Below are 56,704 nucleotides of genomic sequence, written 5' to 3'. Positions count from 1 at the left end.
CGGGAGCGGAATCTGCGGGTGGGGAGGTTCACCAGCCCGCATCTGACGTCGATGCGGGAGCGCATCACCGTGGATGGGAAGCCGCTCAGTGAGGAGCGGTTCGTTCAGGTATATGAGGATGTGCAGCCGTATCTTGAGCTGGTCGACAAGCAGCAGGGCAGGTTGTCGTTCTTCGAGACGTTGACGGCGATGGCGTACGCGGCGTTCGCGGACGCGCCGGTGGACGTGGCGGTGATCGAGGTCGGCATGGGCGGGACGTGGGACTCGACCAACGTGGCCGATGGGACGGTGGCGGTGGTCACGCCGATCTCGCTGGACCACATGTCCTACCTGGGGCCGGACGTCGAGACCATCGCCAGGGAGAAGGCCGGCATCATCAAGCCGGGCGCGACGGCGGTGCTGGCGCAGCAGCCCCTGGCTGCGGCCGAGGTCCTGATGAGGCGGGCCGCCGAGATCGGCGCGACGGTCGCGCGTGAGGGACTCGAGTTCGGCGTGGTGCAGCGCGAGGTCGCCATGGGCGGCCAGATGCTCCGCCTGCAGGGGCTCAAGGGTGTGTACGACGAGGTCTTCCTGCCGCTGTACGGCAACCACCAGGCGGGCAACGCGGTGTGCGCCCTGGCGGCGGTCGAGACCCTCACGGCGGGCGACGACCCTCTGGACGCCGATCTGGTGCGCAACGCGTTCGCGCAGGTGTCCTCGCCGGGACGCCTGGAGGTGGTGCGGCGCGGGCCGACGGTCCTGGTGGACGCCGCGCACAACCCGGGGGCGGCGCAGTCGGTCGTCGAGACGCTGGAGGAGTCGTTCGGGTTCGACCGGCTCATCGGCGTCGTCGCGGTCATGGCGGACAAGGACGTCGCGGGCGTGCTGGAGCTGCTCGAGCCGGTCATGGCGGAGATCGTCGTGACCAGGAACTCCTCACCCCGTTCGATGGAGGTGGACGACCTGGTCTCCCTCGCCGAGGACATATTCGGCGCCGAGAGGGTGCACGCCGCCGCCCGCCTCGACGACGCGATCGACCTGGCGATCGGCCTGACCGAGGACGCCGGCGAGTTCAGCGGCTCAGGAGTGCTGATCACGGGCTCGGTGGTCACCGCGGGCGACGCCCGTACGCTGCTGCGCGCGGAGGCCGAGTGACCCGCCCTCCGCGAGCAGAGCGCGGGGCCGCCGGACGAGTAGCGGTGGAGGAGAACGGATGAGCATCACCGTCACACCGGGGATGCGGAGGTTGTGCGCGAGCGTGCTCGGCATGGAGGCGATCGTGCTCGCGCTGGTGACACCGGTCGCCATAATGGTGAACAATGTCGAACCCATGCTGGCCGTCAGCGTGGGCATCGGGCTCGCGGTGGCGTGCGTGGTGGTCGCGGGGCTGCTCAAGCGGCCGTTCGCGTACATCGCGGGCAGCGTCGTGCAGGTGCTCGCGATCGCCACGGGGTTCTTGGTGTCGATCATGTTCTTCCTCGGCGTGATCTTCGCGGCCCTATGGATTACCGCGATATTCGTCGCACGGCGTGTCGAGGGCGTGACTTAGCGCTAAAGTCGGCCAGTATGGCCGTTCCCCCCGCTCCATCCGTACCGGCGGCTAGGCTCGCCGGGCTCGCCAGGGTCAATCGCCTGCCGTTCGCAGCCGACGTGGTCGTCGGTCTGCTGACCGTCATCGGGCTCCCCCTGGCGATCGTCGCCATTCCCAACACCATCTCCGTGGTGTCCGCGCTGCTGCCCCCGGACATCGCCGGGGTCGGCATCCTGCGGGCGCACGGGCTGGCCCTTCCCGTGATGTTGTGCGCCGTGCCGCTGGCGGGGGCCGTGCTGCGCCGGGTCCGGCCCGGGCCCCTCCTGCTGGCCGGTCTCGCCCTGCTCGCCGTGGCGGACGTCGCGGGCGGTTACGCCGGCTCGACCGTCGAGGTCGGGGTGCTGCGGGTCCTGCACGGCGTGGGGGCCGGGGTGCTCGTGCCCGCGACGTTCGCGGCGGTGTGGGAACGGCCGGGGCCCGCCAGGCGGGTGCTGCTGCCGTTGTGGACGGCCGCGCTGTGCGCGAGCCTGCTCACGGCGCAGGCGCTGGCGTTGTGGCCGCTGGACGACGTGACCTCCTGGCGGGTGACGCTCCAGCCCTACCCACTGCTGACCGGTGTGGCCCTGGCCCTCGCGGCCGTCCATCTCGCGGTCGCGCGCCTCGGGGACGCCGAAGCCGGGGCGCTCGCGCGGGGGGCGGTCACCGAGCGCGGCCATCTGGCGCTGGCCGCCGGGCCGTCCGCCGGGATCGCGGTGCTCGCGGTCGGCACGACCTTCAACTGGCCGTCCGAGCTGATCCTGGTCGCGGCGGCGGTGGCGGTCGTCACGCTGGTCGCGCTGGCGTGCGTGCGGCGGGCCGGGGGGTTCGCCGCCCGGATGGCGGGGTTGGTCATGGTCGCCGTCGGCCTGGTCGTGCTGCCCACCACGGCCCAGATGACCTACGTCGAGCTGGGCGGCCTCGGCGGCCCCGGCCTGTCCGGCCTGTGGGCGCCCTTCGCCCTGGCCACACTGCTCTCCTTCGTCGCCGCCTCGGTCGTCGTCCGCCTGATCGCCCCTCAACGTCCTGACTCTGTGAGCGGGGCCGAGGCGGCGTACGGGAATTCGGGTGTGCAGGCCACCGTCGACCCCGGGCAGGCGGGCACGCCCCTCCTGAGGACGGCCGACGGCGAGCAGAGCGTCACGACATCCCTTGAGCCCGCGGCGTCCCCTGCCGGTTCGGGGGATCTGGACGGCTCGGCGGACCACGCGGGTGCGGGCGGCCTTGTCGGCCGGGAGAAGCATGCCGGCCGGGAGAAGCTCGCCGGCCGGGAGGATCATGCTGGCCGGGAGAAGCATGCCGGCCCGGAGAACCGTGCCGGCCGGGAGAAGCTCGTCGGCCTGGAGGATCGTGCCGGCCGGGAGAAGCTCGCCAGCCTGGAGGATCATGCCGGCCGGGAGAAGCTCGCCAGCCTAGAAGATCGTGCTGGCCGGGAGAAGCTCGCCAGCCTAGAAGATCGTGCTGGCCGGGAGAAGCTCGTCGGCCGGGAAAGGCTTGTCGGCCTGGAGGAGCGGGCCGGGGAGGGGCCGGCGTCGAGGTTCGTGGCCGGGGGGCTGGTGGCGGTGGTGGCGGCGTTGTGCGCGGTACGGCTGCTGGTGCCGTCGGCGACCGGGTTGCCGCTGGTCGTCCCGCTGGTCCTGCTCGCCGTGGGGGCGGCCGTGGCGGTGAGTGCCGCCGTGGTGCTCGCCGGGCCGCACGCCGGGTTGCTGGGCTTGTCGTTGTGCTTCCCCGCGGTGCTCGGCGGCTTCCTGCTGGGCACCGGCATCCAGGTCGGATGGCTGCGGTCGATCAGCGCGTCGGGGAAGGTCACCTCGCAGGCCATGGTGGACGGCTTCGTGGGCGCCCTGCACGTCTGGTCCCTGGTCGCGGGCTTCGTGGTCGTCGCCATCCTGGTGCTCGGCGCGGTCCTGCGCCGCCGGGACCCCGCCTTCCGTCCGCCCCGCTCTCCGCGTCTCGCACCGGTCACCCCGCTCGCGACCGCCGAGGCCCGCGCCGTCAGAGGCGGCGACACCGTCAGCTTCCCGGCCATCACCGGCACCCGCTCCCCCACCCGCATCACCCGCCCCTCCGCCCGCGTCACCGGCCGCGACCACACAGCGGCCGACGACTGACCCAAAGCCCCCTACAGCACCGCCCTGGCCGGTCGTACGACGGCTGGCCCACGAGCGGCTGGAACCACGGCCGACCCACCAATGGCTGGAACGACGGTCGGCCCACGAGTGGCTGGGCCGGTGGGTGGAGTCGTGACTCGGGAGTGGTCGATCCGCGATCGGGAGCGGCCGATGTGGCGGCGGGATCGACGGCCGATCCCGCCGACCGTCCGGCGGCCGTCAGGGATGTGCGTGCTCGTCGTGACGCCCGTCCCGCCTGCCTGCGGGCCGGGCCTCGGAGGGCGGCTCTGGGCAGGGGCGGTGGGGAGGTCGGTGTGGGTGGGAGGCGGGTGCGGGGGGATGGGGTAGGGGGTGGTGGCCGGTAGGCTGCGGGCACGCTTCCCCTTTCGCTGTGGGCCCTGCCGGGCCGGCGAAGAGACTTCTAAGGAGATACCCGTGTCCGAGCGCACGCTTGTCCTGATCAAGCCCGACGGTGTCCGCCGTGGGCTCATCGGTGACGTGATCGCCCGTGTCGAGCGCAAGGGCCTCAAGGTCGTCGCGATGGACCTGCGCACGCTCGACGCCGAGACCGCCAAGGCGCACTACGCCGAGCACGCCGAGAAGCCGTTCTTCGGGGAGCTCGTCTCGTTCATCACGTCCGGGCCGCTGGTGGCGATGGTGCTGGAGGGCCCGCGCGCCATCGAGGCGTTCCGCGCGCTGGCGGGGGCGACCGACCCGGTGAAGTCGGCCCCCGGCACCATCCGCGGCGACCACGCCCTGGAGATCGGCGAGAACATCGTCCACGGCTCCGACTCGCCCGAGTCGGCCGCCCGCGAGGTCAAGATCTTCTTCCCGGACCGTTTCTGATCGTTGGCAGGCCGTCCGGCACGGCCCGCGCCGCTCCCAGGCGCCCGTGCCCCGGACACCGCCCCGGCCCCGGTGCGTTCGAGCACCGGGGCCGTTTGCTGCCCGAGCGCCGCATTCACATCTGGCGATACCATCTGAACAGTCGCGATTCCCCAACCGGGACGGGAAGTGATCCCCCGGTGGAGCAGGGGCGGCGCCCCAGGGCTTGGGGCCGCGGTGGGGCAAGATTTTCCACAGGCTGGTGGCTCGTTGCCCTCGCGAGTGGGTACGTCACGTTACGATTCGAATGCGAATCGTAATCTCTCGCGACTCACCTGAAGGAAGGTTTCCTTCCCCATGGGCAGCAAGCTGGCATTCCTCGGCCGTGACATGGCCGTCGACCTGGGTACGGCCAACACGTTGGTCTACGTGCGCGGGCGCGGCATCGTGCTCAACGAGCCGTCGGTGGTGGCGATCAACACCACCACCGGCAAGATCGTTGCGGTGGGCATCGAGGCCAAGAGGATGATTGGCCGGACGCCCGGGAACATCGTGGCGATCCGTCCTCTGAAGGACGGCGTGATCGCCGACTTCGACGTCACCGAGCGTATGCTGCGCTACTTCATCCAGCGGGTACACAAACGCCGCCACTTCGCCAAACCGCGCATCATCGTCGCCGTGCCGAGCGGCATCACCGGCGTCGAGCAGCGAGCGGTGAAAGAGGCCGGCTACCAGGCGGGGGCGCGCCGGGTGTACATCATCGAGGAGCCGATGGCGGCGGCGATCGGCGCCCGGCTGCCGGTGCACGAGCCCACGGGCAACATGGTGGTCGACATCGGCGGCGGGACCACCGAGGTGGCCATCATCTCGATGGGCGGCATCGTCACCAGCCAGTCCATCCGCGTGGGGGGCGACGAGCTCGACCACGCGATCATGGCCTTCGCCAAGAAGGAATACTCCCTGATGCTCGGGGAGCGCACCGCGGAAGAGATCAAGATCGCGATCGGCTCCGCCTGCCCGACCGGCGACGACTGCCACGCCGAGATCCGCGGGCGCGACCTTGTCACCGGTCTGCCGAAGACCGTGGTCGTCTCGGCGGACGAGATCCGTCGGGCCACCGAGGAGCCGCTCAAGCTCATCATCGACGCGGTCAAGACGACGCTGGACAAATGCCCGCCCGAGCTCTCCGGCGACCTGATGGACCGCGGCGTCGCGCTGACCGGCGGCGGGGCGCTGCTGCGCGGCATGGACGACCGGCTGCGCGAGGAGACGGGCATGCCGATCCACCTGGTGGAGAACGCCCTCGACTCGGTGGCGCTCGGCTCGGGCAAGTGCGTCGAGGAGTTCGAGGTGCTGCAGCAGGTGCTGGTGCCGGAACCGAGACATTGATCGGCGCACCGAGGGAGCAGAGACCACGATGAGGGATACCCGCCGCGTGCGGACGACCCTTGCCTTGTTGCTGGCCGTGTCACTCGTCCTGATCACGATCGACCACCGGCAGCGGGGCGACTCGCTGTTCGAGCCCTTCCGCTCGCTCGGCGCGTCGGCGTTCGGCTGGGCCGAGCAGGCCGGGACGGCGGTCGCGCGCCCGGTGGGCGAATTCTTCACCACCTTCACCTCGGCGCCGGAGGCCAAGCGGCGCATCGCGCGGCTGCGGGCCGAGAACGCCCGGCTGCGCGGCGAGCTGACCTCCCGCGTGCTGGACCGGCGGCGGTCGGCCGAGCTGGCCGGCATGCTCGGGCTGTCCGGGCTCGGGCGCTACCGCGTGGTGGCGGCGCAGGTGATCGCCCGGCGCGGGGCGCCCGGGTTCGAGGACGCCGTCGAGATCGACGCCGGGGCCGGGGACGGCGTGCGGCCCGAGATGACCGTGCTGAACGGCGACGGGCTGGTGGGGCGGGTGGTGCACGCCGGGCCGTCCACCTCGACCGTGGTGCTGCTGACCGACCCGGCGTCGTCGGTCGGGGCGCGGGTGGAGCAGAGCAACAAGGTCGGGCTGGTGACCGGCCTCGGGCTCGCGGCCGAGGGGCGGCTGGTGCGGTTCCGGCTGCTGGACTCGGTGTCGTCGCTGACGGCTGGCAGCCGCATCGTGAGCTTCGGCTCCGAGCGCGGCACGCCGTACGCGCCGGGGTTGCCGATCGGGACGATCGAGCGGGTGGAGCCGACCCCTGGTGAGCTGACCCGGGTGGCCTACGCCAAGCCGTTCGCCGACTTCACCGCCCTGGACGTGGTCGGCGTCGTCGTCCAGGCCCCCGCCCGCGACCCTCGCGACGCCATGCTGCCCCCGGTCCCGCCGCCCGTGAAGAAACCGGCCCGCGCCGAGGCGCCCCCGCGGGCTCCCGCCGCCGGCGTGCCCCCGGCGTCCCCTCCCGCGCGGGACCACGCCGGCGAGCCGTCCACCGCGCCGCGGGACACCCCGCCGGGCCGGGGACGTCCCCGGCCGGTGTCCCCGGACCCGGCCCGTCCTCCCGATCCGGACGAGAGTCCCGGCACCGCGGAGAGACGCGACGGCGGCCAGGGGCGTGACGACGACCGGCAATGAGCGAGCCGAAGGGGAGCTTGGTCCAGTGCGGTGCCCGCGAGCGCTTGGGAGGGGGTGGAGCGGATGAGGGGGGTGCTGGGGGTCCTGCTGGTGCTGGGGGTGATGGTGCTGCAGGTGAGTGTGGTGAACCGGATGGTGTTCCCGGGGGGCGGTGGGCCCGATCTCGTCCTGTTGTGCGTGGTGCTGGTCGCGCTCGGGCGGGGTGCGGTGGGGGGTGCGGTGGTGGGCTTTCTCATCGGGGTGGTGGCTGACGTGCTGCCGCCGTCGGCGCATGTGATGGGGCAGTACGCCCTGGTGTTCTGCCTGGTGGGGTTCGCGGTGGGGCGGGCGGGGGAGCGGGCGCCGGGGACCGCGGCGGTGACGGTGATCGTGGCCCTGATGGTGGCGCCGCTGCTGGCGGCGGGGATCGGCGGGCTGCTCGGGGATCCGCGGGTCGACTGGCCGGCGCCGATGCGGGTGTGGCCGTCGATGGTGATGTACAACCTCGCCATCGCGGCGGCGGGCTTCTGGGTGGTGTCGCGGCGGTCGGGGGACCGGCCGCGGCGGCGGGCCGTGCCCACGGGGGCCTATCCGGTGCGGAGGCGGATGTGAAGCGGGTCCGCGCCAGGCTGGTGGTGCTGCAGTTCCTGGTCGTGACGCTGCTGGTGGTGCTGACCCTGCGGCTGTGGCAGGTGCAGGTGGTGCGCGGCCCCAAGTTCGTCGCGGCGGCCACCGAGACCCGCACCCGGGACGTGATCGTGCCCGCCGTGCGCGGGCCCATCCTCGACTCCCGCGGGCGCCCGCTGGTGCGCAACCGCTCCGCGCTGGTGGTGTCGGTGGACCGCGCCGAGATGGAGCGCATGCGCGACGGCGGCGCCGCCGTGCTGAAGCGTCTCGGCGCGGTGCTCGGCCGCCCGGTCAAGGAGCTGCGCGAGCGCATCCGGCCCTGCGGCCCGCGCGTGACCCGTCCGTGCTGGCCCGGCTCGCTGTACTCCCCGATCCCCATCGACGACAAGGTGACCACCCGGCAGGCGCTGCAGATCCTGGAGCGCCAGGAGGACTTCCCCGGCGTGCTCGCCGAGGTGCAGGCCGTCCGGGAGTATCCCCTCGGCACGGGCGCCTCCCAGACCCTGGGCTATCTCCAGCCGGTCACCGAGGAAGAGCTGAAGAAGCGCTCCACCCTGAAGGCCAACTTCTCCGGCGTCGACCTCGTGGGCAGGGACGGCCTGGAGTACGTCTACGACGAGGAGCTGCGCGGCTCGCCGGGCCTGCGCCGGGTCCAGGTGGACCGCATGGGCAAGGTGCTCGGCATCGAACGCCAGACCTCGCCCGTCCCCGGCGACATCCTGATCACCCACATGGACGCCGGCGTGCAGCGGGTCGTCGACCAGGCGCTGGCCCGCGCGATGAAGAACGCTCCCAAGGCCGACGGCGCCGCGGCGGTCGTGCTCGACGTGAAGACCGGCGGGGTGATCGCCATCGGGAGCATGCCGACGTACGACCCGTCGGTCTGGGCGGGCGGCATCTCCGAGAAGGAGTACCAGCGGCTGCTGTCGCAGAAGGCGGGCCTGCCGCTGATCTCCCGCGCCACGCACGGGCAGTACGCCCCCGGCTCCACCTTCAAGATCACCTCGGTGTCGGCGATGGTCAGGGACGGCTACCCGCTGAAGGGCACCTACGACTGCCCCGGCGTCTTCGACGTCGCGGGCACCGCGTTCCACAACTTCCGCGGCATCGGCCTCGGGCCCATGAACCTCCACACCGCGCTGGTGAAGTCCTGCGACACGATCTTCTACCGGGCGGCGTACGAGATGTGGCGGCGCGACGGCGGCGACAAGCCGGTTCCCCGCCCCAAGGAGCCGATGACCAACACCGCCAAGGCGTTCGGCTTCGGTGGCAGGACCGGCATCGACCTGCCCGGCGAGGTGCCGGGTCGCATCCCCGGCCGTACCTGGAAGAAGGAGCAGTGGAAGGCCACCCGCGACCTCAGCTGCCACCGGGCCAAGACCGGGTACCCCGAGGTCGAGAAGAAGGAGCCGGGCCGCGCCGCGTACCTCAAGCGGCTGGCGAACGAGAACTGCCTGGAGGGCTTCGAGTGGCACGCCGCCGAGGCCGCCAACCTCTCCATCGGCCAGGGCGACGTGCTGGTCACACCCCTGCAGCTGGCCGTCGCCTACGCGGCGCTGGTGGGGGACGGAAAGCTGCGCAGCCCGCGGATCGCCAAGGCCGTCCTCCATCCCGACGGCACGCACGCCGAGGAGGTGAGGGCGCCGGTGGTGGGCAAGCTGCCCATCGACCGGGCGACCCGCGACTACATCCGCGCCGCGCTGAGCGAGGTGACCTCCGACGGCACCGCGGCGGGCGCGTTCGGCGGCTTCCCGATGAACCTCGTCAAGATCGGCGGCAAGACCGGTACGGCCGAGGTCTACGGCAAGGAGGACACCTCCTGGTTCGCGTCGTTCGCCCCGGCGGGAGACCCGCGGTTCGTGGTCGTCGTCACGGTCTCGCAGGGCGGCCAGGGCGCGATGGCCGCCGCCCCGGCGGCCCGCGAGATCTGGGAGGGCATCTACGGCGTCAAGGGCAAGGCGGCGCTGCCCGGCGGCAGGCCCCCCGACCGGCTTCCCGTGATCAGGAAGGACGGGACGGTGGCGCAATGAGCCAGGCTCTCGCCCCGCGCGGCGACTCGTTGATCAGCCGGGCCATGGGCGCCCGCTCGGCGGTGTGGCGGGTGGACGGCGTGCTGCTGGTCGCCGTGCTCGCGTTGTCGGTGATCGGCACCCTGCTGGTGTGGTCGTCCACCCGCACCTGGGCGGCGGGCGCCCCGACCGGCATGGTCAAGAAGCACATCCTTAACCTCCTGATCGGCTGGGCGCTGTGCGGCCTGGCGGCGCTGGCCGACCAGCGCACGCTGCGGGTCTACGCGCCCGCGGTGTACGGCGTGTCGTTGCTCGGCCTGCTCGCGGTGATCACCCCGCTGGGCTCGACGATCAACGGTTCCCACTCGTGGATCCTCCTCGGCGGCGGCTTCGCCGTACAGCCGTCCGAGCTGGCGAAACCGGCGCTGATCCTCATGCTCGGCGCGCTGCTCGCCGAGCCCGCCTCGGGCAGCGACCGCCCGCGCCCGCTGGACCTCCTGCTCGGCATCGCCGCCGCCGCCATCCCGATGGGCCTGGTCATGCTGCAGCCGGACTTCGGCACCACCATGGTCCTCGCCGTGATCACCGGCGCGCTGGTGATATTCGCCGGGCTGCGCAAGCGCTGGATCGTCCTGCTGACCCTGCTGACGCTGGCCGCGGGCTTCGCCGTGTGGCTGTTCGGCCTGCTCAAGCCGTACCAGATCGCCCGGTTCACCGCCTTCGTCGACCCCGCCAACGACCCGCGCGGCGCGGGGTACAACAGCACCCAGGCGCTGATCGCCATCGGCTCGGGGGAGTTGTTCGGCAAGGGCCTGTTCCACGGCGGCCAGACCACCGGGCGGTTCGTGCCGGAGCAGCACACCGACTTCATCTTCACCGTGGTGGGCGAGGAGTTCGGCTTCCTCGGCGCGATCACCGTGGTCGCGCTGCTCGGCGTGGTGCTGCTGCGCGGCCTGCGCATCGCCCGCGGCTGCGAGGACCGCTTCGGCGCGCTGATGGCGGGCGGCGTGGTGTGCTGGTTCGCCTTCCAGACCTATGTGAACGTCGGCATGACCATCGGCATCATGCCGATCACCGGCGTCCCCCTGCCGTTCGTGTCCTACGGCGGCACCGCGACGTTCGCCAACATGATCGCCATAGGCCTGCTCCAGGCCGTCCACATCAGAGAACGGCGCTTCTAGCCGGGGAGAACGCGCTCCGCCGCGGGGCTGCCGGTGCGAGCCGCGCTGAGCAGGAACTACCCTTGGACGCATGACTGCCGAGTCGCTGTTTCCCCGCCTGGAACCGCTGCTGCCTCTGGTGCAGAAGCCGATCCAGTACGTGGGGGGTGAGCTCAACTCGACCGTCAGGGAGTGGGACGGGACAGACGTCCGCTGGGCGTTGATGTACCCCGACGCCTACGAGGTCGGCCTGCCCAACCAAGGCGTGCAGATCCTCTACGAGATCCTGAACGAGCTGCCGCGCACCCTGGCCGAGCGCACCTACGCGGTGTGGCCCGACCTCGAGGCGCTGATGCGCGAGCACGGCGTGCCGCAGTTCACCGTGGACGCGCACCGGCCGGTGCGGGCGTTCGACGTGCTCGGCGTCTCGTTCTCCACCGAGCTCGGCTACACCAACCTGCTGACCGCCCTGGACCTCGCGGGCATCCCGCTGGACGCGGTCGCGCGCGGCGAGGACGACCCGATCGTGCTGGCCGGCGGCCACGCCGCGTTCAACCCCGAGCCCATCGCCGACTTCCTGGACGCCGCGGTGCTCGGCGACGGCGAGCAGATCGCCATCGCCATCTCCGAGGTGATCCGCGAGTGGAAGGGCGAGGGCAGCCCCGGCGGGCGTGACGAGCTGCTGATGCGCCTCGCCGCCACCGGCGGCGTGTACGTGCCCAAGTTCTACGACGTCGAGTACCACCCCGACGGCCGCATCGCCCGGGTGGCGCCCAACCGGCCGGGCGTGCCGTGGCGGGTGGCCAAGCACACCGTCATGGACCTCGACGAGTGGCCCTACCCCAAGAAGCCGCTGGTGCCGCTGGCCGAGACGGTCCACGAGCGCTTCAGCGTCGAGATCTTCCGCGGCTGCACCCGCGGCTGCCGGTTCTGCCAGGCGGGCATGATCACCCGCCCGGTGCGCGAGCGGTCGATCACCACGATCGGCGACATGGTCGAGGCGGGGGTGCGCGAGTCCGGCTTCAACGAGGTCGGCCTGCTGTCGCTGTCCAGCGCCGACCACTCCGAGATCGCCGAGGTCACCAAGGGCCTGGCCGACCGGTACGAGGGCACCAACACCAGCCTGTCGCTGCCGTCGACCCGGGTGGACGCGTTCAACATCGACCTCGCCAACGAGCTGTCGCGCAACGGCCGCCGTTCCGGGCTGACGTTCGCGCCCGAGGGCGGTTCGGAGCGTATGCGCAAGGTGATCAACAAGATGGTCAGCGAGGAAGACCTCATCCGCACCGTCACCGCGGCCTACGGCCAGGGGTGGCGCCAGGTGAAGCTCTACTTCATGTGCGGGCTGCCCACCGAGACCGACGAGGACGTCCTCGGCATCGCCGACCTCGCCAAGAAGGTCATCAAGGCGGGCCGCGAGGCCACCGGCTCGCGCGACGTGCGCTGCACGGTGTCCATCGGCGGGTTCGTGCCGAAGCCGCACACCCCGTTCCAGTGGGCCGCCCAGTGCGACCACGAGACGGTCGACGCCCGGCTGGCCAAGCTCAGGCACGCCCTGCGCTCGGACAAGGAGTTCGGCAAGGCCATCGGCTACCGCTACCACGACGGCAAGCCGTCCATCGTGGAGGGCCTGCTGTCCCGGGGCGACCGCCGGGTCGGCGCGGTGATCAGGGCCGTGTGGGCGGACGGCGGCCGGTTCGACGGGTGGAGCGAGCACTTCTCCTACGACCGCTGGATGTCCTGCGCCGAGCAGGCGCTGGCCGATCACCCGGTGGACGTCGACTGGTACACCGTCCGCGAGCGCGACGAGGTCGAGGTGCTCCCCTGGGATCACCTGGACGCCGGGCTGGACCGCGAGTGGCTCTGGCAGGACTGGCGGGATGCGACCTCGGAGACCGAGGTCGAGGACTGCCGCTGGACTCCTTGCTACGACTGCGGCGTCTGCCCCACGATGGGGACCGAGATCCAGATCGGCCCGACCGGCCGGAAGCTGCTGCCCCTGACCGTGGTCTGACGCCACGTCGGGAAGCGTGCACCGCCTGTCATCGTTGAATGCCGTAGAGCCGTCCTCTCGGGTGACCCGGATCCGCCGCTTCGGCGCACCGCCGGGTCGCCGAAGCACCCCTATGCTGAGTAGGACGTCGAGGGACGGCGGCCGGCACGACGAGAAAGGATGAATTAGCTGAAGAACCCTGTACCTGATGGGCCCCCGCCCGCGCCGGTGGTGCAGCGCCTCCGGGTGCGTTACGCCAAGCGCGGCAGGCTGCGGTTCACCAGTCACCGAGACATCTCGCGCGCCATCGAGCGCGCGGTGCGCCGAGCCGGCATCCCCGTCGGCTTCAGCGCGGGGTTCACACCCCATCCGAAGATCTCATACGCGGGCGCCGCCCCCACCGGTGTGGCCAGCGAAGCGGAATATCTGGAGATCGGCCTCGTGTCGGCCTGCGTACCCGACCGCGTCCGCGCCGATCTGGACTCCTCCCTGCCCCCCGGCCTCGACGTGCTCGACGTCGTCGAGGCGCACGCCGGCAGCCTGGCCGAGCGGCTGGAGTTCTCGGTCTGGGAGGTGCGCATCCCCGGTGTCCCGGCGGCGGACGCCGCGGCGGCGGTGGAGACCTTCCTCGGCCGTGAACGGGTCGAGGTGGAGCGCCTGACCAAGAAGGGCATGCGCCGCTTCGACGCGCGAGAGGCCGTCGTCACGTTGACGGCCGCCGGCGGAGACGATGGAACAGCAGTCACGGCGGGCGGGGAGCCCGGGCCGCCGTGTGCGATACTTCGTATGGTCGTACGGCAGATGACGCCCGCCGTCCGGCCCGACGACGTGCTCACGGGTCTGCGTCTTGTGGCAGGGTTCGCGCCGCCGTCACCCCCAGAGGTGACCAGGCTGGCGCAGGGCCCGCTCGACGCGCGCACCGGTGGGACCGCCGACCCGCTCGACCTGGACCGCGACGTTCGCGGCGGCGAGACGGGGCCGGCTGTGCGGCACGTCGATGACCACCTATAGGACTTGGCGCCGGACCCCGCGAGGCGGCCTGGCGTACAGCAAAGAGACGAGAGCTCTCGCGCGGCGCGGTGACGCGCCCGGGAGCTGACGGGAGAACGCCCGCATGCTCGACAACGAGCCCATCGTCGGGGCCGCAGGCCTTGACGGGGATACAACCACACAGCAGGAGACCAAGACTCCGGTCCGGCGCCGCCGGGCCGCGAGCCGCCCGGCCGGCCCTCCGCCGGAGGAGGCCGAGCGCGCCGCAGGCCTGCTGACCGGCCCAGGCCCGGTCACCGAGACCACCGTCCCCGCGGGGGACACGGCAGGCGGGGAACCCGCCCGTCCCGCCGCGCAGGGGAGCGCCACCGGCGGGGAGACCGCCGTGGACGCCGCCGCGCCGGCCGCCGAGGGGGCGGCCGAGGCCCCCGCGCCCGCCAAGCGGGTCACGAGGCGCCGTGCCACGCCCAAGGACGGCGACGCCCCCGCCCCGGTCCGCCGCTCGCGTGCCAAGAAGGCCGCCGCGGACGCCGAGCCGGACACCGCGCCGCAGCCCGTCCCGGCCGCGGAGGCCGAGCCGGTCCAGCAGGCCCCCGAGGTCGCGCGGACCGAGCCGGTCGTCCAGGCCGAGGCGGTCCCCGCGGAGGAGGCCGCGCCGGCGGCACCGGCGAAGCGGCGGCGCAGCAGGAAGGCGGCCGAGGTCCCCGGGACCCCGGCGGCCACCGCGGAACGCTCCAGCACCACGAGCACCCCCGACGCCACGAGCACCACGGGTTCCGGCGTCGCCGGCGACATCCTCGACGAGGTTCCCGGCGACGAGATCGCCGAGGTGCTGCCTGCCGAGGAGCCGCTGGACGACGAGCCCGCCGGCGAGGACGTCATCGAGGAGCCCCGCGCCGGGCGGGAGTCGCGCCGGGGCGGCCGGCCGCTGTTCGCCGACCCGTTCGGCCTGTCCGCGCCGACCGACCAGACCGCGTCCCCGGCCGTCTCCTTCCAGGCGCCCGCCGCGGTGTTCCAGCCGGTCTTCCAGGCCCCCGAGCCGCGTGCCGCCGTGCCGCCGGTCGCCCCGCCGCAGCCCCGCCGCGCCGAGGAGCCCGTCGAGGAGCCCGCCGAGGACGAGGAGCTCACCGACGAGGCGGCCGAGGACGCCGAGGCGGCGGCCGAGGACGACGACCAGGACGACGCGAGCGGCCGTCGCCGCCGCCGTCGCCGGGGCGGCCGGGGCCGGGGCAAGACCCGGGACGAGGCCGACGGCGACGAGAACGGCGACGAGCCGCAGGCCGCCGAGGACGCCAAGGCCGACGACGACGCGCAGGGCGACGCCGACCTCGACGACGAGGACGGCGGCTCCTCGCGCCGTCGCCGCAGGCGGCGCCGCCGCGGCGGCGAGGACGCCGAGACCCACACCGACGACCCGCCCAACACGGTGGTGCGCATCCGCGCCCCGCGCGCCGGGCGCTCCACCTCGGTGGACGAGGTGCAGGGCTTCCGCGGCTCTACCCGCCTGGAGGCCAAGAAGCAGCGCCGCCGCGAGGGCCGCGAGCAGGGCCGCCGCCGCCCGCCGGTGATCACCGAGTCCGAGTTCCTGGCCCGCCGCGAGTCGGTGGAGCGGGTCATGGTGGTCCGCCGCCAGGCCGGCCGCACCCAGATCGCGGTGATGGAGGACGGCGTGCTCGTCGAGCACTACGTCGACCGCGAGTCCAGCCAGTCCTACGTCGGCAACGTCTACCTCGGCAAGGTGCAGAACGTCCTGCCGTCGATGGAGGCCGCCTTCATCGACGTCGGCAAGGGCCGCAACGCCGTGCTGTACGCCGGTGAGGTCAACTTCGACACCGCCGGGATGGAGGGCCAGCCCAAGCGCATCGAGGCGGCGCTCAGGTCCGGCCAGTCGGTGCTGGTGCAGGTCACCAAGGACCCCATGGGTCACAAGGGCGCCCGGCTGACCAGCCAGATCAGCCTGCCCGGCCGCTACCTCGTGTACGTGCCGGACGGCTCGATGACCGGCATCAGCCGCAAGCTGCCCGACAAGGAGCGCAGCAGGCTCAAGGCCATCCTGAAGAAGGTGATGCCGGAGAACGCCGGCGTCATCGTGCGCACCGCCGCGGAGGGCGCCTCGGAGGACGAGCTCAGCCGCGACGTGTCCCGCCTGTCGGCGCAGTGGGAGAACATCCAGCGCAAGGCCAAGTCGGCCAGCCCGCCCGAGCTGCTGTACTCCGAGCCGGACCTGACCATCCGGGTGGTGCGCGACGTCTTCAACGAGGACTTCGCCTCGCTGGTGGTCTCCGGCGACGAGGCGTGGGGCACGGTCGACGAGTACGTCCGCTACGTCGCCCCGCACCTGGCCGACCGGCTCACCAAGTGGGAGGACGGCGACGTCTTCGCGGCGTACCGCATCGACGAGCAGATCGCCAAGGCGATGGAGCGCAAGGTGTGGCTGCCGAGCGGCGGCTCCCTGGTGATCGACCGCACCGAGGCGATGACCGTGGTGGATGTCAACACCGGCAAGTTCACCGGCCAGGGCGGCAACCTCGAGGAGACGGTCACCAAGAACAACCTGGAGGCGGCCGAAGAGATCGTCCGCCAGCTCCGGTTGCGCGACATCGGCGGCATCATCGTCGTCGACTTCATCGACATGGTGCTGGAGAGCAACCGCGACCTGGTGCTGCGCCGCATGCTGGAGTGCCTGGCCCGCGACCGGACCAAGCACCAGGTCGCCGAGGTGACCTCGCTCGGCCTGGTGCAGATGACGCGCAAGCGCGTCGGCCAGGGGCTGCTGGAGGCGTTCTCCACGCCGTGCGACTGCTGCAACGGGCGCGGGCTGATCGTCTCTTCCGAGCCGGTCGAGTCCAAGCCGGAGCCGAGGGGCACCCAGGGCAAGATGGCGGTCGAGAAGGCCGTCGCCGAGAAGCTCGAGAAGGCCGCCGAGCGCATCAAGGACGGCGTCGCGGCGGTCGCCGCGAACGGCGAGGCGGTGCGGGATAGCGTGACTGACGCACTGGCAGGCGCCCCTGAGGAGGCCGCTGCGCCCGTGCGGGCCAGGAGGCGGTCCCGGAAGGCCACCCGGCCCGCCGGGCCGGCCGAGTAACGCCTGGGCGCGCCTCGGCGTTCGGTTCGACCAGGAGTCCCGGGATCCGGTATCCTAGTCAACCGGTGCGTCTGAGGCGCGCCTGGCTTCGCGCGCCTAGCCCGGTTCGCCGGTCGATCAATCGACGAAGATCCGGATGCGAGTGGCGCGGCGTCTTAGGAGCAATCAGCCAGAAGAAGGGTTCCGCGGTGTACGCGATCGTTCGTTGCGGCGGCAGGCAGCAGAAGGTCTCCGTCGGTGACGTCCTCGAGGTGGACAAGGTCGCCGGTGAGGTCGGCTCCACGGTGCAGCTGGCGCCGGTGCTCGTCGTCAACGACGGCGATGTGACCACCGATGCCGCCACGCTTGGCCGGTTCGAGGTGACCGCCGAGATCCTCGGCGAGACCAAGGGTCCCAAGATCCGCATTCTCAAGTACAAGAACAAGACCGGTTACAAGAAGCGCCAGGGTCACCGCCAGCGGTACACCCAGGTGAAGGTGACCGGCATCAACCCCGGGAAGTAGTGGTAGGGAACCATGGCACACAAGAAGGGCGCCTCCTCCACCCGGAACGGCCGTGACTCCAACGCCCAGCGGCTCGGTGTCAAGCGTTTCGGTGGTCAGCTCGTGAACGCCGGCGAGATCATCGTCCGTCAGCGCGGCACCCACTTCCACCCCGGTGACAACGTGGGGCGCGGTGGCGACGACACGCTGTTCGCGCTCGTCGCGGGGCACGTCCAGTTCGGCAACAAGCGCGGCCGGCGGGCCGTGAGCATCGTCCCGGCCGCGGAGTAGATCCGCCGGCGGGACACAGGACGAGCGAAAGGGCCGATGGCCGCGGGGACGCGGCGGGCCCGGTAGATCGTGGATGAGGCGGATCGACCTGTCGATCCGCCTCATCGTCGTGATGGGGCCTTTCCGGCCCCGGCGAAGGAGAGTGGCGCGTGGCGGAGTTCGTGGACCAGGTGGTCCTGTACGTGAAGGCCGGTGACGGCGGGCACGGCTGCGCGTCCATTCATCGCGAGAAGTTCAAGCCGCTCGGCGGCCCGGACGGCGGCAACGGCGGGCGTGGCGGCGACGTGATCCTTGAGGTCGACCCCAGCACCTCCACCCTGCTGGACTACCACCACCGGCCGCACCGCAAGGCCGTCAGCGGCAAGCAGGGCATGGGCGCCAACCGTGACGGCGCCAACGGCCCGGACGTCGTGCTCAAGGTGCCGAACGGCACGGTGGTGAAGGACGCCAAGACCGGCGAGGTCCTGGTCGACCTGGTCGGCGCGGGCACCCGGTACGTCGCGGCGCAGGGCGGCCACGGCGGCCTCGGCAACGCGGCCCTGGCCTCCCAGAAGCGCAAGGCCCCCGGCTTCGCCCTGCTCGGCGAGCCAGGTGACGAGGCCGACGTCGTGCTGGAGCTCAAGACCGTCGCCGACGTGGCGCTGGTCGGCTTCCCCAACGCCGGCAAATCCTCGCTGATCGCCGCGCTCAGCGCCGCCCGCCCCAAGATCGCCGACTACCCGTTCACCACGCTGGTGCCGAACCTCGGGGTGGTCACCGCGGGTGAGACGATCTTCACCGTCGCCGACGTGCCGGGGCTGATCCCGGGCGCGTCCGAGGGCCGGGGGCTCGGCCACGAGTTCCTGCGCCACGTGGAGCGCTGCTCGACCATCGTGCACGTGCTGGACTGCGCGACCATCGAGCCCGGCCGCGACCCGGTGACCGACGTCGCGGTGATCGAGGCCGAGCTGGCGGCGTACGGCGAGCTGGAGAACCGTCCGCGCCTGGTCGTGCTGAACAAGGCCGACGTTCCCGAGGCGCGCGAGCTGGCCGAGCTGGTCCGGCCGATGCTGGAGGAGCAGGGCCTGCGGGTCTTCGTGATCTCGGCGGCCACCCACGAGGGGCTGCGCGAGCTGTCGTTCGCGATGGCCGAGATGGTCAGCGCCGACCGCGCCGAGCGGCCGGTCGAGGAGCCGACCCGGCTGGTCATCCGGCCCAAGCAGCTCGGCGACGCCGGGTTCACGGTGCGGAAGGTCAACGAGAACTCCTACCAGGTGACCGGCGAGAAGCCCGAGCGCTGGATCCGGCAGACCGACTTCACCAACGACGAGGCGGTTGGCTACCTCGCCGACCGCCTGGACCGGCTGGGCATCGAGAAGGCGCTGGCCGAGGCCGGCGCCACCGACGGCGCCGAGGTGATCATCGGGCCGATGGAGGGCGGGTACGTCTTCGACTGGCGCGCCTCCCTCGAATCCGGGGTGGCCCAGGGCCCCCGCGGCTCCGACGACCGCCTTGGCTGACGCCGGGGCGCCCTTACGCGAAAGGTGACGAACGTGGAGAACGCCGGCCGGGGACGGGTGGCCGCCGCCGCGCGCCTGGTGGTCAAGATCGGCTCGTCGTCGCTGACCACGCCGAGCGGCACCATCGACAGCGACCGGGTGGACGCACTGGTGGACGTGCTCGCGGCCCGTGCGGGCACCGGCACGCAGCTGGTGCTCGTCTCCTCCGGTGCCATCGCGGCCGGCCTCGGCCCGCTCGGCCTGAGCGCCCGCCCGCGCGACCTCGCCACCCAGCAGGCCGCGGCCTCGGTGGGGCAGGGCGTGCTGGTGGCCCGTTACACCTCGTCCTTCGCCCGGTTCGGCCTGCGGGTGGGCCAGGTGCTGCTCACCGCGGACGACATGATGCGCCGCTCGCACCACCGCAACGCCCAGCGCACCCTGATCCGGCTGCTGGAGCTCGGCATCATGCCGGTGGTCAACGAGAACGACACGGTGGCCACCGACGAGATCCGTTTCGGCGACAACGACCGCCTGGCCGCGCTGGTGGCCCACCTGATCCACGCCGACGCGCTGGTGCTGCTGTCGGACGTGGACGCCCTGTACGACGGCGACCCGCGCCGTCCCGGCGGGGCCCGGCGCATCGAGCGGGTGCACGGCCCGGCGGACCTCGCGGGCGTCGAGCTCGGCCGTTCGGGCCGGGTCGGCACCGGCGGCATGATCACCAAGGTGGAGGCCGCCCGGATCGCCACCGGCGCGGGGGTGCCCGTGGTGCTCACCGCGGCGGCCCACGCCGCCCAGGCGCTCGCCGGGCAGGACGTCGGCACCTACTTCCACGCGGACGCCCGCCACCCCGGCACGCGCCTGCTGTGGCTGGCGCACGCCACCACGGGGCGGGGCCGCCTGCACCTGGACGAGGGCGCGGTGGAGGCCGTCGTGGGGCGCCGCATGTCGCTGCTGCCCGCCGGGGTCACCCTGGTCGAGGGCGACTTCACCGCCGGCGACCCCGTGGACCTCTACAGCCCGCTCGGCACGCCGGTGGCCAGGGGGCTGGTGAACTTCGACGCCGCCGAGATCCCCGAGCTGCTCGGCCGCTCCACCCGGGAGCTGGCCGCCGCGCTCGGCCCCGAGTACGAACGCGAACTGATCCACCGCGACGACATGGTCATACTGGAGCCCACCACCGAGAGCAGGAGCATGCGGCATGTCTGACTCCGAGGACTTTCTGAAGATCGCCAACGCCGGGCGGTCCGCCGCGGCGGGGCTGGCACCGCTGCCGCGCGCCGCCAAGGACACCGCGCTGTACGCCGTCGCCGACGCCCTGGTGGAGCGCGCCGCCGAGATCGTCGAGGCCAACGCCAGGGACGTCGAGGCGGCCCGGCAGGGCGGCACCCCCGAGACCATGATCGACCGCCTGCGCCTGGACGTCCCCCGGATCGAGTCGATCGCCCGCGCGGTCCGCGAGGTCGCCGAGCTGCCCGACCCGGTGGGCGAGGTGGTGCGGGGCAGCACGCTGCCGAACGGCCTGGAGCTGCGGCAGCTGCGCGTCCCGCTCGGTGTGGTCGGCATCATCTACGAGGGGCGGCCCAACGTCACGGTGGACGCCGCGGCGCTGTGCCTGAAGAGCGGGAACGCCGTGCTGCTGCGCGGCTCGTCCTCGGCGTACGAGTCCAACACGGTGCTGGTGCGGGTGATGCAGGAGGCGCTGGCGGGCACCGAGGTGCCGGCGGAGGCCGTGCAGCTGGTGCCGGGCACCACGCGCGACTCGGTCAAGCACCTGATGCGGGCCCGGGGCCTGGTCGACGTGCTGATCCCGCGCGGCGGCGCCTCCCTGATCAACTCGGTGGTCGAGGAGTCGACGGTGCCGGTGATCGAGACCGGCGTCGGCAACTGCCACGTCTACGTCGACGCGCACGCCGACCTGGAGCTGGCCCTGGAGATCCTGGTGAACGCCAAGGTCCAGCGCCCCTCGGTGTGCAACTCCGCCGAGACGTTCCTGGTGCACGCGGCGGTGGCCGACGAGTTCGTCCCGATGGCGCTGGCCCGGCTCGCCCGCGAGGGCGTCACGGTGCACGGCGACGAGCGGGTCGCGGCGTACAGCGGGGAGGGCTCTGGCGGCGCGCCCGGCGCGGGCGTCTCGGTGGTGGCCGCCACCAAGGAGGACTTCCGCCAGGAATACCTCTCGCTGGACATCGCCGCGGCCGTGGTCGGCTCGCTGGAGGAGGCGGTGGAGCACATCCGCCGCTACGGCTCGGGGCACACCGACGCCATCGTCACCCGCTCGCAGAAGGCGGCCCGGCGGTTCGTGTCGCTGGTCGACTCGGCGGCGGTCGCGGTGAACGCCTCCACGCGCTTCACCGACGGCGGGGAGTTCGGCTTCGGCGCCGAGATCGGCATCTCCACCCAGAAGCTGCACGCCCGGGGGCCGATGGGCCTGCCCGAGCTGACCTCCACCAAGTGGGTCTACACCGGGGAGGGCCACATGCGCACCTCCACCGGCACGGTGATCGCCACCGGTTCGGGCGACATGGGCTGACCGGTCCCGCCGCCCGGCGCCGCGCTCAGGCGGCACCGGGCGAAATGGGCGGCGATCCGACGTGCGGGGACAAGCCGTGCGAAACCCTACGGCGCGTCGCCGAGGTTCCCGGACCGATCGGCGCTATGGTGGCGACTTCTATGGGTGGACGGCGAGTGGGCGGGCTCGGGAAGGCCGGCCCGTACACCATGGTGGAGCGCCTCGGCCGCGGTGGCATGGGCGAGGTGTACCTCGCCGTCAGCCGGCGCGGGGTGAAGGTCGCCGTCAAGCTGCTGCGCGAGGCGATCGGGGACGACCCCGAGGCGCGATTACGGCTGGAGCGCGAGGTGAAGGCGCTGCGGCGGGTCGAGAGCCCGTACGTCGCCCGGGTGCTGGACGCCGAGCTGTCCGGAGACCGCCCTTATCTCGTGATGGAGTACGTCGAGGGCGAGACGTTGCTGGACGCCGTCCGGCGCGGCGGGCCGCTGGCCAGCGGCGTGCTGATCGAGCTGGCCCAGGGGCTGGCCACCGCGATCGCGATCATCCACGCGGCCGGGGTGGTGCACCGGGACGTGAAGCCGGCCAACGTCGTGCTCGGCCCGGACGGCCCCGTGCTGATCGACTTCGGCATCGCCCAGGTCGCCGACGCCACCCGGCTCACCATGACCGGCACGTTCCTCGGCACGCCCGGCTACTCGGCGCCCGAGGTGTTCGCCGAGGAGGAGGTCGCCGAGCCGTCCGACGTGCATTCCTGGGCGGCCACGGTGGCGTTCGCGGCCACCGGGCGGCCCACGTTCGGCCGGGGCACCGTCGAGGCGCAGATGTACGCCGTGCTGAACGGCCGCGCGGACCTCGCCGGGGTGCCGGGGGCGCTGCTGCCGCTGGTGCGCGCGGCGCTGCACCGCGAGCCGGACAAGCGCCCCACCGCCGCCCTGCTGTCCGACCGCCTGTCCCGCCTGGCCCGCGCCACCGCGAACCCCCTGTCGGCCCCGGTGGCCCCGCGCCGCCGGATGCGTGCCGACTCCGCCGACACCCCGGCCAAGCCGGAGACACCGGCCCGCCGGTCCTCCCGCGCCGAGGACGCCCAGGCCAAGGCGGAGCCCTCCGCACGCCGGGGACGCGCCGAGGAGGCCAGGGCCGAGCCCGCCGCGCGCCGCGGCCGCGCGGACGACGCCCAGGTCAAGGCGGAGCCCGCCTCCCGCCGGGGGCGCGGTGACGACACCCAGGCCCGCGACGAGGCCCCGGCGGCGCAGGGGCGGGCCGCGGCGCGGGACGTACGGCCGCGGCGGGCAAGGGAAGGGACGGCGGAGAAGAAGTCCGTCCTCGCCGCCGAGGGGGCGCACGCCGGGATGGCGGCGCCGCCGGGGAGCGCGGTGCTGATCGCGCTGGCCATGCTGGCGGTGCCGTGCGTCGTGGTGTCGGTCATCTGGCCGCCCGCGACGTTCGCGATCACCGCGGCGTTCTGCGTGCTGGCCCGCGCCTGGTGGAGCGGCCACTGGCTTGTACGAAAACGCAGGTCCGCACGGGTGCGCGGCACGCTGCGCCTGGTGTCGTTCCCGCTGGCGCTGACCGGGTCGGCGCTCAGCGCCGTGGTCTGGCCCGGCCTGCCCGCGGCCGCCATCGCCGCCTCGGCCTTCTGGGTGACGGCGGGCGGCCAGGTGGACGAGGGCTGGTGGGGGCAGGCCGGGCCGATGACCGTGGCGGGCGTCGTGTTCGGCGTCGTCTGCGGCGGCGTCGTCGGCCGGGAGGTGGAGCGGGTCGGCGGCCACGTGCCCGACCTGCGCCGCGAGGGCCTGCGGGCGCTGTCGGTGCTCGGCGGCTTCGTCGCCCTGTGCGCCGCCGCCGTACGGGTGCTGGCCTGGGTCATCCCGCACGCCCTGTGAGCCGGCGCAGGGGCGTCCCGCACGTGCGGTGAGCGGGGTGCCGCGAGGACGGCGACCGTCCCGCCGGAGCGGTCACGACGGGACGATGGGAGGCGGGGCCGTCAGCCGTCCCGGCGGGCGAAGCGGTTGAAGATCCGCTCTCCGGCGTTCACGGCGCCCTCGGCGACGTCGCGCAGCACACCGATGAAGGGGTCCTGCGACTGGGCCCACGACTCGCGGTACGAGCGGGCCGCGGCCTTGATCTCCTCGGACAGCTTGGCGTCGCCGTCGTCCTCGCGGCGGGGGTAGTTCCCGGCCAGGATCCCCTCGTACTCGCCGGTCCGGCGCCAGCGGTCGAGCTCGGCGACCCTGATCACCGCGAACGGGTGGGTGCTGCCCAGCAGGTTGAGGACCTTCAGCAGGCCGTCGCGCACGTCGCCCGCCGTGTCGTACTCGCGGGCCTGGTCGAGGAACGCCTCGATGTTCATCTCGTGCAGCCGCGAGCCGCCGGCCAGCTTCATCAGGGCCCGCATGCCCGCGTCGGGGTCCTGCCCGCACAGCAGGCCGCCGCGGTCGGCCGACAGCTCGGCCTTGCGGTGCCACTCCTCCAGCGCGGTGACGATCACCCGCAGGCCGATGTACCCGAGCGGGATCCAGGCCACCCGGGTGGCGAGCCGGGTCAGGATGGCGAGCATCGTGCCGTACACGGCGTGCCCGGACAGGATGTGGGCCGTCTCGTGGCCGACGACGAAACGCAGCTCCTCGTCGTCCATGAGGTCGAGCAGGCCGGTGTTGATCACGATGAACGGGTCGTCGAACCCGACCGCCATGGCGTTCGGCTGGGGATCCTGCTGGACGTAGATCTCCGGGATGCGGTGGAGGTCGAGCAGGTAGGCGCTGTCGCGGCCCATGTCGTAGAGGGCGCGGAACTGGGTCTCGCTGGCCCGTACCGACGAGCCGAGGAACATCAGCCGCAGCCGCCGCTCGCTGAACAGGCCCGACATGCGCTTGAGCACCGAGTCGAAGCCCGAAAGGGAGCGCATCGCGACCAGGGCGGACCGGTCGGCAGGATGCTCGTACGCCCGGGAGCTGATGCCGGGTAGCTGGACACGGTTGCGGTCCGGGGTGGTGGTGGTCATGGTCGGCATGCTACGTCGGGGCCGATGCCCGCGCGCGGCGTTGTGCCCGACGCGCGCGCGGTCCGCCGCCGGGGGGCGGCCGTCCGCCGCCGGCGGCGCTCAGGCTAGGGTCCGTCGCATGAGGAATGGGGCCCGGACCAGGAAGCTCGGCGTGATGGGCGGGACCTTCGACCCGATCCACCACGGCCACCTGGTGGCGGCGAGCGAGGTGGCGCACCACTTCGGCCTCGACGAGGTGGTGTTCGTGCCGACCGGCCGGCCCTGGCAGAAGGCGGACAAGATCGTCTCGGCGGCGGAGGACCGCTACCTGATGACGGTGATCGCCACCGCGTCCAACCCGCGGTTCGCGGTGAGCCGCATCGACATCGACCGCCCCGGCCCCACGTTCACCATCGACACGCTGCGTGACATCGCCGCCATGTACGAGCCGGATCTGGAACTGTTCTTCATCACCGGAGCCGACGCGCTCGCGCAGATTTTGAGCTGGCGTGACGTGGACGAGCTTTTCACCATGGCGCATTTCGTAGGCTGTACCCGTCCGGGTCATGTCCTGCAGGATCCGGGCCTCCCGAAGGGGAAGGTCAGCCTTGTCGAGATTCCGGCGCTCGCGATCTCGTCGTCGGAGTGCCGTCAGCGGGTGGCCGCGGGGGAACCTATCTGGTATCTCGTTCCCGACGGGATCGTGCAGTACATCAACAAGCGAGGGCTTTACCGGGCATCCTGATAATGGGAAGTGCTGGACCTCGTATCCCTCACCGGAGGAACGACCCATATCTATGACAGCATCGGACAAATCCCTCCAGCTCGTGAGAGTCGCCGCCGAGGCCGCGGCCGACAAGCTGGCGGAGGACATCATCGCCTACGACGTCAGCGACCAGCTCGTCATCACCGACGCCTTCCTGCTCTGCTCGGCCTCCAACGACCGCCAGGTCCGTGCGATCGTGGACGAGATCGAGGAGCGCCTGCGCATCGAGGCGCACGCCAAGCCGGTGCGCCGCGAGGGCGAGCGCGAGGGGCGCTGGGTGCTCCTCGACTACCTGGACATCGTGGTGCACGTGCAGCACGAGGAGGACCGCACCTTCTACGCCCTGGAGCGGCTGTGGAAGGACTGCCCGGCCATCTCGCTCCCGGACAGCGTCGCGCACGTCCAGGCGCAGCGGCGCCGCGGGGCCGCAAGTGAGTGACGCGCGGCGCGGCGAGCGCCGCATCGTCTTCTGGCGGCACGGGCAGACCCTGTGGAACGTCGAGCAGCGGTTCCAGGGGCACACCGACATCCCGCTGGACGAGACCGGCATCGCGCAGGCCACGCGGGCGGCGTCGCTCCTGGCGTCGCTGCGGCCCTCCATGATCGTGTCCTCCCACCTGCGGCGGGCCCACGGCACGGCGGGCAGGCTCGCCGCGCTCACCGGGCTCGAGGTCCTGGTCGACAAGGACCTCCGCGAGCGCGGCGGCGGCGAGTGGGAGGGCCTGACCCGGGCCGAGATCCGCGCGGGCTGGCCCAAGGAGTTCGCCGAGTGGGAGGCACCCGGCGGCGAGGCCGTCACCGGCGTCGCCGACCGGGTGGCGGCGGCGGCGCTGCGCTGGGCCGACCGCCTCACCGGCGACGGCCCCATGGTGATCGCATCGCACGGCGCCGCCATCCGTCTCGGCGTGGCCCGCCTGCTCGGCCTCCCCGAGGAGCTGTGGCCGGCCCTCGGCGGCCTCGGCAACTGCTCGTGGTCGGTCCTCGCCGAGGGCCGCAAGGGCTGGCGCCTGGTGGAGCACAACGCCGGCACCCTTCCCGAGCCCGTGAACAGCGACGACCGCCCGGACGCGGCCCCGGCGGCCACCTGACCCATCTGATCGCGGTCCACCGCCGTTCATCGATTAGGTGAACGGCGGTTGATGGCTATATGCTCTGCGAGCGCCGCGCGGGGCACACTCCGAGCGGTGACAGGTGACTAGGGGCTATAGCGCAGTTGGTAGCGCGCCTCCATGGCATGGAGGAGGTCTGGGGTTCGAATCCCCATAGCTCCACGCGATACGCATGGCTCGTGGTCGTCGTCCCTCCGGGGCCGACTGTCACGGGCCATTTCGCGTTCGCGGACCTGCCGAAGGGCTATGCCGTTTCCGCGCCGACGGTCGCGCGGGTGAACCTAGCGGCCAGCGTGCGCAGGTGCTCGATCAGTTCCGGGGGTCCGGACACGTCGAAGTCGAGGTCGAGCAGGCCGAGGTGAACCGCCAGTGTGTGCACGGTGTCCGCGCCCGTGTCCAGCACGCACGTGTTGTCGTCGACCGCCTCGACGACCCCGACGGCCGGGTTGATCCGTTCGGTCACGAGGTCCGCAGGTGCGTGCACGATGATCCGGGCGCGGTGGCGCCAGACGGCGGAGGAGACGCCCCGCGCCACGTATGCGGCCGCGCCGCCCTCGGGCGGGTCGCGGGGCGGGAAACGTGGGCCGGTCGGGGTGCGCGGGGTGATGCGGTCGATCCGGAAGGTGCGCCAGTCGTGGCGGTGGACGTCCCAGGCGACGAGATACCAGCGGCGGCCCCACGACACGATCCGATACGGCTCTACGGCGCGTGACGTGCTCGACCCGTCGTGGGCGCGGTAGTCGAACCTCAGCCGCTCCCGGTTCCGGCAGGCGGTCGCGAGGGTGGACAGTACGGTGGCGTCGACGGTCGGGGCGGGATGGTCGGCGGGTACCGGTTCGGTGGAGGCTCGCAGCGCGTCGACGCGATGTCGCAGGCGGGAGGGGAGCACCTGTTCCAGTTTGGTGAGCGCGCGTGCGGAGGTCTCCCCGATGCCGGCGATCGAGTCGCCGACGGCGGTGCGCAGCCCGATCGCGACGGCGACGGCCTCCTCGTCGTCGAGGAGCAGGGGAGGCATGGCCGTGCCCGCGCCGAGGCGGTAACCGCCGTCTGTTCCTCGGCTCGCGTGTACGGGATAGCCCAGGTCACGTAGGCGTTCGACGTCGCGGCGCACGGTGCGGTCGCTGACGCCCAGGCGGTCGGCGAGGTCGCGGCCCGGCCAATCGCGCCGGGCTTGCAGGAGCGACAGCAGGCGCAGCAGCCGCGCCGAGGTTTCCAGCATGTACGCCACATTGCCAGCACTTCCGGACAGAGGTTGACCGGAAGTCCCCGTAGCGTTGCGGTCATGAGCGAAGAGATCACCTCCTTCCGGATCGACATCCCTCAGGCCGACCTCGACGATCTCCGCGAGCGGCTGGACAACACCCGGTGGCCGGACCAGATCCCGGACACGGGCTGGGACTATGGGGTGCCGGTGGCGTACGTGAAGCAGCTGGCCGAGCACTGGCGGCACGCGTACGACTGGCGCGAATGGGAGGCGAGGCTGAACGCCCATCCGCAGTTCACGACCGAGATCGACGGGCAGAACATCCACTTCCTGCACGTCCGCTCGCCGCGTGAGGACGCGCTGCCGCTGCTGCTCACCCACGGCTGGCCGGGTTCCGTCGTGGAGTTCCTGAACGTGATCGGGCCGCTCACCGACCCGCCGTCCGGCCAGCAGGCCTTTCACCTGGTGATCCCGTCACTGCCGGGGTTCGGGTTCTCCGGTCCGACCGGGGAGCGGGGCTGGAACCGGTTCCGTACGGCGAAGGCCTGGGCCGAGCTGATGCGGCGGCTGGGCTACGACCGCTATGGCACCGGCGGCAACGACGCCGGGTCGCTCGTCGCGCCGGAGCAGGGCCGGATCGACCCCGAGCACGTGGTCGGCGTGCACGTCACGCAGATCTACTCGTTCCCGTCTGGCGATCCCGCGGAGTTCGAGAGGATCACCCCGGAGGACCAGGAGGCGCTCAAGGTTCTCACGTGGTTCCACGAGAACAAGATGTCGTTCAACATCCTGCACTCGCAGCAGCCGCAGACCCTCGCGTACGCCATCACCGACTCGCCCGTCGGTCTGCTCGGCTGGCACGCCCAGCTCATGGGGGAGGATCTCGACCCGGACTTCGTCCTCACCAACGTCATGCTCTACTGGCTGACCGGCACCGCCACGTCGGCCACCCGCTTCTACTACGAGGACGCCAAGGCCGAAGCGCCGGCCGGGCCGAGCACGGCGCCGATCGGGCTGGCGATGTTCAAGGGCGACTTCGTGTCGATGCGCACCTTCGCCGAGCGCGACCACAAGGACATCCGGTCGTGGCACTCCTACGAGAAGCCCGCCGGCCATTACGCGGCACACCTGGCGCCGGAACTGCTCGTAGAGGATCTCCGCGACTTCTTCCGGGGGCTGTGAGCGGGCACGCGGAGGTTCGGACGCGTGGCCTCAGGGCCGTCCGGTAGGTCTGGTTGGCGCCCGTTTTCGCCATCGAAGTGACTCAATTCGAAATTCCGAAACACGGTCGTCACCTGGGGGGCGGCGGTGCCGGGCGGGGGCGGCCGCCGGAGGGGCCCGCATGGGTCCGGTGAGAGCGGGCAAGTCCTCGCGGTCCCTTCGACCAGAGCAAGCCAGGAGGCTTTACCGATGGCGACAAACCCTGAAGTAAACGGACAGGGTGGGCCGCACCGGCGTGTTCCACGCCCATTGATCTTCGCTAGCGCGACCGTGCTCTTAGTGACCGGAGGTGTGGGGGTGGCCTCGGCGTCGGCCTCTCCCGAGACTCCGACGCCCACGCCGACGATCAGTGAGACGCCGACCGAGACGCCCACCGAGACCCCGACGGATCTCCCCACCGAATCCCCCACCGCGACCCCCACCGACCTCCCGACGCCGGCCCCCACGGCGACGCCGCCGGCGGTGAAGGTGCCGCCCCCCGGCGCCTGGGCGTTCTCCGGCTCGCCGCACGGCGAGTTCGTGGTCGGCACCAAGGACCCCTGTGTCTTCGTGACCGTGCTCGGCCAGACCGGAGAGGCGACCGCCGTGGCCGAGGACTCGATCACCGTGCGGAGCCAGGACGGCTTCGAGAAGGTGTACGTCGTCGACGACACCACCCGCACGGTGGCGGGCAGCAGGGGCAACAGCGAGGTCAGGCAGGGCGACTGGGTGGCGGTGACCTCCGCCGCCGGGACCGAGCCCGCCACGGCCGCCTACGTCTACGACCTGTCGCGGCCCAGCAGGAACCTGTGGCGCGGCAAGGGCTGGTGGTACTCCCCGCAGTGGCAGTGGCGCTGGGGCAAGCCCGCCAAGTGGCGCACGCCCCCGGTGTGCCCCACCCCGCCGATCCCGACGCCCTCCGTGACGCCCACGGTGACCGTGTCGCCGGAGCCGACGCTTCCCACCGAGACGCCGACCGCCCCTCCCGAGCCGACGGCCACGATCACCGTGACCCCGGAACCCACGCCGACGCCGACCCCGACGCCGACCCCGTGACGGGCGGCTGAACCACGGCCGGCGGCGGCCGTGACGTGGGCCGCCCGCCGGCCGAGGTGTGCCGGGACATGAGAAACCCCGGCGACGCTGGGCGTCGCCGGGGTTTCCAGAGCGGTGGTGGCGGAAAAACGTACGGCGACGCGGTCCCCGCCCGAGGCGTCCCCTTCCCCGGGCGGTTCACGCGTCGCCACACGTCTTCTGGCCGAACTATCCGCCGTCGAGAGACACTCTGCCCCGGCTATGTTTCACGGGGGGGTTCGGCCGATGACATCTGTGTCAACTTTACCGGTTCCGTCACCGGGAGCCCGGCCGTACCGGCGCGCCGCCGGCGGCGCCGGACGGCGGGGGCCGCGGCCGTCTCCTCCTCGGCGAGCCTGCTCAGGTACAGGTCACGGGTGCGCTTGGTGTGCGCGCCCATGATCTGGGCCGCCAGCTCCGGCTTTCCGGCCTCGATCGCGTCGACCAGGGTGGCGTGCTCCATCCAGGAGCCGTGGCCCCGCTGCTGCGCCACGGGCGCGTAGTACCAGCGGACCCGGCGGCCGATCTGCACGCACAGCTCGCACAGCACGGCGTTGCCCGACTGGATGGTCACGGCGTGGTGGAACTGGCCGTTGAGCTTGACCGTGGCGGGCACGTCCCCGGCGTCCGCGGCGGCGGTCCCGAGCGCGCACAGCGCCCGCAGCCCCGCCACGCCCTCGTCGGTGCGGTGGATGGCGGCCAGCCGCGCCGCCTCGGTCTCCAGCACCGAGCGCACCACCAGCAGCTGGTCGGCCTCGCACAGCGTGGGGACGTGCACGAACGCGCCGTGGCCCGGGTACAGGTCGACCCAGCCCTCGCCGCCGAGCAGCTGGAGGGCCTCGCGGATGGGCTGGCGGGAGACGCCGAGCAACTCGGCGAGTTCGCTTTCCGCCAGGTGACTGCCGGGGCTGAGCCGACGGTCGATGATGAGGTCGAGCAGCGCCTCGAAGACGCTCTCGCGCAGCGGGGCTGGACGGGCGATCTTCGGGATCGCGGGCCCGCCCCGTGGATCGGACCGTGGCATCTCGGCTCCGGGCGGGTACAGGGCCGCTGGTCGCGCGCCCTATCGCTGTTCTTCGTCCACTGCCTACAGCATACGACCGACCGGCCGGTCAGGGAATGCGGGGTCGTACATAGCTAGGTAAAAACTGATATTTCCGTAAAATGCGATAAAAGTGGATAAAATGCATCTGTGCAGGTGGTAGGACCCATGACGCCGCAGGGCCGTTCCCATCGTGCCTGTGGTGGCGAGCCGGGGGACGGCGTCCGCATTCGGTCACACTAATCACCAGGAAATACCTGTAATCAACCGCCAGCCGGGAAATCAGCGGCGATAGTCGGAGGAGTCCGGCTTCTCCGAGATCGAAAGGCTGCGATGAGACCCTTACGGCGCCCTCTCGCCCTGATCGCCATGACCCTGGCCATGGTCGTGTCCCTCCTGCCCGCCACCCCCGCCGCGGCGGATCCGCCGGAGGTGGCGATATCCGTCTCACCGTCGGTGGCGTACCCGGGCGACACGGTGACGGTCACGGTGACGGTGACCAACATCCACGGCTTCACCGTGCTCAACGCGCACGCGCGGCTCTTCGGCAGCGATCCCCGGATCCCCTCGTACACCACGCTCACCGGATGCTCGGGCGCGACCGGCCCGTGCGTCGTGATCTCCGACGGCCAGGGCCCCCTCGGCTACGCGGCGCCGGTCGGGGCGCTGTCCGGTTTCGCCTCGGCGACCGTCGTCTTCACCCTGGCGCTCGACGCGGACGCCCCGCCCGGCGAGCAGATCCTGCGCGGTGATCTGACCGGCTCCAACTACGGGTCCGAGATCGTCTCCGGACCGGCGCTGACCATCATCACCGAGGCGGACGCCGCCGTCGGGCTGACCGCCACGCCGAAACTCGGCCTGCTGGTCCCCAAGATCGAGTTCACCGTCCGGGTCACCGGCAACGGGCCGGGCACGGTGAACTCGGCCACCGTCACCACTGCGCTGCCCCCCGGTTTCGGCGCCACCTCCTCCGGCTGCTCCACCGGCCCGGGCACCGTCGCGTGCCCGTTCTCCGGGATCGCCCAGGGCGACTCGGCGACCAAGAAGTTCTCGGTGCCGGTGGGCCTGCTGAACATCGGCGTGCCGTACACCTTCACCGCCACCCGGACGGCCTCCAGCCCGAGCGATCCGGTGAGCGGCAACGACACCGCCGTCGTGCGGTGCACCGTGGTGTCGATCGTCCTGGTGAACTGCTCCTGACCTCGGCCCGCGCGGCCCCCGCCCGCGGGCGGGGCGCCGCGCGGACCGCCCACCGGACCGGTGGCGCGGGCCGATAACCTACGGCGGTGCTTCCGAAGTCCCGTCTCCCGCTCCGGCCCCCTGGGGGCCCGCGGTGATCGCCGCGCTGGCCGCCGTGCTCATCGGCGGATCGCTGCTGCTCGCCGCGCTGTGCGTGATCACGGCCGTGCGGAACCGGCCGATGGGCATGGTGCTGCTGACCGGCCTCGGCCTCCTGGAGATCGCCCTGCTCGTCCAGGCCGCCGTCGGGATCGCCCGCGTGGTGGGCGGCGAAGGGCCGCCGGAGACGGCGACGTTCGTCGGCTACCTGGTGGCCATGATCGTCATCCCGCCGGCCGCCGTGTTCTGGGCCCTCGCCGAGCGCACCCGCTGGGGACCCGCGGTCGCGGCCGTGGCGTGCTTCGCCATCCCGGTGATGACCGGCAGGCTGCTGCAGATCTGGCAGGGCACGGCGTGACCGGCGCCCCGGTGAGCACCGGGCCCGGCCGCCTGCTGGTCGCCGTGTACGGCCTGTTCGCCCTGGCCGCGGGCGCCCGTGCCGCCGTGCAGCTGTCCACCCGGTTCGCCGAGGCGCCCCTCGCGTACGTCCTGTCCGCCGTGGCCGCCGCGGTGTACGTGGTGCTCACCGTGGCGCTGGCGCGCGGCGCCCGCCGTACCGCCCTCGCCGCGTGCGCGATCGAGCTGGCCGGTGTGCTGGTCGTCGGCACGCTGAGCGTGTTCGACCCCGCCGCGTTCCCGCACGCCACCGTCTGGTCCGGGTACGGCAGCGGCTACGGGTTCATTCCGCTGGTGCTTCCGCTGGTCGGCCTCTATTGGATTTTGCGCACCAGAGAACCCGAGTAGGGACGGGAATCCGGGGCAGCTGGTTTCCAACCGACAAACAGGGAGGAAGCCGATGGGTACCATCGAGCATTCGGTGGATGTGGCCGTCCCAGTGCGTACGGCGTACAACCAGTGGACGCAGTTCGAGAGTTTCCCCGAGTTCATGGAAGGCGTCGAGTCCATCAAGCAGCTGGACGACGCCCGCCTGGTCTGGAACGTCCAGGTCGCCGGCGTGCACCGTGAGTTCGAGGCCGAGATCACCGAGCAGCGGCCCGACGAGCGCGTCGCGTGGCGTTCGCTGGAGGAGCCGCGCCAGGCCGGTGTGGTCACCTTCCACCGCCTCGACGACGACTCGTGCCGGGTCATGCTCCAGATGGAGTTCGCCCCCGAGGGCATCGTCGAGACCGTGGGCGACAAGCTCCAGCTCGTCCGCATGCGTGTGCACGGCGACCTGGAGCGCTTCAAGGTCTTCATCGAGGCCCGCGGCCACGAGACCGGCGGCTGGCGCGGCGAGGTCCCCGCTCCGGAGAGCGGCGGAGGCTGGACCGACAGCGAGGGCGCGGCCCGCACCGCCCCGGACGCCGACGTGATGCCGGGCACCGGCACCACCGGCTCGGGCATCCCGACCAGCGTGGGCACCACCGGCACCGGCGTGCCGGTCCGGACGGACGCCCCGGGCGTCGGGGTCACCAGCGTGATCCCGGTGCCGGACGAGCCCGGCCCCGTGCCGCGGCCGCAGACCGGCGAGCCCGTGCCGCACCGGCAGGTGGGCAACGACTACCCGCCGGACACCCCGCTCCCGGCCCCGGGCACCGGCCCGGTGTCGCCGCTCGGCGCCCCGCGCTGGGAAGACGAGCCCCCGCTGACACCGGAGCGCCGCGCCTGACCCCTCACGCGGACCCGGTCGGCGGGAAGGCGAGGGGCAGGCCCGACCTGTCCCTCGCCGCCCGCTCCGGCGGCCCGGCCTCCGCGCGGTTTCCCGGTGGCGGCCGACTTCCGATAGACTGTCCGCGCGTCGCGAGGGGCTATAGCGCAGTTGGTAGCGCGCCTCCATGGCATGGAGGAGGTCTGGGGTTCGAATCCCCATAGCTCCACACACCCTTTCCCGCCCGCTCCCGGTGGAGGCCGTTACCCGTGGAGCCCGCCATCTCCCCTGACATCTCGCACGCCCCCGGCGCGTCCCCGATCCTGGTCCGCCGCGCCGTGCCCACGCCGCCCGCCGTACGGGCCTCCGCCTCGCTGTTCCTGGCCGAGGCCGGGCGGCAGGGGCTGAACGCCGGGCGCCGCATGCTGTACGTCGGCCCCGAGCCCGCGGGCGAGCGCGTCGCCGCGGCGCTGCGGGTCGAGCCCGGTACCGAGGTGCTGGCCCGCCGCAAGCTGCTGCTCGCCGGGGACGTGCCGGTGCGGGTGGCCACCAGCTTCCTCCGGCTCGATCTCTTCGGCGGCACGCCGCTGTGCGACCCCGGCTTCGTCCGTCCCAGCCTGCAGGCCGGCATCGAGGCCCTCGGCCACCGGTTCGGGCACGCGGAGGAGGAACTGCTGGCCCGCCCGCCGGTCCCCGCCGAGGCCGCCACGCTGGCGCTCGGGCCGGGGGAGTGGGTCGTCGAGATCCTGCGGACCGGCTTCGCGGCGGACGGCACGCCGATCCACACGCTGCACACCGTGTGCGCGGCCTCCCGGCACGTCTTCCAGGTCACCCAGCCATCCGGCGCCGACGAGTTCTGACCCGGTCCCGGCACGCGGAAATCGGTTCGCCCGGCCAGTGGATCGCTGGAACACTTCTGTCATGACCTGGACTTTCGCTACCGACGTCGATGATTTTCCCGTGCCGGCGGATGCCTGGCTGCGCCGCGATCCGGTGCGCAACACCGTGCCGCTGACCGTGCTCAGGCGGATCCGCCACGGCCTGTGGAACGACGACCTCCTGATCGGCTGGTACGTCGCCGGGGGTGAGGTCGCCGGGGTGGTGGTGCACACCCCGCCGTATCCGTTGCTGCTCGGTGACATCCCCTCGGCGGCGATCCCGGCGCTGGCCGAGGCGCTGCGGGACCGCGAGCTCGACGCGGTGAACGGGCCGAGGGAGCAGGCGGAGGCGTTCACGGCGGCGCGCGGCCGGGTGCCGGGCGAACGCGTCGAGCACCGCTTGTACCGCCTGGACACGTTGGGCGCCCCGGGGGCCGCCGGGGGCGCGCCGCGCGTGGCCGGGCCGGACGACGTCACCGCCGCGACCGCCTGGATGGAGGCGTTCCTCGCCGAGGCCGAGCCGAACACCCGGGCGGGCGACGTGCGCCCCCAGGTGGAGCAGCGGGTCGGGCAGGGCGAGTACGTGTTCTGGGAGGACGGGGGACGGGCGGTCGCCATGGCCGCCTTCTCCACGCCCGTCAGCGGCATGTCGAGGATCGGCCCGGTCTACACCCCGCCCGAGCTGCGTGGACGCGGCTACGGCCGTGCGGTGACCCACGCGGCGACCCGGGCCGCCGAGGACGCGGGCGCCGACCTGCTCCTGTTGTTCACCGATCTGGCCAACCCGACGTCCAACTCCATCTACCAGGCCCTCGGTTACCGGCCGATCGCCGACTACGCCGCCATCACCTTCACCGCCGCGGGCGCCCGCGTCTGAAGCTTCCGGCCCGCCCGAATCCCGCGACCAGCAGGTGAAATGTTCATCCGGCGGGCATAGTACCGTTCCATTCCATCGCTACACCCCCAGTCGTCAACTCACATCCTGACTGCCCTTGACTTAGCCTGTGATATGCCTCTATCTACTTAAGACACATGATGCTTTTCGGCGTTGGGTGGATGGAATGTCAGCGGAATGCTCGCGCCCGGGACACCGGGCCGCGCAGGCTGAGGCGTTCGACCGCATCGGTATGCGGTACGACGAGGCGTTTCCCTACAAAGGAGGGCAGATAGCGTCGGCGGAATGGGTGCTACGCCGGCTCCGGCCCGGTGCGCGGGTTCTGGACGTCGGCTGCGGCACCGGACTTCCCACCGCCAGGCAGCTCACGGACGCCGGGTGCGAAGTGATCGGCATCGACATATCCCCGGTGATGCTGGGCCTCGCGGCCAAGCACGTCCCCGAGGCCGACCTCAGGCTGCTCGACGTCACCGAGCTGGACGGCAGCATCGGCCGGTTCGACGCGGTCGTGGCCTTCTTCTCGCTGTCCATGCTGCCCCGCGACGAGATAATGCTCTCGCTGCTGCGCATCCACGAGCGGCTGGTGCCCGGCGGCTGGCTGGCCGTCGGCATGGTCGAGATGGACGTCGACGACGCCCCGATCCGCGTGCTCGGCACCCCCCTGCGGCTCACCGGGTACGCCAGGGCCGCGCTGCGGGCGGTGGTCGAGGAGGCGGGATTCAGCGTGCGCGAGCAGATGGACCTCGCGTACATCCCGGCCACCGACGAGGAGCCGCTGGAGATGCAGCTCTTCCTCAACTGCCGCAGGAACACCTTCTGATCCCTTCCGCCCGGAAGCGGTCACGGACAGAGAACGGTTGCCCCTCGCTTGGGTGACGGCCTCGTCCGGAAGCGGCGCGGGGGTCGTCGTACGGGGTGACCAAGGAGGCCCCCGTTGAAGAAACGTATCCTCGCCTGTGCCCTGGTGACCCTCCTCTTACTCGTCACGGCCTGTGGCGGCCCGATCCCCAACGACAGCAGCGGGAGCAGGGAGCCGTCCGGGGCGCCCGCCCGGCCCGCGCCCACGTCCACGTCCACCGCCCCGGCCGACGAGGAATCCCCGGCGGGGAACGTCTCCACGTTCGCCCTCGACGTCGACACCGCGTCCTACGGCTACGCCCGCGGCAAGCTCAGGCAGGGCCTGCGCCCCGACCCCGCCGACGTCCGCACCGAGGAGTTCGTCAACGCCTTCCGGCAGGGCTACGCCGAGCCGGAAGGCGACGGGTTCGCCGTGCACCTGGACGGGGCGCGCGGCGTCACCGAGGGGTCCGCGCTGCTGCGGGTCGGCCTGCAGACCAAGGCCACGGACGCGGCCGGGCGCAGGCCCGCCAACCTCACCTTCGTGGTGGACGTTTCCGGCTCCATGGGCGAGCCGGGACGGCTCGACCTGGTGCGCGACGCCCTGCACACCCTGGTCGACCAGCTCGGGCCGGGCGACCGGGTGTCGATCGTGTCCTTCAGCGACGAGGCGCGGCTGCGTCTGTCCATGACCCCCGCCGCGCGGCGCGACGAACTGCACGCCGCCATCGACCAGCTCCAGGTCGAGGGCTCGACCAACCTGGAGAAGGGGCTGGTCACCGCGTACCGGGAGGCCGACCGCGCGTTCCGGCCCGTGGCCACCAACCGGGTCGTGCTGCTGTCCGACGGCCTGGCCAACACCGGCGACACCAGCTGGACGGGCATCCTGAACCGGGTGCGCGACCACGCCGCCCGGCGGGTCACCCTGCTGTGCGTCGGCGTCGGGCAGGAGTACGGCGACGCCCTGATGGAACAGCTCGCCGACAAGGGCGACGGCGCGGCCATCTACGTCGCCACGCCCGAGGAGGCGCGGGAGGCGTTCACCCAGAGGCTTCCGGCCAACCTCGACCTGCGGGCCAGGGACGCCAAGGCGCAGGTCGCGTTCAACCCGGCGGTCGTCGCGTCCTACCGGCTGGTCGGGTACGAGAACCGGGCCCTCTCCACCGAGGACTTCCGCGACGACGCCAAGGACGGCGGCGAGGTCGGCCCCGGCCACGCGGTCACCGCCCTCTACGCGCTGACCCTGCGTCCCGGGGCGTCCGGCCAGCTCGCGATGGCCACCGTACGGTGGCTGGACCCCGACACCCGCGCGCCAGCCGAGGCGGCCCAGGCGATCGACCTCGCGGAGCTGTCCGGCGGGCTGTGGAGCGGCACTTCGCCGCGGTTCCAGGTCGACGTGGTGGCGGCGGCCTTCGCCCAGCGGCTCAGGGAGGCCGACGGAGCGATGTTCGGCGAGGAACTGGACGGCCTGGCCGGCCACGCGTCCCGTCTCGCCGCCGAGACCGAGGACCCGATGGTGGCGGAACTGGCGACGCTGATCAGGGCGGCCCGCTCCCTGGACTGACGGAAGACCCGTGGACCCGTGGAGCTGTGCGTGGCGGCCGTGGCGGGCCGCCGTGCCGGTCCCGTGCCCGCGGGTCAGCAGCGGCCGAGTATCGGGATGGCGGTCTTCTTCGGATCCGAGCTGAAGTAGAAGTCGTACATGGCCTGCGCGAACTCGTCCTTGCCGAGATGGCCGTCGCCGTCGGTGTCCAGCAGGATGAACGCCTCGCGGGCCTCGGAGGTCTCCACCTCGTACGCCGACCACAGGTGGAGGTACTCGGCCATGCTGAGCCGCTGGTCGCCGTCGGCGTCGAGCGCGTCCCACAGGGCCTCGGTGATGGGCCAGACGATGTGCACGATGAAGCCGGTGCGGTCCAGCCGGGGGGAGGCGGCGTACTCGACGTACCGCCGCCTGCTGACCCGGCCGGACGCGTCGGCGCCCACGGCCGTCACGACGTTCTCCCAGACCCGCATGTAGGCGTCGCGCAGGCGGCAACGCGCCGGCGCCTCGGCCGCCAGGCCCAGGCGGTCGGCCACGGTGAGGCCCGCGAGGTCCATGTCCTCCTTGTCGAGGAAGCCGTCCTGGCCGAAGTCGGTCACGTCGAACGCGGACCCGGCGTTGAGTTCCAGCGGGCTCGTCTGCATGTCCGCTCCCGGCCTTCCGAAGTCACTTTGCGCGATCATCTCCACCCCTGCGCGCGGCTTTCCCCTCCGAGTGGGACACGGGTCGCCCTCGGAACCGGACCTGGAACGCTCCCGTTGTCAGGCCCGCCATGCCGCCGCGACGGACCGGCGAGCGGCATCACCCCGATCGCCCCTCCAGAAACTAGCAAACCCCAACACGGTTTGTAGTCGGTTCGATCCCATCCGTGTCCGAGCCCAGGGTGTGGCGCTCGCCCCATCCTGGATCCTTTCCGCCCCACGCGCGGATTCGGCTCGGCCCGCGGACTCCGATACACTTGTGCCTCGCGTCGCCGTCCCGGACCGGGACACGGCGCCACCAGGGGCTATAGCGCAGTTGGTAGCGCGCCTCCATGGCATGGAGGAGGTCTGGGGTTCGAATCCCCATAGCTCCACAATCACCGCTCCGCCTACTCGCGGGGCGGAGCCTCTCACGGTCTCGCCTGGCCGGACGCCAGGTGGCGCAGCGTCTCCCGCACCCACGGGGGGCAGTTCGGGTGGGCCTCGGCCTCCGCGAGGGTCAGCCACACCAGCCCGGCCACCTCCTCCGACGCGGCGGCCGGTTCGGCCGCCGCGGGCAGCCGGCCGCGGAACACGACGTTGAGCACCGGGTCGCCGTCGTCGGTGACGAAATAGGAGCTTCGCGCGTACGTCAGGGCGGCTCCGGTCAGGTCCACCCCCGTCTCCTCCGCGACCTCCCGGCGCGCGGTCCGCTCGAAGACGTCCGCCCCGGCGTCACCGGCCTCGACCTTGCCGCCGACCCCGGCGAGCGTGCCGGGGGCGTGCGCCTCCCGCGCGCCGCGCCGGATGAGCAGCCAGCGGCCGTCCCGCTCCAGGAAGACCTCGATGTTCACGACGAACGCCGGACGGCCGGCTCGGGTGGTGCAGGCGATGGCAGGGGGCTGCGTGCTCGTCATGCCGCCGCACTCTACGCCCGCCGGAATGCCCTTCAGGCGAACTCGATGTGCGCGGTGGTTCTCGGGCACTGGTGTCGACGCCGCGATCAAATAGAGTTGCGGCGTGAGCGGAGATTTGGTCCCGCGCCCCCCGCAGACGCGGATGTCCGACGCCGACCGCGAGCAGGTCGCCCAGCGGCTGCGCGCGGCGCACGGCGAGGGACGCCTGACGCTGGAGGAGTTCGACGAGCGGCTCGGCGGCGTGTTCGCCTCCCGCACGTTCGGTGAGGCCGACCAGTACGTCGCCGACCTGCCCGGCAGCCCGATCTCGGCCGCCGCGCTCGAGCACGCCGAGCTGCGCACCACGGCGGCCACCCTCAAGCGCCGGGGCCGGTGGGTGGTGCCGCGGCACCTGGTGGTGACGGCCAAGGTGGGCACCGTGAAACTCGACTTCACCGAGGCCCACATCACCCACCCCGTCATCTACATCGACCTTGACGTGTACGCGGGCTCCACCATCCTGGTGCTGCCGCCGGGCTCGTCCGCGGACCTCGACAACGTCGAGTTCGTCGCGGGCCAGTCCCGGATGCGGGACGTCACCGCCACCGCGTTCGCGGGCGAGGGCCTGCACGTCGTGGTGCGCGGCAAGCAGCGGGCCGGCACCCTGGTCGTCCGCACCCGGCGCCGGTTCCTGCGCTGGCGGTGGTGAGGGCCTAGTTCGCCGCGGCGAGCGGAGCCGCGCGGAACGTGGTGCGGTAGGTCTGGGGGGAGACGCCGACCGTGGCGTGCAGGTGCTGGCGCAGGGAGACCGCCGTGCCGAACCCCGCGCGGCCGGCGATCTGGTCGACCGGCAGGTCCGTCGTCTCCAGCAGGCGGCGGGCGTACTCGACACGGCGGCGGATCAGCCACTGCGCGGGGCTGAGACCGGTCTCCTCGCGGAAGCGGCGGGTGAACGTGCGCACGCTCATCCCGGCGTGCCTGGCCTGTGTGCTCAGGTCGTGGCGGTCCCCGAGCCTGCCGAGCATCCAGTCGCGGGTGGGCGCGGTGGTCGTGCCGCCGGGCTCCGGCAGCGGCCGTTCGATGAACTGCGCCTGACCGCCCTCCCGCCACGGCGGGGTGACGCAGCGCCTGGCGGCGTGGTTGGCGATCTCGCTGCCGTGGTCGCGCCGCACGACGTGCAGGCAGAGGTCGATGCCCGAGGCGACCCCGGCCGAGGTGAGCAGGTCGCCGTCGTCGATGAACAACACGTCGGGGTCGAGCGGCACCTCGGGGAACAGCTCACGGAAGCGGTCCACGTGCCGCCAGTGCGTGGTGGCGGGACGGCCGTCCAGCAGGCCCGCCGCGGCGAGCACGAACGCGCCCGTGCAGATGGACATCACCCGGGCGTGCCGCGCCGCCCGGCGCAGCGCGTCGCGCAGGTCGTCGCCGATGACGCCGTCGAGGAGCGGCGGCCCGTCGGTGATGCCGGGGAGGACCACCGTGTCGGCGCTCTCCAGCACCGAGAGGTCGTGGTCGGGCAGCACGCGGTAGCCGTCGTTCCCCCGCACCGGCCGCCCGCCCGGGCTGCAGGTGACCACCTTGTACAGCGACCGGCCCTCGGCGGTCTCGGCGACGCGGAAGATCTGGCCCGGGATGCCGAGGTCCAGGCCGGCGAAGTGGTCGAGGACGACGACGGCGACACGATGAGGCATGGCCCGATTCTTTCACATATTGGCTTTCCGGCCACTCGTGTCCCTCGACCTGGGCCATCCATGATGGTCGGCATGACTACCGTGGAATCGCAGGGGAGGCGGCGGCTCCACCGGGCCTGGATCGTGGCCGGGGTCGCGTTCGTCGCCATCGTGGGGGCCGCCGGGTTCCGGGCCACCCCGGGGGTGCTGATCACCCCGCTGGAGGACGAGTTCGGCTGGAGCCGGGGGACCATCTCGCTCGCCGTCTCGGTGAACCTCGTGCTGTTCGGGGTGACCGCCCCGTTCGCCGCCGCGCTGATGGACCGCTTCGGCATGCGCCGCGTGGTGGCCTGCGCGCTGTTGCTGGTGGCCCTCGGCAGCGGCCTCACCGTCTTCATGACCGAGAGCTGGCAGCTGATCGCCTGCTGGGGCGTCCTGGTCGGCCTGGGCACCGGCTCCATGGCCCTGGTCTTCGTCGCCACCGTCACCGACCGCTGGTTCGTCCGCCACCGCGGCATCGTCACCGGCATCCTCACCGCCGGCGGCGCCGCCGGCCAGCTGGTCTTCCTCCCTCTCCTGGCCTGGATAGCGGAGGGCCCCGGCTGGCGCACCGCCGCCCTGCTGGTGGCCGCCGCCGCCCTGACCGTCGTCCCCCTGGTCCTGCTCCTCCTCCGCGACCGCCCCCAAGACATAGGCCTGACCCCCCTCGGCGCCCCTCCGCCCCTCCCCGCCGAGTCCCCGGCACCGGGTCCGGGCGGCACGGCCGCGGCGGGCGCCCGGTCCGGCGGTGCGGCCGTCCGGGCGCTGAGCGTGCTGCGGTCGGCGGCGCGCACGCGGCCGTTCTGGTACCTGGTGGGGGGCTTCGCCATCTGCGGGGCCAGCACCAACGGCCTGGTGGGCACCCACTTCATCCCCGCCGCCCACGACCACGGCATGCCCGAGACCACCGCCGCGGGCCTGCTCGCCCTGGTCGGCGTGTTCGACATCGTCGGCACGGTCCTGTCCGGCTGGCTCAGCGACCGCATCGACCCCCGCAAGCTGCTCGGCGCCTACTACGTCCTGCGCGGCCTGTCCCTGCTCGTCTTGCCCGCCCTGTTCGCCGCGACCACCGAGCCCAGCATGCTCGTCTTCATCATCTTCTACGGCCTCGACTGGGTGGCCACCGTCCCGCCCACCGTCGCCCTGTGCCGCACCATCTACGGCAAGGACGGCTCGGTCGTCTTCGGCTGGGTCTTCGCCTCCCACCAGATAGGCGCAGCCATAGCCGCCGTGGCCGCCGGCGTCACCCGCGACCACCTGGGCCACTACAACGTGGCCTGGTACACCGCCGGCATCCTCTGCGCCCTGGCCGCCCTCATGTCCCTCCGCATAACCACCCGCCCCGCCCCGCCGGCCTCCCACCCCAGCCCTCCCGTCCCCCAGCCCGCCGCCACTCCCTGACCCACACACCCGTTCCCCGCGAGGCCCGGCGGGACGTGGCCGCCGTCGGCCCGGGGGGACCTGGCATTCTTGGGGCATGAATCCGCACGATCAAAGGGTGCTGCCGCTCGTCGTCCGGATCGAGCGGGGGGCGCCGCCGTTGCGGACCGACGCGCTCGAGGCGGCGGCGTCGGCCGTGCTGACGCTGCTCGACGACGAACGGGCCACCGTGGGGGAGTGGGCCGAGGAGGTCCGGGCCTGGGAGACGGTCGGGATCCGGAAGGTGGTCCGGCGGGCCAGGGGCGCCGAGTGGCGCCGGGTGCTGGACCTGCCGGGGATCACGGTGGAACTGCGGTCGGCGGAGGTGCGCGTGCACCCGCCGGTGCCGCTGGACGCCTGGCCGAAGGAGCTGTCACGACTCCAGGTCTCGGGAACGGACCTGACCGACGGCGAGCACGACCCGGGCCCGCCCCCGGACGGCGCCGTGTTGTGGCTGAACCCCGCGATCGGCATGTCGGCGGGCAAGGCCATGGCCCAGGCCGGACACGCCGCCCAGCTCGCCTGGTGGGGCACCGACCCCGAGGCGCGTGCGGCGTGGCGGGACGACGGCCTCGCGACGGCCGTACGCACCGCCGACCCGCGCTGGTGGGCCTCCCTGGCGGACAGCGGCCTCCCGGTCGTGAGGGACGCGGGATTCACCGAGGTCGAGCCCGGATCGAGGACGGTCGTCGCCGACGCGCCATGGCTGCGCGCCGGCGGCAGCCGCCCCTCCGCCTGGGGCCCGCTGCGCAACCCGGCGAGCTGACTCTCCGGAGTGATTCCAGTGCCTCCCGCCGATGATGGAAACGAGAAAGCCGAGGTCAGCGGGGGTGTAAGGCTCGAAACCGAATGACACTCGTTTCCGAAGTGTGATCGGGAGGCATGCCACACGCCGGGGATATGCCGTACGCTCCCAACGTGTCAAATGGGGTGGGTGCGAACTACGGGACCAAAGCCGTCCCTACCTACGTAATGGCAGACGCGGAGACCGCGCCGCTGCCCAGGATCACGATCGAGGAGCCTCCGCCGGCACCGGCTCCGGAGGCGGAACGCAGCTGGAGCTTCCGGCCCTCCCGGCTGGGTGATCTGCCCATGCGCGTCATCTACCGCATCATGCTCGGCCTCGGCGCGGCCGTCGCCGTGACGGCCGCCGCGGTGATCTTCATGGTGACCCGCCCGGACGACCCGGCCCCCACCGCCTCCGCCCCCACCCAGCCCCCCGCCCCGGGCGCCGCGTTACCGGCCACTCCGATGCCCTCGGCCACCCAGGCCGCGTCCGGCTCGCCCGCCGCCTCGTCCTCCGCGCAGTCCTCGGCCGAGGCCCCCACGGACGTCTCGGCCGTCCCCGCGGCGTCCACGGTCCCGTCGTCATCACCCCTGGCGTCCTCGGCTCCGCCCTCCCCGGCACCGGCGGCCTCCGGCTCACCGGCCGCGGCCGGCGCGGCACCCACGTCCACACCGGGCGGTCTCAGCGGCCCGGCGGCGGCCACCGCGCAGACCTCGACGGCGGCGACCGCCCCGTCCGCCTCGCCCGTGGCGACCCCGGGACGGACCGCGCTGGAACTGGCCGAGGCCGACCCCCGGGTGCCCGCCATGCCGGGCAACCGCAAGCTCGCCAACTTCCCCGGCCGGGGCGGCGACACCAAGGGCCGGGTGACGGACAAGAGGTCCGGCATCACCTTCGCCCGGTTCGTCAAGGAGTGGAAGCTCACCGCGTCCTCGCCGTTCGCCACGCGCCGCACGCTCCCCGCCGTCAAGGGCGCCGGGCACCGCGGCGTGCTCGCCACCTGCCCGGTGCCGATCCTGGTGCAGAAGGACCTCAAGGACACCGCCTACCTGGCCGCGCGCTGGACGCTCAACCACCACCCGGCCGGTGCGAAGATCACCTGGCTGGCGTCCCAGCCGTTCAAGGCGGGCAAGCGCGACGGCTGGCTGCTCGGCTACCGGGTCACCTACCTGGTGGACGGCGACAAGCACCGGTCGACCGCCGCGGTGGCCCTGGTCGACGTCCCCAAGGACAAGCCCGCCCTGGTGTTCATCACCATCCCCGACGCCCAGAAGAAGCGGTTCGCCGACATCAACACCCTTGTCTCCAGCATCCGGCCGCTCTGATCGCGGGCGAGGCACGGGCCGGGCTGCCCTAGGCTCGTAAGACATGACCGAGATCGTTCTCGCCTCCGCGTCACCCGCCAGGCTCGCCCTGCTGCGGGGCGCCGGGCTGGACCCCAAGGTGATCGTCAGCGGTGTCGACGAAGAGGCCGTGGTGGCCGCGTCGCCGTCCGAGCTGTGCCTGGCCCTCGCGCGGGCCAAGGCGTCGGTGGTGGCGGGCGGCCTGACCGCCGGGCTCGTCATCGGCTGCGACTCCGTGCTCGAACTCGACGGCACGGCGTACGGCAAGCCCGCCTCGGCGCAGGACGCCGCGGCGCGCTGGCGGCGGATGCGCGGCCGTACCGGCAGGCTGCTCACCGGCCACTGCGTGATCGACGTGGCCACCGGCGCCGAGGCGGCCGAGGTGGGCGCCACGGTGGTGCGCTTCGGCACGCCCGGGGACGACGAGATCGCGGCGTACGTCGCGAGCGGCGAGCCCCTGAGGGTGGCCGGTGCCTTCACCCTGGACGGCCTCGGCGGCTGGTTCGTCGACGGAATCGACGGCGACCACGGCAACGTCCTCGGCCTCTCCCTCCCTCTGCTGCGCGACCTGTTGGCCCGCGTCGGCGTTCCCGTCACCTCCCTCTGGCGCTGAATCGCGAGCTTTCCGCCTATTTCGCGCTGAGAGGGACGTCAGGCGCTAGCCTGCCGGGCATGAGCACCATTGGACGGACGGCCGGCACCGGCGTCCGCGGCGTCGCGGACGGGGTCAAGTACTTCTTCCAAGGGGTCGGGTGGGTGTCCCGCCACCCCCGGCAGTGGCTGTTCGGCCTCATCCCGGCCCTGATCGCGCTGGTGCTCTACGTCGCCGCGCTCGCGGTGCTGGGCACCTACGCGGGCGATCTGGCCGCCTGGGTGACCCCGTTCGCCGACGGCTGGAGCGAGGCGGCCCGCAACACCCTGCGCGTGCTGCTCGGGGTGGTCGTTTTCGGCCTGGGCCTGGTGATCGCGCTGGTGACGTTCACCGCCATCACCCTGGCGATCGGCGAGCCGTTCTACGAGAAGCTCTCCGAACGGGTCGAGGACGACCTCGGCGGCGGCCCCAAGGCGCCTGACGTCCCCCTGTGGCGGTCGATCACCCGCTCGATCCGCGACAGCCTGATCACTCTGGGCTGGGTGCTGCTGTTCACCATCCCGCTCTTCGCCCTCGGCTTCGTGCCCGTGATCGGCCAAACCGTGGTCCCCGTCCTGGGCGCCGCCGTCTCAGGCTTCTTCCTCACCGTGGAACTAACGGCGTTGCCCATGGAACGCCGCGCCATGCCCCGCCGCCTCCGCTTCGCCGCCCTCCGCGCCAAGAAGGCCCCCGCCCTAGGCTTCGGCATCCTCACCTTCCTCGTATTCCTAATCCCTTTCGTAGCCGTCCTGGCAATGCCCGCCGCCGTAGCCGGCGCCACCCTCCTGGTACGCCACCGCTACTCCCCGTCCCCCGGAGAGTGAGCCGATCTCGCACCCAACCACGCCCGGCGCCACCGGAACCGCAAACGCTCTCCGACGAGCGAGCCGGACTCGTACCCAGGCACGCCGTGCTCCAGCGGGACGGGTGGACAGCTACCTGGTGGGTGAGCCGGGCTCCGTACCGAGGCGCGCCGTGCTCCAGCGGGACGGGTGAACAGCTTCCTGGTGGGTGAGCGGGGTTCTGTGCCGGGCACACAGGCTGTCCGTGGGACGGCGAATGGGTTTCCGGTGATTGAGCCGGGGTTTCGTACGCCGTACGTGTTTTCGAACGTCGCTCGATCGGTTGTCCACAAGATGATCAACGGGCGAAACGGGGCGGTCGCGGGACGCCGAGCATGGGGGGCATGACGCCTTCACCCATCCTCCTGACCTCCCCGGACGACATCCTCGGGGCCGTGCCCTATCTCCTCGGCTTCCACCCGGCCGAGAGCCTTGTCGTCATCGCCTTCTCCGGGCGGGGCGCGCGCGGCGAGCTGCGGGTCACCACGCGCTGGGACCTTCCGGCGGGGCCGGGGGCGTTCGACCGGCTCGTGCCGTTGCTGCGGCGTGAGCGGGTCACCCACACGATCGTGGCGGGCTTCGGCGCGGGCACGCTGGTCACCCCGGCCGTCGAGGAGGTGCTGCGGCTTCTGCGCGACGCGGGCATCGAGGTCATCGAGGCCCTGCGCGCCGACGAGGCCCGCTACTGGTCGTACGTCTGTCCCCGGGTCGAGTGCTGCCCGCCCGAGGGCAGGCGGTACGACCCGGTGGCCGGCCGCGTCGCGGCCCGGGCCACCGTCGACGGCCTGGTCGCGCTGCCCGGGCGGGAGGAGTTGCGCCGTTCTGTGCGTCCGGTGGCCGGACCGGCGCGGAAGGCGATGCGCGAGGCCACCGAACTGGCCGCGAGCGGCGTACGTTCCCGGCTGACCGGCATGGCCGTCCCGGACGAGTTCCCCGGCCTGTTCGTGTCCGAAGGGCTGGCCCGGGTCCGGGCCGCCGTCGGGACCTCCGTCGCCGGAGGCCGCCTCACCGACCGGGAGGCGGCGTCAATCGGGCTCGACCTGGCGGTGATCCGCATCCGGGACGAGGCGTGGACCCTCATCTGCGACGAGACCGAGAACGCCCACATCGCCCTGTGGGGCGATCTCACCCGCAGGCTGGAACCCCGCTTCGTCCCGCCCGTCGCGTCGCTGCTCGCCGCCGCGTCCTGGCGCCACGGAGACTGCGCGCTCGCCGCCATGGCCGTGGAGCGTGCCCTCGCCGAGGACCCCACCTACTCCATGGCCAACCTCCTGGCCGAAGGCCTCCGCCAGCTGGTCAGCCCCACCGTCCTCCGCGACCGTATGCCCACCCCCCGAGAACTGGCCACCACCATGGGCCCACCCCGAATGTCCTGGCTCCACCCCCTGCTCACCCTCCTCGACCCCCCCACCCCCCACCCACCGTGATCACCGTCCCACCGTGATCACCGGCCCTCCGTCCCACCGTGATCACCAGCCCTCCGTCCCACCGTGATCACCGGCCCACCGTGATCACCGGCCCTCCGGCCCTCCGGGCCACCGGGCCACCGGGCCACCGGCCCACCGGGCACCGGCCCACCGGTCCACGGCCACCGTGCACCGGCCCACCGGGCCACGGCCACCGTGCACCGGCCCACCGTGCACCGGCCCACCGGGCCACGGCCCACCGGGCCACGGCCCACCGGGCCACGGCCCACCGGGCCACGGGCCACCGGGCCACGGGCCACCGGCGTACCACAGGTCGCGGACGCGGCGCAGCGCGTCCTCGTCGGGCCGGTCGGGATGTTGCGGGGCAGGGAGAATCAGGGAGGGTTCAGTCGGCGCGCGGGTCAGCCGGTTAGCAACTCGGAGAGGGAGAGAGGGGGGTGGCCGGTGAGGTCGCGTACTGCTGTGCTGAGTCCGGTCATCTCGCCGGCTGCGATCGCTGTGTATGTGGAGACCCAGGCGTCGAGCTGCCATCGTGGGGCTCCGTAACCGGCTCGGGACTCGTACGCCTCGGGCAGGCTCTCGGGGTGGTACGTCACCCGGCGGCCGGTGGCCTCGCTGAGGGTGGTCGCCACTTCTGTGAGCGTTAGTGATTGCGGGCCGGTCAGATCGTAGGTCGTCCCCGCGTGCTCGCCGGGGGACCGGAGGACGGCCGTACATGCCTCGGCGATGTCGTCCAGTGCGACGACCGACACCGCTCCGTCCCCCGCGGGCCCGCGCAGCACGTCGTCCGAGCCCACCATCAAGCTGAGAAAGTCGGCGTACAGGTTGTCACGCAGGAACGTGTACCGCATGCCGCTCGCCCGGATGTGCTCCTCGGTCGCCCAGTGGTCCCGCGCCAGCGTGAAGGTCGCGGCAGGGCCGGCCCCGTAGAACGACGTGTACACCACGTGCCGAACCCCGGCCGCGGCCGCGGCGTCCACGAAGGCCCGATGCCGGGCCACCCGATCGGGGGTCTCCGAGGCCGACACCATGCACAGCGTCCCCACCCCCCGCAACGCCCGCCGCGCGCTCTCGCCGTCCCCGTACTCGGCCTCGGCCACACGCGCCCCCACCAGGCGCGGCGCCCGGTCCGGACTGCGCGTGACCAGTGTCTGTTCCACACCCTCGTCGGCGAGCCTGCGGGCGATACGCCCCCCAAGCCGGCCGGTTACCCCGGTAACGGCGATCACGACCGGCAATGTAGCAAGTAGTCCCGCACGGCACACGCGATCCGCCTGCCGTTCACCGGGGCATCGCGGTGGGAGCCTCCCCGCGACGCACCCGCGGGGCGTGCGGGGCGGCGGCCGGGTGGGTGGACGCGGCGGGCGGGCGACGCGGTTACGCTCGTTGGTGTGTGGAGCGTGGAGTTGCGCGCGGCGGACCGGGTCTCGCCTCGGCTGGGTGGGCGGTTGTGTCTCGCCGTGGTCAACAGCGTGCTGTGGCGCAGGGACGCCGAGCCGCGCGAGCTGCTCACCGGCTACCCGGACCTCGTGGAGTACCTGCACGATGTGGGCGGCCTCACCGACGCCGTGAAGGCGGAGCTCGGCGCGGAGGCGCGGCAACACCCCGAGGCGGCGCGGGACGAGTTCGCGCGGGCGATCGCCCTGCGGGAGCACCTGTTCGGTGTGATGACGGCGGCGGGGCGGGGCGAGCGGGCCGGTCTGGGCCTCCTGGACGAGGTGTTCCGCGACGGGATGAGCCGGTTGGCCCTCGGGCCGGACGGCCGTCCGGGCTGGACGGGCCTGCGGGTCCCGGCGTGGGAGACGGCGGCGTCCGCGGTCACGCTCCTGACCGGGCCCGATCTCGCCCTTCTCAAGCAGTGCCCCGGTGAGCGGTGCGGCTGGCTGTTCGTGGACCAGACCCGCAACAAGAGCCGCACCTGGTGCGACAGCCGGATGTGCGGGAACCGGGACCGGGTCCGCCGCCACTACCGGCGCACCCGGTCCGCCTGATCCGGCCGCCCGGACAACTAACAGATCAAATGCTCTGGACTCATTAGCCTGTTTTGGCTAACAATCAAAAGCGCTCTTACTCATTAGGAGGAAGCATGCGCTGGTTACGGACGGCCGTGGCGGCCCTGTTCATGAGCGTGACCGTGGGGGGAGGGACGGCGGTCGCCGGGCAGGACGATCTCTTCGCCTATCGCCGGAGCGCCGTGGAGGTGCGGGAGCTGTCCGTCGAGCACCGGGACGGGGTGGTCGTCCGGGACATCACCTACGCGGGCCCCGGCGCCGTGCCGGTGCGCGCCTACCTGGTGGAGCCCGAGCGTCGTGGGCGGTACGCGGCCACGTTGTACCTGCACTGGTTCGAGCCGGGCAACCCTACGCAGAACCGGACCGAGTTCCTGGATGAGGCCGTGTCGATGGCCCGGCGCGGGATGGTCGCACTCCTGCCCGACCTCACCTTTCCCTGGCAGGACGGGCCCGTGGGCGATCAGACCGACCGCGAGCGGGTCGTGCGGCAGGTCGTCCAGCTACGGCGAGGGCTGGATCTGGTGAACTCCCGGCCTGGCGTCGATCCGGGGCGGGTCGCCGTGGTCGGTCACGACTACGGCGGCATGTACGGGTTGCTGCTGGCGACGGCCGCCGACGCGCGGCGGGTGCGTGCGGCCGTGGCCGTCAACGTGGACCCGACGTTCAGCAACTGGTTCGCGCACTTCTTCCTCGACCTCGGCGGCGACGCGACCATCAGGTACGAGAAGCTGATGGAGCCGGTGGACCCCGTCCGGTACGTCGCGCGGGGTGTCGGCGGCGGCCTGCTGTACCAGTTCTCCGAACCCGACTTCTTCGTACCCGACGCGACCCGGCGCGCCCTGGTCTCCGTGACGGCCGAACCCAAGACCTACCGCCTGTACGCGGGCGCCCCGCACGAACTGCCCGGCGAGCCCGCCCGCGCCGAACGGAGCACCTGGCTCGCGGGCCGGCTCGGCCTGAGCTGAACGGCGTGCCGGGAGGGGTCAGGCGTCGCGCGGGCCGCGGTTGCGCTCGTTGTAGGCGCGCATCCGCTTGGGGTACCCGGTCAGCTGGACGTCGTAGACCGGGAGGGCGAGGTTCCTGGCCACCTTGATGATGACGGCGGGGGAGCCGACACGGCGGCGGGTCCATTCGCCGTCGTGCGCGACGGCGACGGCGGTCGTGTCCGTGGCGAAGGTCTCAGGTTCGACGTAGAACTCGACGCCCAGACGTGACTTGGCGAAGGCGATCAACGCCTCGATGTCGCTGTCGTTCGCTTCCCTGTCGAACTTCGCGATCTTGGGGCCACGTAGCCGACGAATGCCGTAGCGATCTCGCCATCCCATACCCCTTGTATACCCGGAAGGGAGACTGAGTGGGCGGCTCGGGGGCGCATCCGGGTTCTGTCGGGGTTGTTCCGGATGGTGGCCCCGAGGGCCCGCGCCAACAATGAGTACGGACAGAGTTCCGAACGAAGGGCGGGCCATGCGATGGCAGGGGTAGTGCGACCGGCGATGCCGTCCGAGGGCGTATGGGGACCCGCTCCTCATCCGCACCTCCGGGTGACCGACCAGGACCGCGAGCAGGTGGTCGAGCACGTCACCACCGCCTACGCGGAGGGCCGGCTCGACAAGATCGAGTTCGACGAGCGGCTCCACGCGGCGATGACGGCGCGAACCCACGCCGACCTCGCCCCCATCATGCAGGACCTGTACGGCGCGCGGGCCGTACCCGCCCCGCCGCCCCGGTTCAGGCAGTCCGCCTGCGCGCCCCGCCGGTACACGATGCCCGTCACCGGCGGGGAGCGCCTCGCCGCGATGGCGGCCCACGTGCTGCCGATCTGCGGCCTGTCCTTCGTCGGCCCCCTGATCGTGTTGCTGGCCGGGGGACGGACGTCGCCCTTCATCAGGGCGCACGCGGTGGAGGCGCTCAACTTCCACCTGACGCTCGCGGGGGCCGTCCTGCTGCTGCCGTTCACCGTCGTCGGCGTGCTGCTGATCCCGGTGCTGGTGGTCGCGGGCGTGGTGCTCGGCATCATCGGCGCCGCCACCGCGGCCGGCGACCAGCCGTTCCGGTACCCCTGGACCCTCCGCCCGGTGAAGTGACCCTCGCGGTCAGCGTGCCAGGACCTGGTATTTGACGGTCATCGCTCCGGTGCCGAGGCTGCCGATGGCGTCGAAGGCGGCCCGGGACAGGTCCAGGCACCGCCCCGCGATGAACGGCCCCCGGTCGTTGATGCGGACCTTCACCGACTTGCCGTTGTCGGGGTTCACGACCCGCACCACACTGCCCATCGGCAGCGTCTTGTGCGCGGCGGTCAGCGCATCGGGGTTGAACCGCTCCCCGCTGGCCGTCATCTGCCCTTCGTCGTAGAAGGACGCTCCGCACGACCCGGACGCGACGACCTTCATCGCCACTTTCTTCTTCGCGGGCTTCTTCACAGGCTTGGCGGTTCTCACAGGCGCCGGCGCTTCGACCGGCGCGCTGCTCTTCGCCCGGGGCGCGGCCTCCGTCTCCACCGGCCCGGCCACCGGTGCCGGCGTGGCACCGGCGGAAGGCACGGCGGCCTGAGGTCCGGGAATCGAACGCGGAGCCCCTCCGAGCGCGTCCGCAGGGCCGGCCGTCGGCCGGCTCGCCGCCGTCACCGTGGCCGTGAACGCCGCCGGTGACCCTTCGTTCAGCGCCCAGATGCCGGCCGCCACACCGGTCACGGCGAGCAGCGACACGGCCGTGACGGCCACGCGCCGCCTGGTACGGGTTCGCTGGGTGATGGGGGAAGTCTGGGATCCCAAGTAGAACCACGGTCCTCGATAGGGGGCAGGGCCGCGGAAGGGATCGACGTGGGGGCGCGGATCCCGTTCCGTAAGTTCCGGCACCGTATCGGACAAAGAGCGAGTAAACCACCTAAAGAAGACATAAAGTGACTTACCTCACAAAACGGTGATCACCCAGGTCGGAGCGGGTCCGACGGCCCATCCACTCACCCCGACACCACCGGTCTCGCCGCACCACGTCTCACCGCGTCACAGCCGAACAGCCGTATGGCGTTCGAGCGCGACATCGCCCGCCCGGGGTGGTCGCGGCCCCCGGCGGGTGGTCGCAGCCGCCGAGGCTGGTTGCGGGCTCCGGCCAGCCGGCCGGTTGCTCCACGACCAGGCCGCCCGGGTGTGGTTCCAGCTCTCGGCGGTGGTTGCAGGGCCTGGGTGGTTGCGGCCCTGGTGGTTGCAGGATCCCTAGTAATTGCAGGACCCGGGGTGATGTCGCAGGACCGGGGGTGGTTGTGGCGGTCGCTGGGCCGCCTGTGCGCCGATGGGTGGTGTCCACGGCGATGGGGTGGCATCCAAGCCGAGTGGGCGGTGTCTACGCCAGCGGGGTGGCGTCGGTCACGTCTACGCCAGCGGGGTGGCGTCGGTCACGTCTACGCCAGCGGGGTGGCGTCGGTCACGTCTACGCCAGCGGGGTGGCGTCCACGTTCGTGGGGTGGCGTCCACGTTCGTGGGGTGGCGCTCACGTTCGTGGGGTGGCGTCCACGTGCGGTGGTGGATACGCCGGAATCGGGTGGGCCAATGTCGACGCGGTGGGAACTGACAACGGGTGGGGCCATCAACCTCAGCCGGACGGGGTTTGATGTCTTTGGCCAATGAACGTCGGCTTTCTCGGTTCTGGTGACCCGTGGCGGGTTTCTCGCCGTACGGCGGCGCCGGATTCGCCGTACCACGTCCCGCCGCGTCGGCGCCGGTTGTTGGGGCCGGTTGTTGGGGCCGTAATGGGACGTGGGGACGTGGACGGGGACGTGGACGTGGGGACGGGGACGTGGGGACGAGGACGTAGGGACGGGGAGGTGGGGACGGGGAGGTGGGGACGGGGAGGTGGGGACGGGGAGGTGGGGACGGGGAGGTGGGGACGTGGACGTGGGGACGTGGACGGGGGTGGGGCCACCCATCTCTCAGCCCTTGTCCTTGGGCCTTGTGTTGGCTGTTAGAGGAGGAGGGAGCGGACGGTTTCGATGGTGTCGGCTTCGGTGGGGGGTTTGTCGGGGCGGTAGCGGAGGACTCGGGCGAAGCGGAGGGCCATGCCGCCGGGGTAGCGGGGGGAACGCTGGACGCCGTCGAAGGCTATTTCTACGACCAGTTCGGGGCGGAGGGGGACGACCCATTCGTCGGAGGGGCCGGTGGCCAGGGTGAGGAAGTGTTCGGTCTGCCAGTTCAGGAGGTCGTCGGTCAGGCCTTTGAAGGTTTTGCCCAGCATGACGAAGCCGCCGGTTTCGGGGTCGCGGGCGCCCAGGTGGAGGTTGGAGAGTTTGCCCTGGCGGCGGCCGTGGCCCCATTCGGCGGCGAGGACGACCAGGTCGAGGGTGTGGCGGGGCTTGACCTTGATCCAGCCGGCGCCGCGGCGGCCCGCGGCGTAGGGGGTGGTGAGGGACTTGGCGACGATGCCCTCGTGGCCGCGGCGGAGGGCGTCGGAGTAGAACGTCGCGGCCTCGTCGGGGTCGGCAGTCACCAGGCGGGGGATCAGCAGGTCGGACGGGACGGCCTGCTCCAGGGCGGCGTGGCGTTCGGCGTCGGGGAGGTCGAGCATGTCCTTGCCGTGCACGCGCAGCGCGTCGAAGAAGAACACCCGCAGCGGCGTGGTCTCGCGCAGGCGCTCGACGTCGAGCTTGCTGGCGACCCGCCCCGCGGTCACCTGGAACGGCTCGGGCCGCCCGTCGGGGCGCACCGCGATCACCTCGCCGTCCAGCACGAGGTCGTCGGCGTGCAGGCCGAGCGCGGCCTCCACCAGCTCGGGGACCTGGGCCGTGATGTCGTCGAGGGTGCGGGTGAACACCCGGACCCGGTCGCCCGACCGGTGGGTCTGCACGCGGATCCCGTCGAGTTTCCACTCCAGCGCCCCTGGCCCGCCGAGCTTCAGCAGGGCCGCGGGGAGGTTGGGGGCGCTCTGCGCCAGCATGGGGGCGACGGGACGGCCGACCTCCAGGTGGAAGGACCGCAGCGCCTCGACCCCGCCGACGAGCGCGGCGGCGCCCACGGCGGGCAGCCACCCGCGCAGCGTGAGGGCGCGCCGCACCTCGGCGGCCGGGACGCCGGACGCCTTGGCCACCGCCTCGATCATGACGCCGTTCAGCGCGCCCTGACGAAGCTCCCCGCCGAGCAGGCGCAGCAGGAACGACTGCTCCTGCCGGGTGAGCGACCGGAACAGCTGGGCGACCAGTTCCTTCCTGGCCGCCTGGGACCCCGGCCCGGCCTGGGCCTTGATCCGGCTGAGCAGGTCGTCGACCTCGGTGAGCGTGGCGCTGGCGATCTGCCGCGGGTCGGGCAGCTCGCGCAGCGAGGCGTAGCCGACGCCGATCTGCCGCTGCGGCAGCTCGCCCGAGAGGTACGCGACCGCGATCTCGGCCTCGTGCGGCTCGACCCGGCTCAGCAGGTCGGCGAGATGACGGATCTTGGCGAGGCGCGCCGAGTCCGCCGCGACGGCAGCCGAGGTGCGCGCGAGGTCGATGAGCAACACAGGTTCATCGTGTCAGTTCAGCGGCGGGAACGCGCCCACCGGGATCGATGTCGGGCGCGGCCGGCCGGGGCCCGCGGGCGATGAACGCCCGATGACCAGCAGTTGGCCGGGGTTCACGGGTGGAATCGGTACCCCGGCCCTCGCACTACACGTACGGGATCAGCTGACGCCGAGCAGGTCGACGACGAAGATCAGGGTCTCGCCGGGCTTGATGGCGTTGCCCGCGCCGCGGCTGCCGTACCCGAGGTGCGCCGGGATGGTGAGCCGGCGGCGCCCGCCGACCTTCATGCCCGCCACGCCCTGGTCCCAGCCCGCGATGACGCGGCCGCCGCCGAGCGGGAACTGGAAGGCGTCCCCGCGGTTCCAGGACGCGTCGAACTCCTCGCCCGTGGAGAACGCGACGCCGACATAGTGCACGCTCACCATGTGACCCGGCTTGGCCTCCTCACCGTCCCCCACGGTGATGTCGACGATCTCGAGATCCTTCGGAGGCTCGCCTTCCGGAAAATCGATCTCGGGCTTCTCGAGTGCCACGTGTGCTCCTTGGGTGATGTGCGCACCGCCTGCCCGGCTTGGGCCGGGCCCTCACCGGCGGTGCTCCGGCCGCCTACCGGCCGACCGGACGACTCTACGTGGTCCGGCGCTCCGGCGGGCGGCGAGGGCACGTTCTGTGGACGACCGGGGACTCAGTCTTTGGGCTCGCCGAGGCCGGGATCCCGGGGAGGGGCGCCGGGGGTCGGAACCGGCGACGGGGTGGGCTGCGGCGCGGTGGCCTGCGGGGGGACCGGCGTGGCGGTGCTCTGCGTGGGGGCCGGCGTGGCGACCCCGGCGGACGGCGGGCGCTCCACGGCCACGGTGTCGGCGGGCGCGATGCCGCCGTCCAGGACGGTGAGCGCCTGCTCCAGGGCCGCGGCGGGCACCAGCACGTCGTAGCGTCCGGCCACGATGGCGCTGCGCGAGGTGAAGTCCCGGGTGCCGCCCTTGAAGGCGTGGCCGGCGAAGCCGAACGCGGCGCCTGCCACGGCGCCCCACAGGATGGCCCACAGGACCAGCGCGATGAACGAGCCGGTGGTCGAGGTGAACACGCCGAGGAACAGCCCCACCACGAGGCCGAAGACGGCGCCGCTGATGGCGCCGGACAGCGCGGCCTTCGGGTTGGTCAGCCGCCCGGTGACCGTCTCCTCCAGGCGCAGGTCGTTGCCCACGATGGCGACGTTCCGCACCGGGTAGCCGGCGTCGGAGAGCGTGTCCACGGTGCGCTGCGCGGCCGCGTAGTTGTCGAAGCTGACCAGTAACCGCCGGTCCGCGGGGATGGGCGGGGTCAGCCCGGGTGACGAGGAGATCATGGATTCCGCCTCCATGGCTAAGAGTCTTGTGTGGCACCCAGCTACCC

At 72.3% G+C, this 56,704-nt stretch carries 53 protein-coding genes and 3 tRNA genes (1 of these 56 cut by a window edge); 44 read left to right on the top strand and 12 right to left on the bottom strand.

The features are described 5' to 3' along the window. From ACFP1K_RS02700 to ACFP1K_RS02615, 18 genes are all read left to right on the top strand, one after another. Window positions 1–1,134: the 3' portion of a bifunctional folylpolyglutamate synthase/dihydrofolate synthase gene (locus ACFP1K_RS02700; RefSeq protein WP_380746714.1), read on the top strand. 186 nt of this gene lie to the left of the window's left edge; the window shows 1,134 of its 1,320 coding nt (coding positions 187–1,320); its start codon lies off the left edge, out of view; it ends in the stop codon at window positions 1,132–1,134. A gap of 58 nt (window positions 1,135–1,192) precedes the next feature. Continuing rightward, window positions 1,193–1,528 carry a DUF4233 domain-containing protein gene (locus tag ACFP1K_RS02695; protein WP_380746712.1) on the top strand — a complete coding sequence of 112 codons (336 nt, stop codon included), beginning with the start codon at window positions 1,193–1,195 and terminating at the stop codon, window positions 1,526–1,528. Window positions 1,529–1,545: 17 nt separating this feature from the next. Beyond that, window positions 1,546–3,657, top strand: coding sequence for a hypothetical protein (locus tag ACFP1K_RS02690; protein ID WP_380746710.1), 2,112 nt, complete (start codon window positions 1,546–1,548; stop codon window positions 3,655–3,657). Window positions 3,658–4,092: 435 nt separating this feature from the next. Then, a complete protein-coding gene (gene ndk / locus ACFP1K_RS02685) occupies window positions 4,093–4,503 on the top strand; it encodes a nucleoside-diphosphate kinase (protein ID WP_380746708.1) in 411 nt (136 codons plus the stop codon). A gap of 336 nt (window positions 4,504–4,839) precedes the next feature. Then, complete coding sequence (locus ACFP1K_RS02680) at window positions 4,840–5,871, top strand: rod shape-determining protein (protein ID WP_380746706.1); 1,032 nt, start codon at window positions 4,840–4,842, stop codon at window positions 5,869–5,871. 46 nt (window positions 5,872–5,917) lie between these two features. Further along, entirely contained in the window at window positions 5,918–7,021 is a 1,104-nt protein-coding gene (mreC, locus tag ACFP1K_RS02675) for a rod shape-determining protein MreC (protein WP_380746704.1), read from the top strand. A gap of 63 nt (window positions 7,022–7,084) precedes the next feature. After that, a complete protein-coding gene (gene mreD / locus ACFP1K_RS02670) occupies window positions 7,085–7,612 on the top strand; it encodes a rod shape-determining protein MreD (RefSeq protein ID WP_380746702.1) in 528 nt (175 codons plus the stop codon). Next, a complete protein-coding gene (gene mrdA, locus ACFP1K_RS02665) occupies window positions 7,609–9,657 on the top strand; it encodes a penicillin-binding protein 2 (RefSeq protein ID WP_380746700.1) in 2,049 nt (682 codons plus the stop codon). Before mreD ends, mrdA begins: the two co-directional genes overlap by 4 nt. Beyond that, window positions 9,654–10,817 (top strand): rod shape-determining protein RodA, encoded by a 1,164-nt coding sequence (gene rodA / locus ACFP1K_RS02660; RefSeq protein WP_380746698.1) that lies wholly within the window; start codon window positions 9,654–9,656, stop codon window positions 10,815–10,817. Before mrdA ends, rodA begins: the two co-directional genes overlap by 4 nt. 70 nt (window positions 10,818–10,887) lie before the next feature. Next, on the top strand, window positions 10,888–12,810 hold the full coding sequence (locus ACFP1K_RS02655) for a TIGR03960 family B12-binding radical SAM protein (protein WP_380746696.1): 1,923 nt from the start codon (window positions 10,888–10,890) through the stop codon (window positions 12,808–12,810). Between the two features lie 225 nt (window positions 12,811–13,035). Beyond that, a complete protein-coding gene (locus tag ACFP1K_RS02650; protein ID WP_380746694.1) occupies window positions 13,036–13,800 on the top strand; it encodes a TIGR03936 family radical SAM-associated protein in 765 nt (254 codons plus the stop codon). Between the two features lie 103 nt (window positions 13,801–13,903). Then, entirely contained in the window at window positions 13,904–16,864 is a 2,961-nt protein-coding gene (locus ACFP1K_RS02645; RefSeq protein WP_380746692.1) for an Rne/Rng family ribonuclease, read from the top strand. 188 nt (window positions 16,865–17,052) lie between these two features. Further along, entirely contained in the window at window positions 17,053–17,367 is a 315-nt protein-coding gene (gene rplU, locus ACFP1K_RS02640; RefSeq protein WP_380746690.1) for a 50S ribosomal protein L21, read from the top strand. Between the two features lie 12 nt (window positions 17,368–17,379). Next, window positions 17,380–17,637 carry a 50S ribosomal protein L27 gene (gene rpmA, locus ACFP1K_RS02635; RefSeq protein ID WP_184979518.1) on the top strand — a complete coding sequence of 86 codons (258 nt, stop codon included), beginning with the start codon at window positions 17,380–17,382 and terminating at the stop codon, window positions 17,635–17,637. A gap of 149 nt (window positions 17,638–17,786) precedes the next feature. Next, window positions 17,787–19,136, top strand: coding sequence for a GTPase ObgE (gene obgE / locus ACFP1K_RS02630; RefSeq protein ID WP_380746687.1), 1,350 nt, complete (start codon window positions 17,787–17,789; stop codon window positions 19,134–19,136). Window positions 19,137–19,169: 33 nt separating this feature from the next. Then, window positions 19,170–20,324 (top strand): glutamate 5-kinase, encoded by a 1,155-nt coding sequence (gene proB, locus ACFP1K_RS02625; protein WP_380746685.1) that lies wholly within the window; start codon window positions 19,170–19,172, stop codon window positions 20,322–20,324. Then, window positions 20,317–21,648, top strand: coding sequence for a glutamate-5-semialdehyde dehydrogenase (locus ACFP1K_RS02620; protein WP_380746683.1), 1,332 nt, complete (start codon window positions 20,317–20,319; stop codon window positions 21,646–21,648). Before proB ends, ACFP1K_RS02620 begins: the two co-directional genes overlap by 8 nt. Window positions 21,649–21,788: 140 nt before the next feature. Continuing rightward, window positions 21,789–23,510 carry a serine/threonine-protein kinase gene (locus ACFP1K_RS02615; RefSeq protein ID WP_380746681.1) on the top strand — a complete coding sequence of 574 codons (1,722 nt, stop codon included), beginning with the start codon at window positions 21,789–21,791 and terminating at the stop codon, window positions 23,508–23,510. A 101-nt stretch (window positions 23,511–23,611) separates the two neighbouring features. On the opposite strand, the gene ACFP1K_RS02610 is transcribed toward ACFP1K_RS02615, so the two are convergent. Next, entirely contained in the window at window positions 23,612–24,628 is a 1,017-nt protein-coding gene (locus ACFP1K_RS02610) for a M48 family metallopeptidase (protein ID WP_380746679.1), read from the bottom strand. A gap of 118 nt (window positions 24,629–24,746) precedes the next feature. On the opposite strand from ACFP1K_RS02610, the gene nadD reads away from it, so the two are divergent. From nadD to ACFP1K_RS02590, 4 genes are all read left to right on the top strand, one after another. Next, on the top strand, window positions 24,747–25,352 hold the full coding sequence (gene nadD / locus ACFP1K_RS02605; RefSeq protein WP_380746677.1) for a nicotinate-nucleotide adenylyltransferase: 606 nt from the start codon (window positions 24,747–24,749) through the stop codon (window positions 25,350–25,352). Window positions 25,353–25,404: 52 nt separating this feature from the next. Then, window positions 25,405–25,812, top strand: coding sequence for a ribosome silencing factor (gene rsfS, locus ACFP1K_RS02600; protein WP_380746675.1), 408 nt, complete (start codon window positions 25,405–25,407; stop codon window positions 25,810–25,812). Next, window positions 25,805–26,461: a histidine phosphatase family protein gene (locus ACFP1K_RS02595; RefSeq protein ID WP_380746673.1), complete on the top strand. Its 657-nt coding sequence runs from the start codon at window positions 25,805–25,807 to the stop codon at window positions 26,459–26,461. The genes rsfS and ACFP1K_RS02595 overlap by 8 nt, the downstream gene beginning before the upstream one ends. Before the next feature lie 110 nt (window positions 26,462–26,571). Then, window positions 26,572–26,644: transfer RNA gene (locus tag ACFP1K_RS02590), tRNA-Ala, on the top strand. Window positions 26,645–26,726: 82 nt separating this feature from the next. Here ACFP1K_RS02590 and ACFP1K_RS02585 read toward each other — a convergent pair. Further along, window positions 26,727–27,701 (bottom strand): helix-turn-helix transcriptional regulator, encoded by a 975-nt coding sequence (locus tag ACFP1K_RS02585; protein WP_380746671.1) that lies wholly within the window; start codon window positions 27,699–27,701, stop codon window positions 26,727–26,729. A 63-nt stretch (window positions 27,702–27,764) separates the two neighbouring features. Here ACFP1K_RS02585 and ACFP1K_RS02580 point away from each other — a divergent pair, with 63 nt between their 5' ends. Both ACFP1K_RS02580 and ACFP1K_RS02575 read left to right on the top strand, forming a co-directional pair. Continuing rightward, window positions 27,765–28,868 (top strand): epoxide hydrolase family protein, encoded by a 1,104-nt coding sequence (locus ACFP1K_RS02580; RefSeq protein WP_380746669.1) that lies wholly within the window; start codon window positions 27,765–27,767, stop codon window positions 28,866–28,868. A gap of 318 nt (window positions 28,869–29,186) precedes the next feature. Further along, window positions 29,187–29,942, top strand: a complete 756-nt coding sequence (locus ACFP1K_RS02575; RefSeq protein WP_380746667.1) for a hypothetical protein — start codon at window positions 29,187–29,189, stop codon at window positions 29,940–29,942. A gap of 238 nt (window positions 29,943–30,180) precedes the next feature. Here ACFP1K_RS02575 and ACFP1K_RS02570 read toward each other — a convergent pair whose 3' ends face one another. Further along, window positions 30,181–30,984 (bottom strand): GntR family transcriptional regulator, encoded by an 804-nt coding sequence (locus ACFP1K_RS02570; RefSeq protein WP_380746665.1) that lies wholly within the window; start codon window positions 30,982–30,984, stop codon window positions 30,181–30,183. Between the two features lie 351 nt (window positions 30,985–31,335). Here ACFP1K_RS02570 and ACFP1K_RS02565 point away from each other — a divergent pair, with 351 nt between their 5' ends. From ACFP1K_RS02565 to ACFP1K_RS02525, 9 genes are all read left to right on the top strand, one after another. Continuing rightward, the gene (locus tag ACFP1K_RS02565) at window positions 31,336–32,202 is read left to right on the top strand and encodes a hypothetical protein (protein WP_380746663.1); all 867 of its coding nucleotides are present in this window, start codon (window positions 31,336–31,338) and stop codon (window positions 32,200–32,202) included. Window positions 32,203–32,335: 133 nt separating this feature from the next. After that, the gene (locus ACFP1K_RS02560) at window positions 32,336–32,698 is read left to right on the top strand and encodes a hypothetical protein (RefSeq protein WP_380746661.1); all 363 of its coding nucleotides are present in this window, start codon (window positions 32,336–32,338) and stop codon (window positions 32,696–32,698) included. Beyond that, window positions 32,695–33,084: a hypothetical protein gene (locus ACFP1K_RS02555; RefSeq protein WP_380746659.1), complete on the top strand. Its 390-nt coding sequence runs from the start codon at window positions 32,695–32,697 to the stop codon at window positions 33,082–33,084. Before ACFP1K_RS02560 ends, ACFP1K_RS02555 begins: the two co-directional genes overlap by 4 nt. Before the next feature lie 52 nt (window positions 33,085–33,136). Continuing rightward, window positions 33,137–33,949 carry an SRPBCC family protein gene (locus tag ACFP1K_RS02550; RefSeq protein ID WP_380746657.1) on the top strand — a complete coding sequence of 271 codons (813 nt, stop codon included), beginning with the start codon at window positions 33,137–33,139 and terminating at the stop codon, window positions 33,947–33,949. Between the two features lie 135 nt (window positions 33,950–34,084). Continuing rightward, window positions 34,085–34,157 (top strand) — tRNA-Ala (locus ACFP1K_RS02545). Between the two features lie 40 nt (window positions 34,158–34,197). Next, window positions 34,198–34,788, top strand: coding sequence for a GntR family transcriptional regulator (locus ACFP1K_RS02540; RefSeq protein ID WP_380746655.1), 591 nt, complete (start codon window positions 34,198–34,200; stop codon window positions 34,786–34,788). 61 nt (window positions 34,789–34,849) lie between these two features. Beyond that, the gene (locus tag ACFP1K_RS02535; protein WP_380746653.1) at window positions 34,850–35,683 is read left to right on the top strand and encodes a GNAT family N-acetyltransferase; all 834 of its coding nucleotides are present in this window, start codon (window positions 34,850–34,852) and stop codon (window positions 35,681–35,683) included. Between the two features lie 184 nt (window positions 35,684–35,867). Further along, on the top strand, window positions 35,868–36,521 hold the full coding sequence (locus ACFP1K_RS02530) for a class I SAM-dependent methyltransferase (protein WP_380746651.1): 654 nt from the start codon (window positions 35,868–35,870) through the stop codon (window positions 36,519–36,521). 114 nt (window positions 36,522–36,635) lie between these two features. After that, window positions 36,636–38,102 (top strand): vWA domain-containing protein, encoded by a 1,467-nt coding sequence (locus tag ACFP1K_RS02525; RefSeq protein WP_380746649.1) that lies wholly within the window; start codon window positions 36,636–36,638, stop codon window positions 38,100–38,102. A gap of 74 nt (window positions 38,103–38,176) precedes the next feature. Here ACFP1K_RS02525 and ACFP1K_RS02520 read toward each other — a convergent pair whose 3' ends face one another. Further along, window positions 38,177–38,725 (bottom strand): EF-hand domain-containing protein, encoded by a 549-nt coding sequence (locus tag ACFP1K_RS02520; protein ID WP_380746647.1) that lies wholly within the window; start codon window positions 38,723–38,725, stop codon window positions 38,177–38,179. A 358-nt stretch (window positions 38,726–39,083) separates the two neighbouring features. Here ACFP1K_RS02520 and ACFP1K_RS02515 point away from each other — a divergent pair. After that, window positions 39,084–39,156: transfer RNA gene (locus tag ACFP1K_RS02515), tRNA-Ala, on the top strand. 36 nt (window positions 39,157–39,192) lie between these two features. Here the strand turns inward: ACFP1K_RS02515 and ACFP1K_RS02510 are convergent. Then, entirely contained in the window at window positions 39,193–39,678 is a 486-nt protein-coding gene (locus ACFP1K_RS02510; protein ID WP_380746645.1) for an NUDIX hydrolase, read from the bottom strand. A gap of 103 nt (window positions 39,679–39,781) precedes the next feature. Between ACFP1K_RS02510 and ACFP1K_RS02505 the strand changes: the two genes are divergently transcribed. Continuing rightward, complete coding sequence (locus tag ACFP1K_RS02505; protein WP_380746643.1) at window positions 39,782–40,366, top strand: DUF1707 SHOCT-like domain-containing protein; 585 nt, start codon at window positions 39,782–39,784, stop codon at window positions 40,364–40,366. Window positions 40,367–40,370: 4 nt separating this feature from the next. Here the strand turns inward: ACFP1K_RS02505 and ACFP1K_RS02500 are convergent, their stop codons facing one another. Beyond that, window positions 40,371–41,348, bottom strand: a complete 978-nt coding sequence (locus ACFP1K_RS02500; RefSeq protein WP_380746641.1) for a GlxA family transcriptional regulator — start codon at window positions 41,346–41,348, stop codon at window positions 40,371–40,373. A 63-nt stretch (window positions 41,349–41,411) separates the two neighbouring features. Between ACFP1K_RS02500 and ACFP1K_RS02495 the strand changes: the two genes are divergently transcribed. The 6 genes from ACFP1K_RS02495 to ACFP1K_RS02470 all read left to right on the top strand — a co-directional run bounded on the left by ACFP1K_RS02495 (window position 41,412) and on the right by ACFP1K_RS02470 (window position 47,815). Next, window positions 41,412–42,767, top strand: a complete 1,356-nt coding sequence (locus ACFP1K_RS02495) for an MFS transporter (protein ID WP_380746734.1) — start codon at window positions 41,412–41,414, stop codon at window positions 42,765–42,767. Window positions 42,768–42,843: 76 nt separating this feature from the next. Next, window positions 42,844–43,551, top strand: a complete 708-nt coding sequence (locus ACFP1K_RS02490; protein WP_380746639.1) for a peptidyl-tRNA hydrolase — start codon at window positions 42,844–42,846, stop codon at window positions 43,549–43,551. 206 nt (window positions 43,552–43,757) lie between these two features. After that, on the top strand, window positions 43,758–44,897 hold the full coding sequence (locus ACFP1K_RS02485; RefSeq protein WP_380746637.1) for a hypothetical protein: 1,140 nt from the start codon (window positions 43,758–43,760) through the stop codon (window positions 44,895–44,897). Window positions 44,898–44,940: 43 nt separating this feature from the next. Then, on the top strand, window positions 44,941–45,528 hold the full coding sequence (locus ACFP1K_RS02480) for a Maf family protein (RefSeq protein WP_380746635.1): 588 nt from the start codon (window positions 44,941–44,943) through the stop codon (window positions 45,526–45,528). A 59-nt stretch (window positions 45,529–45,587) separates the two neighbouring features. Beyond that, window positions 45,588–46,370, top strand: a complete 783-nt coding sequence (locus tag ACFP1K_RS02475) for an EI24 domain-containing protein (RefSeq protein ID WP_380746633.1) — start codon at window positions 45,588–45,590, stop codon at window positions 46,368–46,370. Window positions 46,371–46,732: 362 nt separating this feature from the next. Next, the gene (locus ACFP1K_RS02470; RefSeq protein WP_380746631.1) at window positions 46,733–47,815 is read left to right on the top strand and encodes a DUF4192 domain-containing protein; all 1,083 of its coding nucleotides are present in this window, start codon (window positions 46,733–46,735) and stop codon (window positions 47,813–47,815) included. 401 nt (window positions 47,816–48,216) lie between these two features. Here ACFP1K_RS02470 and ACFP1K_RS02465 read toward each other — a convergent pair whose 3' ends face one another. Continuing rightward, window positions 48,217–49,044 (bottom strand): SDR family oxidoreductase, encoded by an 828-nt coding sequence (locus tag ACFP1K_RS02465; RefSeq protein WP_380746629.1) that lies wholly within the window; start codon window positions 49,042–49,044, stop codon window positions 48,217–48,219. A gap of 162 nt (window positions 49,045–49,206) precedes the next feature. Between ACFP1K_RS02465 and ACFP1K_RS02460 the strand changes: the two genes are divergently transcribed. Further along, entirely contained in the window at window positions 49,207–49,806 is a 600-nt protein-coding gene (locus ACFP1K_RS02460; protein WP_380746627.1) for a CGNR zinc finger domain-containing protein, read from the top strand. Window positions 49,807–49,901: 95 nt separating this feature from the next. Beyond that, window positions 49,902–50,792, top strand: coding sequence for a dienelactone hydrolase family protein (locus ACFP1K_RS02455; protein WP_380746625.1), 891 nt, complete (start codon window positions 49,902–49,904; stop codon window positions 50,790–50,792). 18 nt (window positions 50,793–50,810) lie between these two features. Here the strand turns inward: ACFP1K_RS02455 and ACFP1K_RS02450 are convergent, their stop codons facing one another. Beyond that, window positions 50,811–51,152, bottom strand: coding sequence for a hypothetical protein (locus tag ACFP1K_RS02450; RefSeq protein ID WP_380746623.1), 342 nt, complete (start codon window positions 51,150–51,152; stop codon window positions 50,811–50,813). A 216-nt stretch (window positions 51,153–51,368) separates the two neighbouring features. Between ACFP1K_RS02450 and ACFP1K_RS02445 the strand changes: the two genes are divergently transcribed. After that, complete coding sequence (locus ACFP1K_RS02445) at window positions 51,369–51,911, top strand: DUF1707 and DUF4870 domain-containing protein (RefSeq protein ID WP_380746621.1); 543 nt, start codon at window positions 51,369–51,371, stop codon at window positions 51,909–51,911. A gap of 9 nt (window positions 51,912–51,920) precedes the next feature. On the opposite strand, the gene ACFP1K_RS02440 is transcribed toward ACFP1K_RS02445, so the two are convergent. The 4 genes from ACFP1K_RS02440 to ACFP1K_RS02425 all read right to left on the bottom strand — a co-directional run bounded on the left by ACFP1K_RS02440 (window position 51,921) and on the right by ACFP1K_RS02425 (window position 56,672). Then, window positions 51,921–52,547 carry a septal ring lytic transglycosylase RlpA family protein gene (locus ACFP1K_RS02440; RefSeq protein WP_380746619.1) on the bottom strand — a complete coding sequence of 209 codons (627 nt, stop codon included), beginning with the start codon at window positions 52,545–52,547 and terminating at the stop codon, window positions 51,921–51,923. Window positions 52,548–53,784: 1,237 nt separating this feature from the next. Continuing rightward, window positions 53,785–55,311, bottom strand: coding sequence for an ATP-dependent DNA ligase (locus tag ACFP1K_RS02435; RefSeq protein WP_380746617.1), 1,527 nt, complete (start codon window positions 55,309–55,311; stop codon window positions 53,785–53,787). A 159-nt stretch (window positions 55,312–55,470) separates the two neighbouring features. Further along, on the bottom strand, window positions 55,471–55,845 hold the full coding sequence (locus ACFP1K_RS02430; protein WP_380746615.1) for an FKBP-type peptidyl-prolyl cis-trans isomerase: 375 nt from the start codon (window positions 55,843–55,845) through the stop codon (window positions 55,471–55,473). 152 nt (window positions 55,846–55,997) lie between these two features. After that, a complete protein-coding gene (locus ACFP1K_RS02425) occupies window positions 55,998–56,672 on the bottom strand; it encodes a general stress protein (protein WP_380746613.1) in 675 nt (224 codons plus the stop codon). Window positions 56,673–56,704: the final 32 nt, after the last annotated feature.

It is taken from the genome of Sphaerisporangium aureirubrum (assembly GCF_042658925.1).
In the GTDB taxonomy this organism is placed as follows: Bacteria; Actinomycetota; Actinomycetes; order Streptosporangiales; family Streptosporangiaceae; genus Sphaerisporangium; species Sphaerisporangium aureirubrum.
Note: the sequence above shows the minus strand (reverse complement) of the source record. Positions and strands in the feature narration are given on the sequence as shown.

Excerpts from the sequence above, each read along its gene's own strand:
- ACFP1K_RS02695 (WP_380746712.1), top strand. The coding sequence starts at position 1,193 with ATGAGCATCACCGTCACACCGGGGATGCGGAGGTTGTGCGCGAGCGTG.
- ACFP1K_RS02690 (WP_380746710.1), top strand. The coding sequence starts at position 1,546 with ATGGCCGTTCCCCCCGCTCCATCCGTACCGGCGGCTAGGCTCGCCGGG.
- ACFP1K_RS02680 (WP_380746706.1), top strand. The coding sequence starts at position 4,840 with ATGGGCAGCAAGCTGGCATTCCTCGGCCGTGACATGGCCGTCGACCTG.
- mreD (WP_380746702.1), top strand. The coding sequence starts at position 7,085 with ATGAGGGGGGTGCTGGGGGTCCTGCTGGTGCTGGGGGTGATGGTGCTG.
- rodA (WP_380746698.1), top strand. The coding sequence starts at position 9,654 with ATGAGCCAGGCTCTCGCCCCGCGCGGCGACTCGTTGATCAGCCGGGCC.
- ACFP1K_RS02655 (WP_380746696.1), top strand. The coding sequence starts at position 10,888 with ATGACTGCCGAGTCGCTGTTTCCCCGCCTGGAACCGCTGCTGCCTCTG.
- ACFP1K_RS02645 (WP_380746692.1), top strand. The coding sequence starts at position 13,904 with ATGCTCGACAACGAGCCCATCGTCGGGGCCGCAGGCCTTGACGGGGAT.
- rpmA (WP_184979518.1), top strand. The coding sequence starts at position 17,380 with ATGGCACACAAGAAGGGCGCCTCCTCCACCCGGAACGGCCGTGACTCC.
- ACFP1K_RS02620 (WP_380746683.1), top strand. The coding sequence starts at position 20,317 with ATGTCTGACTCCGAGGACTTTCTGAAGATCGCCAACGCCGGGCGGTCC.
- ACFP1K_RS02615 (WP_380746681.1), top strand. The coding sequence starts at position 21,789 with ATGGGTGGACGGCGAGTGGGCGGGCTCGGGAAGGCCGGCCCGTACACC.
- ACFP1K_RS02610 (WP_380746679.1), bottom strand. The coding sequence starts at position 24,628 with ATGACCACCACCACCCCGGACCGCAACCGTGTCCAGCTACCCGGCATC.
- nadD (WP_380746677.1), top strand. The coding sequence starts at position 24,747 with ATGAGGAATGGGGCCCGGACCAGGAAGCTCGGCGTGATGGGCGGGACC.
- rsfS (WP_380746675.1), top strand. The coding sequence starts at position 25,405 with ATGACAGCATCGGACAAATCCCTCCAGCTCGTGAGAGTCGCCGCCGAG.
- ACFP1K_RS02585 (WP_380746671.1), bottom strand. The coding sequence starts at position 27,701 with ATGCTGGAAACCTCGGCGCGGCTGCTGCGCCTGCTGTCGCTCCTGCAA.
- ACFP1K_RS02580 (WP_380746669.1), top strand. The coding sequence starts at position 27,765 with ATGAGCGAAGAGATCACCTCCTTCCGGATCGACATCCCTCAGGCCGAC.
- ACFP1K_RS02570 (WP_380746665.1), bottom strand. The coding sequence starts at position 30,984 with ATGCCACGGTCCGATCCACGGGGCGGGCCCGCGATCCCGAAGATCGCC.
- ACFP1K_RS02565 (WP_380746663.1), top strand. The coding sequence starts at position 31,336 with ATGAGACCCTTACGGCGCCCTCTCGCCCTGATCGCCATGACCCTGGCC.
- ACFP1K_RS02550 (WP_380746657.1), top strand. The coding sequence starts at position 33,137 with ATGGGTACCATCGAGCATTCGGTGGATGTGGCCGTCCCAGTGCGTACG.
- ACFP1K_RS02535 (WP_380746653.1), top strand. The coding sequence starts at position 34,850 with ATGACCTGGACTTTCGCTACCGACGTCGATGATTTTCCCGTGCCGGCG.
- ACFP1K_RS02530 (WP_380746651.1), top strand. The coding sequence starts at position 35,868 with ATGTCAGCGGAATGCTCGCGCCCGGGACACCGGGCCGCGCAGGCTGAG.
- ACFP1K_RS02520 (WP_380746647.1), bottom strand. The coding sequence starts at position 38,725 with ATGCAGACGAGCCCGCTGGAACTCAACGCCGGGTCCGCGTTCGACGTG.
- ACFP1K_RS02510 (WP_380746645.1), bottom strand. The coding sequence starts at position 39,678 with ATGACGAGCACGCAGCCCCCTGCCATCGCCTGCACCACCCGAGCCGGC.
- ACFP1K_RS02500 (WP_380746641.1), bottom strand. The coding sequence starts at position 41,348 with ATGCCTCATCGTGTCGCCGTCGTCGTCCTCGACCACTTCGCCGGCCTG.
- ACFP1K_RS02495 (WP_380746734.1), top strand. The coding sequence starts at position 41,412 with ATGGTCGGCATGACTACCGTGGAATCGCAGGGGAGGCGGCGGCTCCAC.
- ACFP1K_RS02490 (WP_380746639.1), top strand. The coding sequence starts at position 42,844 with ATGAATCCGCACGATCAAAGGGTGCTGCCGCTCGTCGTCCGGATCGAG.
- ACFP1K_RS02485 (WP_380746637.1), top strand. The coding sequence starts at position 43,758 with ATGGCAGACGCGGAGACCGCGCCGCTGCCCAGGATCACGATCGAGGAG.
- ACFP1K_RS02480 (WP_380746635.1), top strand. The coding sequence starts at position 44,941 with ATGACCGAGATCGTTCTCGCCTCCGCGTCACCCGCCAGGCTCGCCCTG.
- ACFP1K_RS02475 (WP_380746633.1), top strand. The coding sequence starts at position 45,588 with ATGAGCACCATTGGACGGACGGCCGGCACCGGCGTCCGCGGCGTCGCG.
- ACFP1K_RS02470 (WP_380746631.1), top strand. The coding sequence starts at position 46,733 with ATGACGCCTTCACCCATCCTCCTGACCTCCCCGGACGACATCCTCGGG.
- ACFP1K_RS02455 (WP_380746625.1), top strand. The coding sequence starts at position 49,902 with ATGCGCTGGTTACGGACGGCCGTGGCGGCCCTGTTCATGAGCGTGACC.
- ACFP1K_RS02450 (WP_380746623.1), bottom strand. The coding sequence starts at position 51,152 with ATGGGATGGCGAGATCGCTACGGCATTCGTCGGCTACGTGGCCCCAAG.
- ACFP1K_RS02425 (WP_380746613.1), bottom strand. The coding sequence starts at position 56,672 with ATGGAGGCGGAATCCATGATCTCCTCGTCACCCGGGCTGACCCCGCCC.